The organism is Paenibacillus caseinilyticus (assembly GCF_027533645.1).
Taxonomy (GTDB): Bacteria; Bacillota; Bacilli; order Paenibacillales; family NBRC-103111; genus Paenibacillus_G; species Paenibacillus_G caseinilyticus.
Genome location: NZ_JAQAGY010000026.1, coordinates 1 through 57,671 on the forward strand (window position 1 = coordinate 1; position 57,671 = coordinate 57,671).

Consider the following 57,671-nt stretch of genomic DNA (forward strand, 5'->3'; position numbering starts at 1 on the left):
TGTTGGATCATCCGTCTCACCCACTTTTCGTGATGACTCAATTATACGTCAAAAAAAGCACAGCCACTTCAATTTTCTTGAAGTGCTGTGCTTTTTTATAGGACGGACTTTTTCAGTGGCCTCCATCTGCCGCCGGGCTTTTTTGCTGTTGCTGTGACTGGGGAGGATACCTGAGGGGGCAGGTATACTTTCGTTTATACTCAACCTCTCCCGCGACAACAAGGGCCAGGGGCTGTATCATTACCTTTATCTCATACGAAAGGAGGCCGGATGCTATGATTCGAAAAAGGCAAGGATGGAACAGCCGCACTGCGGCACACAGCCCCTTCGGCCTCGGCAGGCCGAAACCGTAAGACCGGGACGGCACCGGCGGAGCCTGGGGGCATTCCCCCGCCGCCGATGCCGCAGCACCGGCACGGCACGAATGTTGGCACAAGGGACTGCGGGCCGGACGTGGGCCGCAGTCTTTATTTATTGATAAGAATTTATCTCTCGAAGAACAAGGAGGAAGTTCATCTTCTATATGATTCATGACATCAACCATTCCGGAGATCCGGAAGCTTATTACCGCAGGATGCAGCTGCCCGCTGGAGATCTGCATATCTATGCGAACCGGGAGCTGTTCGAAGCGATGGAGACCCAAGTGTTCACCATGGCGAACAATAATCTGCAAATGCCGGACCGGCACTACCTGAGCTATACGCCGGACGTCCACGTGGGCGTCGGTACCTGCATCGGTACTACGGCCGTATGGCGGGCGGACAGCGCCTATGTGTCGCCGTCGATTGTCGGCAGCGATATCGGGTGCGGCATGCGGGTGCACGTGACGAATCTGCAGCGCGAAGACCTGCAGGAAGTGAAGCTGCGGCGCAGACTCGTGCGGGCGGTGGAGAAGCTGCTGCCGTCAGACAGCCAGGCGAGGGGGCACTTCTCCGACTTCCGGCTGGAGGAAGTCGTCCGTAAGGGGCTGCACGGGCTGCCGAAGAAATATGTGCCGGATGCCTACACACCGAAGAAAGCCACCTCGCTGACGCATGTGGAGAACAGCCGGTTCCGCTTCGATGAAGCGTACCTGGACCGGATGCCGGCCGCCGCCTGGCACCGGGGCCACCGGCAGCTCGGGACGCTGGGCAGCGGGAATCACTTCGCCGAGATTCAGGCGCTGGAGATTCCGGAGGAAGGCCGGGCTGTCGCGGAGCAGTGGGGCCTGAAGGACGGCCAGATCATCGTCATGATCCACTCGGGCTCCCGCGCCTGGGGCGGGGCGGTGAGCGAGCTAGCCGGCAAGGAAGTCGCCGCATGGATGCGCCGCAGCGGGATGGGGACGGCGGATCCGAAGCTGGCCTTCGCGCCGCTCGGGAGCGCTGCCGGGCAGCTGTATCTGCATCTGATGTACTCGGCGCTGAATTACGCGGTGGCGAACCGGCACCTGATCGCTTACGCGGTGAGAGAGGCGGCGAAGGAAGTGCTCGGCTCCGGCTTCGAGATGCGGACGCTGTACGACCTCATGCATAACTATGCATGGGAGGAAGAGCACGAAGGGCAGGCGTACTTCGTGCACCGCAAAGGGGCGACGCGGGCGCTGCCCCCGGGGCATCCGGACAATCCGGAGCCTTACCGGCATACAGGTCATCCTGCGCTCATCCCGGGCTCGATGGGGACGGCCTCCTATCTGATGGCCGGACAGCCGCAGGGACGCGCCAATTACCACTCGATCTGCCACGGCGCCGGCCGCATCCGCTCCCGCAGCGCGACGAAGCGGCTGGTCGGCGTGAAGGAGTTCGAAGCATCGCTTAGGGTCGGCACCCCCGACGAAGTGGTGGTTAACCAGCGCAGCCTGGAGTCGATCGTGGACGAGTCGCCGCAGGCGTACAAGGATGTGGACGCGGTTATCGACAGCGTCGTCGGCGCCGGTCTCGCGTCGGTGGTGGCGAAGTGCCAGCCGCTGGCCGTGATCAAAGGCGTATAAGGCAACACAAGGGAGCCGGCTGCTTTTGGCTTCCGACCCATAACGGTAACAGGAAAGGATACGATAGCATTTTGTTCAGAGAGCTAACGGTTCATGGAGTAAACGAACGGATGCCCGGGCAGGAAGGGAAGCGGAGGCAGAGGGTTTCGGCGGGAGCTGGACAGATGCCGGAGCTGCTCATTCGGCAGGGGGCTGCAGACGGGATGCAGGGCAGCATGGGGGAATATCCCCAATATGCAATGGTGATGGAGAAGATTGGCGCTCTGCTCCAGGCGCGCATGGGCCATTCTTTCGAGCTGTACCTGCAGGACGACTACGGGCGAGAGGTGTGGCAGGTGCTCGAGGAGGATGTGAAGAAGGGCAGCGAAGAGGTCGAGCATCTCGCTTCGGTTTATGAAGGGATCGAGACCAAGGCGTTCGTCTACGGGGAAGAAGCCGGGGAGCGGGAGCCTGCCGTATTCCCCACGCTTCGCAACAACCTATTCCTCTATCCGGCGTACCGGGTGGCGCTTGCCAAGGTGCCGATCTTCCGCCGGCAGGGCATGGATGTGGAGGATTTCATCTGGGCCGGGGACGACGGCTGCCTGCGCAGGTTCGTGGACCATGTGCGCCGCAGGCAGAGGGAGACCGACCGCCGGCAGGTGACGGTGTTCACCGATACGCGGGACGGGCTCGACACCGAGAAGATGAGCATTACCCGCGGCGTAGGACGGGACGAGGTGGTCATGGACCCCGCGGTGAAGACAGAGATCTACCGGTCGATCGACGAATTCTTCGCCGGAGACCGGGGGTTCTTCCGGGAGTACGATATTCCGTACCGAAGGGGGCTGCTCCTCTACGGGCGTCCCGGGAACGGGAAGACGACCCTCGTGAAGTCCATCGCCGGCAGCGTGCAGGCGCCGGTGGCGTATTGGCAGATTACCGAGCATACGTCTTCCTACTCGGTACAGCAGGTCTTCTCGGCGGCAGTGAACATGTCGCCGATGGTGCTGGTCATCGAGGATATCGACTCGATGCCGGAGAACGTGCGCTCCTTCTTCCTCAATACGCTCGACGGGGCGACTTCGAAGGAAGGGGTCTTCCTCATCGGGACGACGAATTACCCGGAGCGGATCGACCCCGCTCTGATCAACCGCGCCGGCCGCTTCGACCGGGCATACGAGATCAAGCTGCCGGACGAGGCGCAGCGCCTTCATTATCTCGCCCGCAAGCGGCTCGGGGAGCTGGCCGGGGAAGAAGCGCTCGCGGCAGCGGCCCGCAGGACGGACGGCTTCTCGTTCGCGCAGCTGGGCGAGCTGTACGTCTCGGCCGCGCTGCGGATGCATTACGAGCAGCAGGTGGATATCGTGCAGCTCGTGCAGGAGATGCGCACGGAGCTCGGCAAAGGCGTAAGCCAGGTATGGCATTCCGCAGACAGCGCGCCGAAGCTGGGCTTCCGGTAGGGGAACGCGGTCTCAGGCGAGCGAAGGCTTCCGTCAAGCAGATCCGGCTGATCGGGCAAAATGCAGTAAAAAAAGGAGACAGGCCATGAGCCATGTCTCCTTTTTGATGGTTTGAGTACTGGTTTACCAAAGGTTGCTATCGGGTACGGCCGGGTTCAGCCTAAGATAATCCGTCTTCTTGCCCTCAGGATAATATTCGAGCTTGAGCTCGGAGGACTTCTTCAGGTAGCTGGTTTCGGTGTAAGCGTACATGACAGGCCCATAGGATACAATGACGAAGGCTTGGTTGACCCCGAGCACATCCCCCCAGTGCTGCTGGACAAAGTCATTAAGCAGCTCCTTCTTGGCGGAGTCTGACAGTGTCTTGAACGCTTCCAGTTCCGCTTCTCCGCCCAAACGGAGCACCATGGCGGCTTGCTGCGGGTTCAGGCCCCAATCGTTCTCCTCTATGCCATCGACTACATCATAAGCCAGGCTCTTTTCAATCAGGCGCTTCTTGTAAGCTTCGGTCTGCTCGGTGGCCGTGAGATCCGTAACATAGGTGCCGTCAAAAAAAGTACCCTCGGATACCACTTTACCGCTCGCATCGTACAAGGTGCCCTGGCCGTCCGGTTTGCCCCGGAACACTTCGCCGGTGTAATAGCTTCCGCCCTCGAAGGTAAGCCGGCCTTCGCCGCTCAACTCTCCCGTAACCTTGCCTTCGAATTGAACCTTGCCGGATGGGAAGTAGAACGTGCCGGACCCGCTCGGCTTGCCGTAAAAGAACTTTCCTTTGTAACGAAGTTTGCCCTCGCTGTACAGCTCGCCACTCCCGTAACGGTATCCGTCTTCGAAGTCCCCGCGATAGGTTACCAGGCCCTTGCTGTACTCGACGCCGGGGCCATTGCGGATGGAGCCCTTGTGCTCGCCTTCGTAGACCAGTTCGTCTTTATAATATTCTTTGACCTGCCCGAACAGCGCACCGTCACTGAAAGTCCCTACATACTTAGCGCCGTACTGGGAGTACAGTGTGCCTGCTCCGAACGGTTTATCGTTATCATAGCCGCCTTCGTACGCCAAGGTGCCGTCGGCGAAATACAGCTTGCCGGGGCCTTGGCGCTTCGCGCGGTCGAAACCACCGATGTAATAATTGCCTCCGTCGTATACCATCTTGCCCTGCCCGTGCATGAGGTTCTGCCGAAAGCCGCCTTCGTAGTAGGACTGTTCATTCTGCGGATCAATCAGCCTTCCGCTGCCTTCCATCGCGCCCTGCTCGAAAGTGCCCTCATACCAGAGCTTGCCGTTGTGGAGATACTTTCCTTTGCCGTGTGGCACTCCGTTCGAGGTCTCGCCCTCATATACAGTTTGGCTGGAGTAAAGCGTCTCATAGAGCCAGGATGCAGGGGTAGAGCGGATGAACACGGCTCTTAGATGATCCTTCCACTCGACATCCCGTCCGGTGGCTTCCCCTACGAACCTCAGCGGTACATAGGTGCTCCCGCCGAGGAGCTTGGGTGCAGTGGCGAGCTCCACCGGTTTTCCGTTAACGCTTGCCTGCGGGTTGTCGATCTGAAGCGTGAGCTTGAAGCGGTCCCGGGTACCGGTGACCGTATGTGTGGCTCCGTCCCATTCGACGGTGAGCCCCAGGGTTTCAAACAAACTGCGGAACGGTACGAGCGTACTGCCATCCAGGATGACTGAAGCCTGGTTAAAGCTCATTTCTTCGTTATCCAGATAGATCTTGATGTCGGACACGGCTGCGCCGCTTGCTGAAGCGCCCTCCGGTGCATCGGGGATGGCTTGTCTAACTGATCGCGGACTACGGCCTCCAGGTTGTCGTCTTCGATAACAGAATTCTCCGCCCATGCGGGGGGAAGGGCAGCGGTGAGCCCTACGGCCGAAGCCAGAATGAGGCTGAACAGTCGGTGTCGAAAAGCCAAAAGTGATCGCTCCTTTAAAAGCTAGGTGTGTGCCGTTTGGATCATACTGCGCCTCTTACTCTATCATAGAGTAGGTAGATAGTACTAGAGGAAAACGCTAGAATCGACCACCCAGCCCGGCAGGGCAGTCCGCTGCGGAGGGAGCGATCATGAACCGGGCCAGCGGGAGGCCGCCGTGCCCGGGGAGGAGGTGCGAGAGGGGAGGACGGCGGATAGCAATGACCGTTTGGTCCTGGACAATAGGAGGGATTCTGTGGACAACAAAGAGGGATGCCGCACATGGCGCATCCCTCTCGTTTGGTTACCTTGTCTTACTTATACCCGCCGAGCAAATAGTTATAGAACGGTTCGTCGACCCAGAACGTATACGATTCGACGGCGGCGTCCGGCTGGATCTTCTTGATCCCGGCGGCGAATGCTTCCGCCTGGTCTGCGAGCGTGAAGGTCTGGGCATAGTAGCCCGCGCCGTGAATCACATTGTTCGCGATGACCTTATACTCCGGCAGCTCGGTCAACGAGTAATAGAGCGGCTGCCACCATGAACCGGCGATGAGCCCGGGCTGGTCTTCGCTGTTCTTCTTGGCGTAGGCGGAGACGATGCCGTTGAACTTCGCTTTCTCCTCCGCGGTGTCGAACTCGAAGGAGAGATCGTACTCGCGGGCATAGGCGATGCCGTTGCCGTTCTCCAGCGGAACGACCTTGTAATCCGGCGAGGTCTCGGGCTCGCCCCATTCCTTCAGATAGAGGAAGGCCGAAGTCTTGGGCTCGAGCTGGATCTTCGCATGCAGCCCTTCGCTGCGCAGGAGGCCGATCAGCTGCACGGCATGGGCGATGTCGCTGTGGCCGTAGGTGAGGGCGCGCGCCTTGTCAAAATGCGGGGCATACCGCTCGTCCTTCAGGTTGTAGCCGGTGATGAGCCCTTCCTTGAGCGCCTGGTCGACTGCCGGCTGCAGCGCGGGGACTTCGATCAGCGCCTGGGTGCGGTAAGCCTGCAGCAGCTTCGCGTACACATCCGTATCCTCCGTGGAAGCGAGGACCTGCTTGTACTCGCCCCGGACAGAGAGGATCTGCCCGAGCAGCACGGCTGCGAAGTCACGGTCGGCGGGGGCGCCCGGGTCGAAGTCCGCGGCATAGGCGGCAGGCAGCAGTCCCGTATCGGCGGCGGCCGCAAGTTCCTGCGCGGCCTGCAGCGTCAGGCGCCCGTCGCCCGGATAGCCGAGGCCGAGCCTAGAGAGCGAGGCGTCCACCTTGGACTGCGGGTACGTGTAGGCGAGCTCCTTGAGCCCTGCGGCTTTGACCGCCAGGTAGACTGCGGTTCCCCGGGTGAGCGGGTTGGCCGCTCCCACCGTATCCGACGTCAGAATACCCTGTTCATACAGGGCAAGGGCCGGACGGTATACGGCATCATGGACGGTGGTGTCGCGGAAGGGACTAGCGATGGTTCCTTCCGGAATCCCCAGGACTCCGGCGGTCTCGGCGATGAAGTCGCCCTTGGTCAGCGTGGACGGAAGCGTCAAGCCGTACCGCTCTTGGAGGTACGCTTCGATCTCGCCGGCGGCCGGAGGGGAGGCGGGATGAGCGAGGATGTGACCGGAGGGAAGGGCCAGTCCCGAGAAAAGCAGCGAAGCGGATAAGGCCAGAATCGTACGTGTTCGGCGTGCGGAGCGGTGCAGCATGAGCAGTCCTCCAATGTAATGTAGTAATGAAAATGCAGCAATGAAATTTAGTAATTCCCATATGTATAGTTGGTTATGGAGAATCTTACTTGGCGCAACGGCACCTGTCAATAGGAAGTGGAAGCACGGGTTGACATTTCTTTTTATAATGTCATAATGATAATATAAAAATGAGATTAAGGCGGTGGGGACATATGGCTGCGGAGAACGAGAAGAACTACTCGGCGAAGAACTACCGCACACCGGACGGGGCGCCGGCCGATATCGTGATCTTCACGATCACGGCGGAGCCGCAGATGACCTCGACCAAGTCGCTGCCGAAGCGGGAGCTGAAGGTGCTGCTCATCCAGCGCAAGGTATGGCCGTACGAAGGGCACTGGGCGCTGCCGGGCGGCTTCTCGCGGGAGACCGAATCCATGTACGAGACGGCCCGGCGGGAGCTGCGCGAGGAAGCGGGCGTGGAGCATGTGCACATGGAATACCTCAACGTGTACAGCCGTCCGGGGCGGGACCCGAGGGGCTGGATTCTCTCCCACGTCTTCTGTGCGCTGGTCCGGGAAGAAGAACTGGCACAGCGGCGTGCTTCCGACGATGCGGCGGATGTGGGATTGTTCACCGTCGATGAAGCGTTGACGCGGATGGACCTGGCGTTCGACCATAGAGAGATGATCGTCGAAGCGCTGGAGCATGTCCGGGAGCGGATGCTGCTGACGCCGCTAGCCAAGGAATTCCTGCCAGAGGAGTTCACGCTCGGAGAGCTGTACCAGGTGATCCGCACGGTCGTTCCGACATTCGAGGAAGCGAATTTCATCCGCAAGATGAAGTCAACCCAGAGCCGAAGCGGCGTGCTCGAAGAAGTGCTCGACGGCAAGGGGGAGCTCAAGAAATCGAATGCTTACTCCCAGCGGGCCGCACAGCTGTACCGGTTTACGGGGAGCGTGCCGAAGCTGTCGCTGTACAGTTGAATATTTTTTTTGTTCTTCAATATAGTCATATTGATAGTATAAAAAGGAGGATATAACTATGAAGCGGAAAATAGAATGGATCCTTCTCGTCTTGGGCGCGGGCGCATTCGCCGCGCTCACCTCAACCTCCCTGCTCGAGGGAGCGGCGACCGCTACAGGGCTGATGAGCGTCTGGCTGACCGCCCGGCAGAACCTGTGGTGCTGGCCCGTGTCGCTCGTCAACGTCGTCTGCTTCTTCTTCCTCTTCCGCGACGCGAAGCTGTATGCGGATATGTCGCTGCAGCTTCTGTACTTCGTGCTCAGCATTCAAGGCTGGATCGTATGGATGACGGGCAGAGGAGAGTCAGGCGTGCGGCCGACCCGGAGACTGACCGGCAGGCAGGCGGGAGGGGTGATCCTTCTTCTTGCAGCCCTGTCGGCGGGTTGGGGTCACGTGCTCGCCCGGTATACGGATGCCTCAATCCCGTATCTCGATGCGTTCATCGCCTCGCTGAGCTTGCTCGCCCAGTTCCTGCTCTCGAGCAAGGTGCTCGAGAACTGGCTGCTCTGGATCACCGTCGACGTCCTGTCGGTAGGGATGTACGCCTATAAGGAGCTGTATGGTGTGGCTCTGCTGTATGTAGTATTCCTCGGCATTGCCGCCGGCGGCTGGGTACAGTGGAACAGAGCGTACCGTAATCAGCAGATAGGCCGGCTTGCGGTTAGCGATGCGGAGGTGAATCTATGAATGCACAGGATACCGCTGCACAAGGAACCCTCGGCCTCACGCTGGGCAAATTCGCTCCGCTGCACAAGGGGCACCAGTATATGATCGAGACGGGGCTTCGGGAGACGCACCATCTCATCGTCGTGATCTACGATTGCCCGGAGACGACAGACATTCCGCTGACGGTGCGCGCCGGCTGGATTCGCCGACTCTACCCGCAGGCCGAGGTCATTGAAGCGTGGAACGGTCCGGCGGAGACAGGGTATACGCCCCGCATCGAGAAGCTGCAGGAGGATTATATCCTTGGGCTGCTGGGCGGCCGGCGCGTGACGCACTTCTATTCGAGCGAGCCGTATGGCGGTCATATGAGCCGCAGGCTCGGGGCGGTGAACCGCCAGGTCGATCCGGACCGGGCCGCTTACCCGGTCTCGGGGACGGCTGTGAGGCAGCAGCCCTACGAGCACCGTGCTCTGGTGGACGGACTCGTCTACCGCGACCTGATCACGCGGGTCGTGCTGCTCGGGGCGCCGTCCACGGGCAAGACGACGCTGACTGCCGCCCTCGCGGCGGCCCGCGGCACGGTCTGGATGCCGGAGTATGGGCGCGAATACTGGGCGGCGCACCAGCAGGACCGGCGCCTGACGCCGGGGCAGCTCGTCGAGCTGGCTGAGGGGCACCTTGAGCGGGAAGAGAAGCTGGCGTGCGAGGCGGACGGAGTGCTTTTTACGGATACGAATGCGGTCACGACCTACCTCTTCTCCCTGGATTACCATGGCATGGCGCTGCCCCGGCTGGAAGAACTGGCCAGGAAGGCGGCATCCGCGTATGATCTCGTGTTCTTGTGCGGGGACGACATTCCGTACGATGACACGTGGGACCGTTCGGGAGAGGTGCACCGGGAGATGTTCCAGAAGCGGTTCAAGGCGCTGCTGCAGGAGTGGCGCGTACCATATATTGAAGTGAGGGGAACGCTCGAAGAACGGATGGAGACCGTATATGAGGTTCTCCGGGCGTACCGCAAATATGAGAGCCTGGGGAACCTGTGGGCGTCCGGGCTTGCGGCGGAAGCCGGTGCGTTACCCGGCGGGAAGGGGGAGTCGGATTCATGATGAACACGGTGGAAAGAATCCGCGGGGGCTTATACGGCCTGGCGGCCGGGGATGCGCTCGGCGGCACGACGGAGTTCATGACCCGGGCGGAGATCCGGAAGCAATACGGCCGGCTGACGGAGATGATCGGGGGCGGCGTATGGGACCTCGAGCCCGGGGAAGTGACGGACGACACGATGATGACCCTGTGCGTGGCCGAAGGCATCCTGGAGTGCCCGGAGGATCCGATGGGGGCGATCGGCGAGCGGTTCCTGGCCTGGTACCGATCGGACCCGAAGGACATCGGGAACATCATCCGGCGGGCCCTGCAGCGGTATGAAGGGAACTGGTTCGAAGCGGCCTTCGTCACCGACCAGGACCTCGGGGGCTTCAGTGCGGGCAACGGTTCCCTGATGCGCTGCCTGCCGGCAGCGCTGATCTATTCCGATAGGGAGCGGATGGATGCGGTCACGCGGATGCAGTCCAAGATGACGCACTGGGATGATCGGTGCAGCGAGGCGTGCGTGCTCTATAACCGGATGGCGTACCGCCTGCTGCAGGGAGAGGAACTGAGGCCCGTACTGGCCTCGGAGACGGCCGGCACGATCTATGCGCAGGCGCTGGCCGGCGAACCGGACTGCGGGCCGACGGGGTATGTGGAGGATACGTTCCGGTGGGTGCTGCACATTCTGAACACGACGGCGAACTTCGCCGAGGCGGTGCAGGAAGCGGCCAACCTAGGCGGAGATGCGGATACGATCGGAGCCATTGCCGGCGGCTTGGCCGGGGTGCACTACGGCTACAGCGGCATTCCGGCAGCTTATGCCGGAACGCTTCTGGTGAAGGAGCGGCTGGATGAACTGGCGGAGCGGATCGCGGTCATTCGAGGAGAACCTGGCGGCAGATGAAGAGAGGCAGTAGGGTTTAGTGCAATAAAGGTTAGCGCAGTCGTGCGAGAAAGGATGGGATAACCATGAATCGAACAACAAGAGCGGCGGTTGCGGCGCAGACGCTGGAGAGGCTGGAAGCGGGAGGGTACGAGAATGCCAGGGGCCAGTGGGTCGATCTGCGCGAGGCGCAGGAGGCGGCTGTGCGGGACTCGGTCCTGTACCGTCCCGGCACAGATGAGGAACTCCAAGAGAGGGCGGCAGCGCGTCTGCAGGAGAGGGAATGCAGCGGCTTCCACACCCCTGCACGCATCGAGCTGACGCCCGAGACGACGCTGGCCGCGGCTTACCGCTGCTGCCGGGAGGACGGCGAGCCTGCAGCCTGCCTGAACTTCGCCTCCGCGAAGAATCCGGGCGGCGGCTTCCTCGGCGGCAGCCAGGCGCAGGAAGAGAGCCTGGCCCGCGCGAGCGGCCTGTATCCCTGCATCGTGCAGATGGGGGAGATGTATGAATATAACCGGGGGCGGCGGACGGCGCTGTACTCGGATTATATGATCTATTCGCCGGGCGTGCCGGTCTTCCGGGACGATGAGGACCGCCTGCTGCCCGAATGGTACCTGGCGGCTTTCATCACGGCGCCGGCCGTCAACGCGGGCGTGGTCCGGGAGCGTGAGCCCGAAGCCGAGGCGCAGATCGGCCCCGTCATGCGCAGCCGCATCCGGCGGATCCTGTATGCAGCCCTTCTTCACGGGCACCGTACGGTGGTGCTCGGCGCTTATGGCTGCGGGGTGTTCCGCAACCGGCCTGACGAGGTGGCGGTCTGGTTCCGGCAGGTGCTCGAAGAAGAAGCATTTGCCGATGCATTCTCCCGCATCGTCTTTGCTGTCTACGACCGCTCTGCAGGACAGGCGACGTGGAAGGCCTTCGAGAGGGAGTTTGGCGGCATGGTTTCTCCGCTGGACTAACGTCACCTTCCCTAGTGAGAACGTCGCCTTCCCTAATGAGCAAGCGGGAAGGATCGCCACGGCCATAACCCACAAGACGCCATGCGCTTTCCCGGTAGCGGCGTCTTTTTCATTCTGCGGGCCGGCCTGCCCGGTCTTCCTCCATGGGATCCGGCACCCCGTTGCGTTACGGGGGAGTGCATCAATGAGGGGTTCTGCATCGGTCGGTTCCTAGGAGGAGGCTCGCAGGTTCCGGCGCTGCGGTGTGGCGGGATTCCCCTCCCACGAACTCCCCACTTTCCATCCCCCTCCGATTCTGGTACAGTGATTACACTATAGGGATGTGGCGGCAGGACCGGACGGGGTCCCGGCGCCTCCAGTGACTTAAGATACCGGCCTGGCCTTGGTTTGCCGGGCTATTTGGTATTGGTGCTGATAGAAGGGACGAGCTATGTACAAATTACTGCTGGTGGAAGACGAGGCGGATGTAAGGGAAGGCATTCTCACGGAGATCGATTGGCCGGGCTGCGGGTTCGAGGTGGTGGATACGGCGGAGAACGGCCAGGAGGCGGTGGAGCTCATGGACCGCTTCGTGCCCGATGTCGTCGTGACGGATATCCAGATGCCGTTCATGGACGGGCTGCAGCTCTCCGAATGGATCCGCGAACGCTATCCGACGACGAAGATCATCATCCTGACGGGCTTCGACGAGTTCGAATATGCCCAGAAGGCCGTGAAGCTGCATATTGATGAATATTTATTGAAACCGTATTCGGCGGAGGACCTGGTGGCGATGCTGGCCAAAATCCGGGGGCAGATCGACGAGGAGATTGCGCGGAAGGAGAACGTGCAGACGCTGCAGGAGCATTACCGCAAGAGCCTGCCGGTGCTCCGTGAGGTATTCCTGGCGTCTCTGGTAACCCGCCGTCTGCCGCTGCGGGAGATCCAGGAGAAGTGTGAGAATTACAACCTGGAGCTGCAGGACTGCGGGTTCGCCGTCTCGCTGCTGTCGCTGGACAACCTGGGCGCGGACGAGGATCCTGTGGGCGAGTCCGATTCGGGCTCGCTCCGCCGCTCCAAGGATACCGAGCTGAAGCTCTTCGCGGTGCTGAACATTGCGGAAGAGATCGTGGAGAGGCACGGTCTCGGACTCGTCTTCGTCCACAACCGCCATGTCGTGCTGCTCAGTGCGGTGAAGGGAGCAGACCGGGAGCCGCTCATGGAGAAGACGCTGGCTGTGCTGGAAGAGATCCGGCAGAGCATCGAGAAGTACTTGAAGTTCACGGTGACGACCGGCGTCGGCACGTTCTGTCCGCAGCTTCAGGAGATCTCCTATTCGTATCAGGATGCGGTGCTCGCGCTCGATTACCGGCCGATCCTGGGGGACAACCGCATCATCTGCATCAGCGACGTCGAGACGCGGTTCGTCGAGAAGCTGCGCTTCGACGAGCTGAAGGAGCACGCGCTGATCCGAGGCCTCAAGGTCGGCACGCTTCAGGAGATCGGCGAGATCGTCGAGAACCTGTTCGAGGGCATTGCGGAGATGGGCGTCTCCTCCAAGGACTACCAGATTTACCTCATTGAGATCCTGACCGCCATACTCAAGGCGGCCAAGGATTCGAACGCCGACCTGGACGCGATCTTCGGTCCGGATTTCGTGCCGCTGGCCGAGCTGCACAAGTTCACGAATCCGCAGGAGGCGAAGAACTGGGTGCTCGGGATCTGCACGAATATCATGAGCCGCATCGCCAGCGAGCGGCAGTACGCCTACAAGTCGCTAGTCGACCAGGCGAAGGAGTACGTTCAGGCGCATTACCATGAGACCGATATTTCGATCAACAAGGTATGCGGGATGCTGCATATTTCGGCGGGATACTTTTCTTCCATCTTCAAGAAAGAAGCCAAAACGACCTTCGGCAGCTACCTCAGCCAGATCCGCATGGAAGCCGCCAAGGAGCTGCTGCGGACAACCGACCTGAAGGCTTTTGAGATTGCGGAGAAAGTTGGCTTCGCGGAGCCGAACTACTTCAGCTTCTCGTTCCGCAAGTATGCCGGAGTCTCGCCGAAGGAGTACCGCAGCGCCGCTTCCGAGGGAGAGCGATGATCCGCCGGGTGCCGCAGCCGCCGGGCCGGGGCCCCTTGGCCTCTCTGATCGAGATCTGGAAGGTGAAGAGCATCCAGTTTATCATTACGGTGTATTTCATGGTGATGATGCTCCTTGTGATGGTGATCGTCTCCGTCCTGCTCTACAACAAATTCGCGCGGACCGCGGAGCAGAATGCGTTCCGGAGCAACGAGCAGATCGTGGAGCAGGTGAAGTTCAACGTCGAGCGGTACGTGGCGGGGATGGATCAGGCGTTCAAGACGGTGGACGAGCGGATCCGCGCCTCGAAGACGCTGCCGGACGAGAAGCTCGAGGAGCAGCTGGGCACGATTATCGCGACCCGCAGCGATGTCGTCTCGATGGCCTTGTTCACGGCGCAGGGAACGCCGGTGGCGCACCTGCCCGAACTGGGGATGCGGCGCAATACGCGTATCGCCGACCAAGGCTGGTTCCGCTCCGCTCTCGAGAATCCGGGCCATGCGACCGTCTCGCTGCCGCATGTGCAGAACCTCTACCAAGGCAAGTACCCTTGGGTCGTGTCGATGAGCAAAAGCATCATGGTGGAACGGGACGGCGTGCGGGAGCAGGCGGTGCTGCTCGTGGACTTCAACTTCAAGACGATCGACGACCTGCTCTCGCGGGTGAGCCTCGGCCAGCGCGGGTACGTCTACATCATCGACGAGTCGGCCGGCAACATGGTGTACCATCCCCAGCAGCAGCTGATCTATGCCGGACTCAAGTACGAGAATGTAGAGCAGGCGCTGAAATATACGTACGGCAATTATGTGGATGACACCAGCGGCGAGACCCGGCTGATCACGATCCAGACGGTGAACAACATCGGGTGGAAGCTGATCGGCGTTTCCTACATGAACGAGATCGTGACGGGGAAGCGGGATATCGGCTGGTTCCTCGCCTGGCTGATGCTCGGCGTGCTGGTATTCGTGCTGCTCTTGTCGGCGTTCATGTCCGCGAAGATCTCGCAGCCGATCCGCCGGCTGGAGCGGTCGATGAGCAAAGTGGAGCAGGGCGTCTTCGACATTCATATCCAGGAGGGCGGAGAGGACGAGGTCGGCCGGCTCTCCCGGCGCTTCAACTTCATGGTCGCCCGCATCCGCGAGCTTATGGAGATCAGCATCCGGGAGCAGGAGGCTAAGCGCAAGAGCGAGCTGGAGGTGCTGCAGTCCCAGATCAACCCGCACTTCCTCTACAACACGCTGAACTCGGTTGTGCGTCTGGCCGGCAGCGGGAAGAGCGAGGAGGTTATCCGGATGATTACGGCCCTATCCAAATTTTTCCGAATCTCGCTCAGCAAGGGCAAGTCGGTCATTACGGTCGCGGAGGAGCTGGAGCATGTACGGAATTACCTCATTATCCAGACGATGAGATACAAGAATAAATTCCGCTTCGAGATTCAGTGCGAGGAGGAAGTGAAGGAGAGCCGCACGCTGAAGCTGATCCTGCAGCCGATCGTGGAGAATGCGATCTATCACGGCATCGAGATGATGGTCGACGAAGGTTTCATCCTTATCCGTGCGGAGCGGGATGGGGGCCGCGTCCGTCTCACCGTCCAGGACGACGGCCTCGGCATGCCGCCGGAGAAGCTTCAAGGCCTCCTGGCCGGCAAGCCTGAGGGCGATGAAGAAACCGGCAGCGGCTCCGGCGTGGGGACCCGCAATGTGCATGAGCGCATCCGGCTGATGTACGGGGAAGGCTATGGGCTCGAGATCGAGAGCCAGCTGGAGATGGGGACGACCGTGACGCTCTGGATCCCCTTCCTCCCGCCGGGCACAAGAGAGGAGACGCCATCATCGTGAGGAGGCAAGAGAGAGGAGAGCAGATTCCGGCCGTCCGGCGCTCCGGCGGCTGGAGACGGGCCGCCGTGTTGTTGACTCTGCTGCTGGCAGCGGGGAGCCTTGCATCGTGCGGCCGTCTTCCGGATACGGCTGCGGCAGACGCCAAGTCGAAGAAGGTCATCGCCCTCGTGGTGAAGTCCAAGAACAGCGACTATTGGAAGACGGTGATCAGCGGCGCGGAGGCCGCGAGGAAGGAATACAACGTGGAGCTCAAAGTGGAGGAGCCGGAGTCGGAGCAGGATGTGAAGGGGCAGATCGCCTTGGTCTCAGAGGTGATCAACTACAAGCGTGACGCTCTCGTCCTCGCCCCGAGCGACGATGAGGCCTTGGCGGAGATCGCGGCAAGATCCGCGGCGAACAATATCCCCGTGATTACGATCGATTCCCGCCTGAATTCACCGAAGCCGCTCAGCTACATCGGCATCAACCATTATGAAGCGGGCGAGAAGGCCGGCCGGAAGCTGGCCGAGCTGCTCGGCGACCAGGGCCGGGCGGCCGTGGTAGGCTTCAAGCCGGGCGGCTGGGCGGCTGCCGAGCGGGAACAGGGCTTCCTCGACGAGATGGCCCGGCATCCGAAGATCCAGGTTATAGAGAAGACCTACTGTTACGCCGATCCCGGACAGTGCGGGGAGCAGGTACGCAAGTTAGCCCGCACGCTGGACGTATCGACCGGGATCGCGGTGCTGCAGGGGGCCTCCACGCGCAGCGTGGTGGCAGAGGTAATGAAGGAAGGGCTCGAAGGACGGGTGAAGATCGTTACGATCGACAGTACGCCCGAGGATATCGAGCATCTGCAGGAAGGCGTGATCCAGGCCGTGATCATCCAGAATCCCTTCAGCATGGGCTACCTTGGCGTCGAGTATGCGGTGAAGGCCCTTGCCGGCGAACGGCTCGAAGAGACCTTCTATACGGGCACCACGGTCATTGACCAGAACAACATGTTCTGGTCGGACAACCAGAAGCTCTTGTTTCCCTTCGTGAAATAAGCGCGGCCTGGGCAAGCTTGAACAAGGCGAAGCAGTCTAGAACGAAAGACCCCGCAGCGAATGCTGCGGGGTCTTTGCGTCAGGAGATTCGCGCGGATATACCGGTATTATAGGGACAAAAGTCGGAGAACTTCGACATATTATGAGGTTTTTTTAGAACACATGAGAATTTTGATAGAACACATGAGGATATTGCATGGGATTTTTGCACAAAATTAACGATAATGAAAGAGTAAAGCAATGTCCTATACAAAAAAAGAAATAAACGGAGGTCTTTTACGGATGAACAAAAAAGTGGTTTCCATGATGCTTGCTGCTGCTCTGGCAACAACGGTCGTTGGTTGCGGTAATAAAACGGATACGAATGCCGGCGGGACGAATAACAACGCGGGCGGTACGAAGACCGAAACCGGTACGACGGCAGGCAAGCAGCCGACCATCGGCGTAGCCATCTACAAGTTCGACGATACGTTCATGACGGGTGTTCGTAACGCAATCAGCGCTGCTGCGGAAGGCAAAGCCAAAGTCGATATCGTCGACAGCCAGAACTCCCAGCCGACGCAGAACGATAAAGTCGACCTGTTCATCACGAAAAAAGTGAACGGCCTTCTCGTGAACCCGGTTGACCGTACAGCCGCAGGCGTTATCATTGACAAAGCCAAAACGGCTAACGTTCCAGTCGTGTTCCTGAACCGCGAACCGCTGGCTGACGATATGAAAAAATGGGATAAAGTATACTATGTAGGCGCGAAAGCCGAGCAGTCCGGTACGATGGCGGGCCAGCTGGTAGCCGACTACTTCAAGGCACATCCGGAAGCAGACAAGAACAAGGACGGCAAGCTTCAGTACGCCATGCTGAAGGGCGAGCCTGGACACCAAGATGCCGAGCTCCGCACGAAGTTCGCAGTCAAAGCGGTTGAAGACGCAGGGATCGGCGTAGAGAAGCTCGCAGAAGATACAGCGATGTGGGACCGCGTTAAGGGCCAAGAGAAAATGGCAGCATTCCTGGCTTCCCAAGGCGACAAAATCGAAGCCGTATTCGCGAACAACGATGACATGGCTCTCGGCGCAATCGAAGCACTCAAAGCCAAAGGCTACTTCCAAGGCGGCAAGTACATGCCGGTTGTCGGCGTAGATGCTACGGCTCCTGCTGTGAAAGCTCTGGAAGAAGGCACGATGCTCGGAACGGTACTGAACGATGCGAAGAACCAGGGCGCAGCTTCCTTCGCACTGGCGAACGTCCTCGCTTCCGGCCAGACGCCTAGCAAAGAAAACACGGGCTTTGAAATCACCGACGGTAAATACATCTGGGTTCCTTACAAAAAGATCACGAAAGAAAACATGAACGACGCGAAGTAATTCACCCTAGCATGACGGCAAGGGGGCCAGGCTCGCAGGAGCTTGCGCCCTTGTCTTTTCTAATGCTCTCGCAATCTTAACCTTACACATACAAACATATACAACAGAATTCGGGTGCCTCTGATAGGAGATTCCAGTCCCCTGACGGAACTGGGAAGAGGCGTATCCATTACGCAGGGGGGCGTTACCATGGCTGACACACAATACTTGCTTGAAATGAAGGGCATCGTCAAAGAGTTTCCCGGCGTGAAAGCGCTGGATGGAGTAACCCTCAAAGTGCGTCCCGGTACGGTGCACGCGCTCATGGGAGAGAACGGCGCCGGCAAATCGACGCTGATGAAATCGCTATTCGGCATCTACAAGCCTGACGCGGGCGAGATTATTCTCGAAGGACAGAAAGTCGAGATCAACAGCTCGAAGGATGCGCTGAACTACGGCGTATCGATGATCCACCAAGAGCTGCATCCGGTACCGCACCGGAATGTCATGGAAAATATCTGGCTCGGGCGTTTCCCGCTGAAGGGATTCGGGCCGTTCAAAATAGTGGACCACAAAACGATGCTTCAGGATACGAAGCGGCTGTTCGCTGACCTAGAAATGGATATTGATCCCAGAACGCTCGTAGGTACGCTGTCCGTATCGAAGATCCAATCCCTGGAGATCGCGAAGGCGGTTTCCTTCAACTCCAAGATTATCGTGATGGACGAACCGACCTCCTCGCTCACGGGCAACGAAGTCGAAGCCTTGTTCAAGATTATCAACGAGCTCCGCTCGCGGGGCGTCAGCATGATCTATATCTCGCATAAAATGGAGGAAATCCTCCGGATCTCCGACGATGTGACGATCATGCGGGACGGCAAGCTGATCGGCACTTGGGCAGCATCCGAGCTGACAACGGACCTGATCATCCAGCGGATGGTCGGCCGGGACCTCAGCCAGCGCTTCCCTGACCGTACGAACGTACCGGGCGATGTGCTGATGAAGGTCGAAGGACTGACCTCCCCGCTGCCGAAGTCGTTCAAGGATGTGAGCTTCGAGCTGCGCAAGGGCGAAGTGCTCGGCCTGGGCGGTCTCGTCGGCGCCCAGCGGACGGAGCTCATCGAAGCGCTGTTCGGTCTGCGGGCGGTGGAATCGGGCGAAATCTCGATCCACGGTAAGAAGGTCAAGATCAAGTCGCCGATCGATGCCAAGAAGCACAAGATGGCGCTGCTGACCGAAGAACGCCGGGTAACGGGGATCTTCCCGGTCCTCTCGATCCACGAGAATGCGATGATCGCGAACATCGACCGGTACGAGACGCCGTTCAAGCTGCTCAACGAGCGGAAGGCCAAAGTGGAAGTGGCACGAAGCGTAGAGAAGCTGAGGGTGAAGACGCCGTCGGTCAAGGAGAAGATCAAGAACTTGTCGGGGGGCAACCAGCAGAAGGTGCTTCTGGCCCGGTGGCTGCTCACCGAACCGGATATTCTGCTGCTTGATGAACCGACAAGGGGGATCGACGTCGGGGCGAAGTTCGAGATTTATTCCATCATCAACGACTTGGCGAGCCAAGGCAAAAGCATCATCATGATTTCCTCCGAAATGCCGGAGCTGCTCGGGATGTCCGACCGGATTATGGTCATGTCGGAAGGCCGGATGACAGGCATTGTCGAGGGTCAAGGTGCTACGGAAGAAGATATCATGCGGCTGGCCGCCAATCACTGAGAGGTTCACCGGAGGAGGAGCTACTACTATGAATACCAAAAAACTCGGCGGGTTTCTGACGCAAAACGCCATCTATATCGTGCTGATTCTGCTTGTTATCGGGATCGCCATCAAAGATCCGACCTTCTTGTCGGTTAACATCCTGCGGGATATTCTGCTGCAGAACTCGACCCGGGCTATTATCGCCCTCGGAGCCGCCTTCATTCTGATTACAGGCGGTACGGACTTGTCATCCGGACGGATCGTCGGCTTAAGCGCCGTGTTGTCCGCTTCGATGCTGCAGGTCAGCGACTACCCGCGCCTGTTCTATCCGGAGCTTGGCGAGATTGCGCTGATCATTCCGATCCTGATCGGGATTCTGGCGGGTCTTGTGGTCGGTCTCATCAACGGCTGGGTCGTCGCCAAGCTGAGCGTGCCGCCGTTCATCGCTACGCTCGGCACGATGGTTATCGTGTACGGGGTGAACTCGCTCTACTTCGACATGAAGCCGAACGAGTCGCAGCCGATCGCCGGACTCCGTAAGGACTTCACGAACATCGGCACAGGCTTCGTCGGTCCGAACGGTCCTTACTCCATTCCTTACATCGTTATCATTGCTATTGTCATCGCCCTGATCGTCTGGGTTGTCTTTAACAAAACCCGCCTCGGAAAGAACATGTACGCCATCGGCGGCAACATCCAGGCAGCCACGGTATCGGGAATCAACGTAGCCCGCAACCTCATCTACATCTATGGTGCGGCAGGAGCCCTGTACGGTCTGGGCGGCGTGCTCGAATCGGCAAGAACGGGCGGAGCGACGAACAACTACGGGAACATGTACGAGCTTGATGCCATCGCGGCGTGCGTGGTCGGCGGCGTGTCGACGGCCGGCGGGATCGGTACCGTGCCGGGCGTTCTGGCCGGCGTACTGATCTTCGGTGTCATCAACTACGGCCTGACGTTCATCGGGATCAGCCCTTACTGGCAGCTGATCATCAAGGGTCTGATCATCGTCGCTGCGGTAGCATTTGACATCCGCAAGTACTTGGCGAAGAAGTAAGAAGTATTATATAATAATGTCGAAAGCTGTCGGGCTCTCCGGCAGCTTTCTCTAATACAGCGAATGTAGGCGTTTTCATAAATGTGGAGGAGAGGGTCCCTCTTGAAGATTAGTTTGAGACGGAAGATTGTAGGGTCATTCGTTGCCGTAGCGCTGTTGACGGGCGTAGCGAGCGGAATATCATATTCGTTCCTGAATAAGATCGACAATTCTTATTCATCCCTGCTCGATGATAATTCGGCCATGCTGGAGAAGGTCGGGCACGTGCTCGCGCTTACCCACCAGCAGAACAGCATCCTGTTCGGGTATCTGGTCGAACCCGCTCCAGAGAAGGTGACATCGCTCAAGTCGCTTAACGAGCAGCTGGCCGGCGAGATTAAGGGTTTGGAAGGACAGGTATCCACCGAGGAAGCGCTCAGTGAACTGCAGAAGATGGGGGAATCGAACCAGACGTTCGCGCGATTGACCCAGAAGGTGACGGAGTATGCGGACCGCGGCGAGCTTGGACTGGCCAAGAGCGAAGCCCTGATGTGGGCGGTGCCGACGACACAGACGCTCGAGCAGGCAGCCGGCCGCATTCAGGCACAGCAGCAGGAGATGATGGCCCAGCGCAAAGCGGATAACTCGGCCGTCGTCGCAGCTACCGAAACCTCGCTGCTGATCGTCAGTTTGTTCGTCCTGTTGTTCGCTATAACGATCGGCATGCTCCTCTCCCGGAGCATCGTTCGTCCCATGCGGCAGATGGTACAGGCTGCCGGCCGGATCGCCGACTGCGATCTGACCGAAGGCGATCTGCGGATCGCGAGCCGGGACGAGATTGGCGAGCTCGCCGGGGCGTTCAACCGGATGAAGGGATCCCTGCACGAGATGGTCTCCCGTGTCGGTCAGTCCGCACAGGAGGTGGCCGCAGCGGCCGAAGAGCTCAACGGGAGCTCCGGCCAGGTAGGCGAGGCGCTGCAGCAGATCACCGAGATTGTCCAAGACATCTCGGCCGGCGCCCAGCAGCAGGTCGGCAGCGTACAAGCCGGCGTGGGCATCATCGAGGGCGTCTCCCAGCAGCTTGGCGGCATCGCGGGGATCACGGAGGCGGCGGATGCGACTTCCTCTGAAGCCCGTCAGACCGCCGCAGCCGGTGACCATGCGATCCGTTCGGCCATGGGCCAGATGCAGTCCATTCTTTCTAAGATGCAGGAGCTGACGACAGCGGTGGAGCGGCTTGGAGGCCGGTCCTCGCAGATTATGGCGGCGAACGATCTTATTGCCGGTATCGCTCAGCAGACGAACATGCTGGCGCTCAATGCCTCCATCGAGGCGGCGCGCGCTGGGGCGGCCGGCCGCGGCTTCGCCGTGGTGGCCGACGAGGTGCGCAAGCTCTCCATGCAGACAACGGAAGCGGCGGGGGAGATTGCGCAGCTGATCGAGGGCATCCGCTCCGAAACGGCCGCCGTCGTCGAAGGAGCGGATGCCGGGACGCAGGAAGTGTCCCGCGGCATCCGTGTCGTCGAAGAAGCGGGTACGGCCTTCCGCCGGATTCACGAGGCTGTAGACGATATGGCCCGCCAGATGCTGCGGGTGTCCGATGAGACGAAGGCGATCGCGGCGGAATCCCGCAGTGCGGTCACAACGATCCATACGGTACAGGAAGTGGCGGCAGCGGCAGCCGAGAGCACCCATTCCGTATCCAGTCACGTGGAAGGGCAGTTCGCTTCCATGGAGGAGATCGTATCCTCCTCGACGATGCTCAGCCGGATGGCGGAGGATCTCTCCGACCTCATCCGCAAATTCCGCGTGTAGCGGTATAAGCATAGGTACAAGCTGCTCTACCAGGCAAGGATATCTCCTGAAGACAGACGCCTCCCCTCTTGGCCTCCGGCCGGGAAGAGGCGTCTTTTGAACTATAAGAATTTATATCTCACCAGGGCTCGATCCTGTCATCTTATCGTTTTTATAAACGCGCATCGTCCTTAAAGGACGATGCGCGTTTATCTGATGTTCCCTTCGCGGCGGCGCCTCTAGTGTCCCGGGTGCGCACGAAGAGGCGTCACGGGTACGGCACGCTCCCTCACATCCCAGGGTCCGGAGGTCCTATGCGGGCCTGTCAGCGGCGCGAATGGCTGTTCCGTATCCCCAGCATCATGACGTTCGCACGTTGTTCGTGTACAATGGAAATATAAACCACCGGCAGCGGCTCTGTCCGTTCCTATTCCTACCCGCACCCGAGAACTCCGCCGGTACAATTCAAAGGGGAACCGAATGTTGATCAGGACATTGCTAATAGCGCACGGGCAGCCATTCTTTCGTACGTGGCTGCGAACATTGGTCGAGAGCAGTGGAACAGGCTGGAAGGTTGCAGCAGAGGCGGGGGACGGTGCAGAGGCTTGGGAACAGATTAGGATTACGCGCCCCCACTTGATCTTGTCGGATCTTAGCACACCGGGACTCGAAGGGGCCGACCTGGCCCGGCGGCTGCAAGAACTGCAGCCCTCCCCGCTGTTGATCATCTTGGCGGAGGAGGGGGACCTGGCCCAGGCGGAGAGCGCCTGGGCGCATGGTCTCTATGACATGATTGTGAAGCCCTGCAGCCAGGAGCGGCTCTCCAGCCTCCTCCGCAGGGCCTACGTCCATAGTCTGATCAGAGAGCGGAGGCTGGCTGTGCAAGACTCCACCGAACCCGAAGGCGCAGATCCGTCGGGGCTGTCCGAACGCAAGACGCGGTGGAAGGAGTATCTGCAGAGCGGCAAGTTCGGCTTATGGAAGCGGGAGACGCTTCTGTTGTCCGAACAACTCGCCTTCCTGCTTCCGGCTGAGGCCAAGCTGGAGGCCCTCCGGCTGGTTGGAGCGGCCCATGCGGCGCTGCGTCGACAGCTCGGGCACGGCGGCGCGCCGGAGTTCGATTACGAAGCGGGGCTCGAGCAGCTGATGGCGCTTGGCACCTCGCAGGAGGCGGCGGCCTGGGCCGGGTCCGCCTTGGCCCGGTTAGCGAAGGGACTCGGCACCCGGCCCTCCCACGCGGACCGGGGCATTATCCGGCAGTCGCTGTCTTATCTGCAGGAGCATTACATGGAGCCGTGCAGCGCAAGCTTTATGGCGGAGCGGTTTCACATGAGCCAAGCCTACTTCAGCAAGCTGTTCAAACGGGAGACCGGGGAGACGTTCTCCGGTTGTCTGACCCGCCTTCGCATGGAGCAGGCGGAACGCCTGCTGACCGGGACCGATCTGCTCATCGCGGAAGTGGCGGCGGGCGTAGGGTATGACGATCCGAATTATTTTGCAAGCGTCTTCCGCGACAGGCACGGCGTGCCGCCCAGCGAATTCCGCAAGAACCACAGAGGAGCGCTTCCGGAAGGCAGCACCTCTCCGAAGGAGTATCACCCCATCCCCTAGCCGAATGGCAGGGGATTTTTACCGTGCCGTTTCGAGCGAGGCCGACATATAATTCCTGATATTCGACAAAAAAATCAAGGTCGGATGTCCTAAACAAATGTAAAATTAATTTTAGGATTGGAGAATTCCCCATAAAAATAGAGAAAAAACCCAAAAACCAAAGGAGAGAGATACTGTGAAGTGCTTAGAAAGGCGAATGCCCCCGAGGAATGAAAGCCGGATGTGGCTTACATGAAGAATCGAATGGCGAAGATGGGACTGATGCTGGGTTCCGTCCTGCTGGGATGTCCAGCGCTGCTCCCTGCTCCGGCAGCGGCTGCCAAGCCGGCGGCACTGATCGACGATCTGCACAACTGGAGCATGACGGCGGAGCGGTCCTCCACGTTAACTTTGTTATCCAACATGACCAATGCCGACGATCCGACCCGTGTGCAGCGAAGCGGAGCCTACAACGAATATATCGTGTACAAGGCGCCGGGCGGCTTCTCGACTTTTACCGTATACGCTTATGCAAGCGAATTGTACAAACCCTACGATCATCTGCAGTTCTTCACCTCGGCCGACGGGGTGTCCTATCAGGCGGTTATACCGCAGATTTATGAGGACGGGGGCAACCTCAGTCTGCTTGTCTATGAGGCGGGCGGCTTGCCCGAGGGTTCGCGTTTTCTCAAGATTCGTTATAAAGGAGGCATTATCCTCAAGTCGCCTTCCATCGGCAAAGTCGTCTTAGGCAGCCCCGCCTCCGTCCAGTCCTCCCTGCCTTCGGGGATTGTTCCGCTGGGCAGCCAAGTGACGCTGTCGACGGCTACGGAGGACGCCCGAATCTACTACACGACAGACGGCAGCGATCCGAAGACATCGGCGGCCCGCAAGCTCTATACCGCTCCGATCGATCTGCCGGCCTCGGAGGTGCTGGATTTGGCCGCATTCGCTGAAATTACGGATGGTGCTAACCGTCAGGTGGGCGGCCGGATCTCGAGATTCAACTATGCCGCGATGGGGCCGGAGGACCTGCATGTACCCGCATCTGCGGATACATTCGTGGATGAGGCGCAGCCGGACAAGTCCTTCGGTTCGGCACAGACGCTGTATATGCGCCGAAGCCGCGGCAAGGAAGCGTATTTCCGCTTCGATCTCCGTAAGTTCAATGAAGAGGCCGATACGGTGAAGCTGCTGTTCTACGGGAATGCCTCGGACAGCACACGGGAGCCTGCCAAACTTCAGCTGTATCCTGCGGCGGACAGCTGGTCGGAGGCGGAGGCGACCTACCGGAAGAAGCCTGCTCTTCTTGCCGATGTTCCGCTCGCCGAGAAGGTGCTCTCATACGGGCTGCCGGGCTGGATGCAGTTCGACATCACGGCGTACGCGCGGGAACAGAAGCGGCTGGGGCGTACGAGCATTTCGCTCGCCCTGCGCAACGATACCCAGGGGACGACGCAGCTCTCGTCGAGAGAAGCGGGCGAGAAGGGGCCGTTCCTGAAGATCATGAGCGGCGGGGGACTGTCTCCCTCGGGCATGGTGGACCCGCTGGATTCGTTCAAGCTGCTGTACAAGCGGTCCAATATCCTCATATCGAGTAATGACACCGCTTATTTCGGCGGGGACGTAAGCCGGTTCACCCGGCTGAGCACGAGTCCTGGATTCATCGTATACGAGCTGGGCCCCGGCGTCCGTTCGTTCATGGCCTCGAGTTACTTTTATACCGGCATACCGATGGTTCATCACCGCATGTATATTTCCACAGATGGCCGGGACTACCGGGAATTGCCTGTTACCATATATCCTTCGGGCGCTCCGTCAGGAAACTGGCAGCAGTATATTTATGAATCCTCCTCTGTGCCTGAGGGCAGCCGATATCTGAAGATTGAGATACTTGGGGAGAGCAAGTCCTGGACGCCCCAGCTGTCCAAGGTAAGCCTCAATCAGCACACCTCCTCCGTACAGATGGTTACGGCAAGCGTGGACGGGGCGGTGAAGGTGGAGATGACAACCCCCTCGGCTCCGGCCCGGATTTACTTCCGGGAGGGAGGGGCGGGATCGTTCAAGACGTATCCGGGTCCCTTGGTGCTCTCGGGGTACCATACGCTGGAAGCGTATGCTGTGAAGAACGGCCTGGAGGCGAGCCCCGTCCGGAATTTCAAAGTGAACGCCACGGGCCAATCCCAAGTAGACCGCTTCGGGCAGATGATGACGGTCCCCTTCGCGGGGAAAGTATCGTCAGACGAGGAGCTTGCCGCGGATGCCGCAGAGGACGAGGCTTATTACGGCGCCCTGCAGGCTCCGGCCAACCGCGACAAGTACGGCGGGCTCAAAGGCAGCTCCTGGGTGTATGGCATCCCCAAGACCGGGTTCTTCGATATCCGCAGGGCGGGGGGCCGCAAAATCATGACGACGCCGGAAGGCAACGTCTATTTTTCCCTCGGGATGAACGGAATTACGCCGAACGAAACGTATACGAAGGTGACCGGGCGGGAGCAGAGCTATGAATGGATCCCGAATTACACGGGCGAATACCGGGCCGCTTTTCTTGGATCGCAGGATCACTTCTCCTACTATCTGGCCAATAAGTACCGCAAGACGGGCCGGATTCCTTCGTCGGTCAGCTTCTATACGGAAGCGGTGGACCGGTTGAAGAAGTGGGGCTTCAACGGCGCCGGAGCCTGGACGCCGCTTCAGGTAGTCCGCGGCCAAGCTTTTCCATACACCGCCATGCTGCCGATGTCCGGACTACCCGCCGGGAAGCTGGAGGGGCTCGCGCTCTTCGATATTTTTGCCGCCGGCGCGGAAGAACAGATGGAGAAGGCGTTCGCTGCTTCCCTGCCCGCTCTGAAGGACGACCCCATGCTCATCGGGTATTTCATCGACAACGAGTACGATTACCACAAATTCTATACATCCGTTCCGAAACTCAAGGGCGGTACGGCCATGAAGCGGAAGCTGGTGGATATGCTGCGGGACCAATATGGGACGGTCGACGCCTTCAACCAAGTCTGGCAGACGAACTACGGTGCGTTCGAGGACTTGTACGATGCGGAGCTCAACGTCAGGCCGGGGCAGCCTTACAAAGACATGGATGCCTTCTTCCGTCTATACCTTGACACGTTCTACGGCACGGTATCCCGCCTATTCCGCCAATATGACGGAAACCATCTGCTGCTGGGCGACCGGTGGATTACGATGACGGCAGCCAATACGAGGGTCCGGGGCCTGCTCGCGGAAGCCTCGGGCAAGTATTTGGACGCCATCTCGATTAATCATTACAGCGCCAAGCTCGACAAAGACATGCTGAGCGATGTGCATACGAAGTCGGGAGGCAAAGCCATCCTGCTCAGCGAATTCAGCTTCGGCACGGCAGAGCAGGGTCTGAAGCCCATCGTTCCGGGATCGGCTTCCAGCCAGCATGAACGCCAGCTCCGGTACCGAAGCTACGTCGAAGAAGCGGCTTCTCTGGGTTACGTCGTCGGAGCCCACTGGTTCGATTATGTAGACCAGGCACCGACGGGAAGGTACTGGGAAGGCTATGGCGGGGAGCGTTACAACTCGGGGCTTGTCAATGTGGCCGACCGGCCGTACAAGGAGCTGCTGGAAGGAATCATGGCCACGCACCGGAACATTTACAACGTGCTGATGGGCCAGAGCAAACCGTTCCAGCCCTGACACGAATCGGTCTTACGTGCGAACGATCCCAAGCCGATGCAGGAGTGCTGCAGGAGAATCAAGGAAAATAACGAAAAGAGGTGCGGAAGCACCTCTTTTTTTGGTTTTTTATGGGTCGGACTATGAAATGAAAGTCGAATTTTGCCGATGGAATAGAAGAGAATGCCTAGTTATAATGAAAATGGACTTTTGATATCGACTTTATTCGACATCTGTCTTCCGCAGCCTATACCTGCCTATCCGAACAAAGTCCACGATGATCTCCGGAGATAAAGAGGTTCATGTATCAAATCGTTCGTTATAACGATCATGAGGCGTACAGCATTCCAAATCCAACAAGAATGGATGGATCGATTGATGACCCAGCGTTCAAACCCTCTTCTGCCTTCCCTGTTGACTGTATCCCTGCTCGCGTCCCTTATGCCCTCTTCGGTTTTCGGAAGCGGCAGCACCTCTGCCGAAATCATCGTGGACGATCTGAAGGACTGGAGCCGTTCTTATAAGCATGCGGGCACGCTTGGCCTTCAGGTGGCCGCGGATGCGGACGATTCGACGCGGATCAAGAAGTCCGCGGCGTTCAGCGAATATATCGTTTACCGTACCGAGAACAGCCCCCTGCAGTCTTTTACCGTCTATGCCTACTATAATCCGAGCTACAAGCCGTATGATCATCCGATCTTCTTCGCCTCCAGCGACGGCGTCAAATATACCAAAATCGTTCCCGAAAGCTACGACAATGGGGGCAATCTGAATCTCATGGTATACGAGTCGACCGGCCTTCCTGCGGACACCCGGTACCTGAAGATCCAGTACTCCTCCGCCGTGCTGGCCAAAGCCCCTTCGATCGGCAAGGTCGTATTGAACGGCCCGGCCGCGGTCCGCTCCTCGCTGCCCGCAGGTCTGGTGCCCGAAGGAAGCTATGCCGCTCTGAGCACCGCAACGCCAGGCGCTACCATCTACTATACGACGGACGGCAGCGACCCGTCTGCTTCTCCTACGCGCCGCAAGTATGAGTCGCCGCTTCCGGTGGCAGACTATCTGTCTATCAAAGCGGCAGCGGAAGTGACCGGTCCGGACGGCCTGCCTGTACCCGGCAGTGTCTCGACTTACCGGTATGCGGGGCAGAGTGCCGAGAAGCCTGTCATCCCCGCCAAGGAAGACGCCTTCGTGGACAGCGGCGCAGCGGCGGCGAATTACGGTACGTCGGTATCGCTGCAGGCCAAGTCGAGCCGGGACCGCCATACGTACCTGAAGTTCGATCTGACGAACTTCTCCGAAGACGCGCAGTCCGTCACGCTGAATGTGTACGCATCAACCAACGACACCGTGCGCACGCCGGCCCTCATTCAGGTCTACCCTGTAGCCGGCAGCTGGACGGAGAGCACGCTGAAGTATTCCAATAAACCGCTGAACCGGAGCACGGTCCAGCCGCTGGCCGAGCAGACGCTCGAGATGGGTCCGGCGGGCTGGCTGCAGTTCGATGTCACCGCCTATGCGAGGGAGCAGAAGGCGCTGGGCCGCACGGAGATGAGCTTGGCGCTGGTCAATGCGTCGGACCGGATGACGACTTTCTCCTCCCGGGAGACGGGTGCCCTGGCTCCGTTCCTGAAGGTGACTCCGGCGCAGCGTCCGGCAGGGATCGTGGACGAGCTGGCAGACTTCACCCGGCTGGCGAACCGGGCCAACATCCGGATCGAAGGGGCGGATTCCGGTTATTTTGGCGGGGATACCAAGCGGATGACGCGCAATACGACCTCCCCGGGGTATGTGCTCTACAAGCTGGATGAGGGTATTCGTTCGTTCACGGTGTACAGCTACTTCTATACGGGCATCCCGATCGAGCCCCACCGTATGTACGCGTCGGCTGACGGCAAATCGTTCACGGAAGTGGGCGTTACGGCTTACCCCGTGGGGAAGGCGGTATCCAACTGGCAGCAGTATGCTTATGAGGCTTGGGGCCTGCCTGCCGGCACGCGCTATTTGAAGGTGGAACTGCTCGGAACAACCAAGGCCTGGTCGCCGCAGATGTCCAAGGTCACGATGAACCAGCACACGGCTTCGGTAGCCCTCGAGACTTCATCCGGGACAGGCGCCATGAACGTCACGCTGACTTCGCCCGCTACGCCGGCCAAGATTTTCTACCGCAGCGACGCTTCCGCCGAATTCCAGCCATACACCGGGCCGATCGTGCTTTCGGGCTACAAGGAAGTAGAGGCGTATGCAGTGAAGAACGGATATGAGAAAAGCCCCGTCCGTTCATTCACAGTGAATGCCAGCACGAACATTCAAGTCGACAAGTATGGCCAGATGGTCTCCGCGGGCTTCTCCTCCAAGGTGAGCAGCGACGCGGAGCTCAAGGCCGATGCTTCGGCGGATGAACTCTACTACGGTTCGCTGCAGGAGCCGCAGAACCGCGACAGCTACGGCGGGCTGGCCGGCAGCGCGGCGCAGTACGGCCTGGAGGCTTCCGGATTCTTCAAGATTCAGGAGGCGGACGGCAGGAAAGTGATGACCACGCCGGAGGGCAATGTGTATTTCTCTCTGGGGATGAACGGCATTACGCCGAACGAGACCTATACGATGGTTGCCGGCCGCGAAGACCAGTACGAGTGGCTGCCGAGCTATACCGGAGAATACAAGCCGGCCTTTATTTTGTCGAAGGACAACTTCTCCTTCTATCTTGCCAATAAGTACCGCAAAACCGGCAAATTCCCATCGGGCAGCTCCTTCTATTCGGAAGCGGTGAGCCGCATCAAGAAGTGGGGCTTCAACGGGGCGGGCGCTTGGGCTCCGACGAACTACGCCCAAGAGAACAACTTCCCGTATACGGCGATGCTGCCGCTGTCAGGCATGGCTTGGGCCAAGGTGCCTGGGATCTCGATCTTCGATATCTATGCGCCGAATGCCGAAGCGCTCATGGACAAAGCGTTCGCCAGCATGCTTCCCGCCCAGAAGAACGATCCGCTGCTCATCGGGTATTTCATCGATAACGAATATGATTACCATATGTTCAACGCGGCCGTCCCGAAGCTGAAGGCGAGCACGGCCGCCATCAAGGGGCGTCTGGTTCAGTTCCTTCAGGAGAAGTACGGTACGGTCTCGGCTTTCAATGCGTCTTGGGGGACGAAGTTCATGTCGTTCGAGGAGCTGAAGGAAGCGGAACTGACTGCTAAGACGGGAGTGCCGACGGCGGACATGGACAACTTCTTCAAGCTGTACCTCGATACGTTCTATGGGACGGTGAACAAGCTGTTCCGCAAGTACGACAGCAATCACCTGCTGCTCGGTGACCGCTGGCTTACGACGCCTTCCCAGAATGTGAAGGTGCGCGGCTTCCTGGCAGCCGCTTCCGGCAAGTATGTCGATGTCATCTCGATCAATCATTACAGCTATGCGCTCGACAAAACGATGATGAACGACGTCTACGCGAAGTCCGGCGGCCGTCCGATCCTGCTCAGCGAGTTCAGCTTCGGCACGGCGGAGCAGGGGCTCAAGGCCATTGTGACCGGTTCGGCTCTGGATGAGAACGACCGCCAGCTTCGCTACCGGAGTTATGTGGAAAGCGCGGCATCGCTCGGGTATGTCGTCGGGGCGCACTGGTTCAACTATGTGGACCAGGCGGGAACCGGCCGCTACTGGTCGGGCCTCTATGGGGAGCGTTACAACTCCGGGCTCCTGAATGTGGCCGACCGGCCGTACAAGCAGCTGCTTGCCGGAATCACGCAGACGAACCATGAGATCTATGATGTGCTCCTTGGCGCGCGCGCGCCGTTCTTCTTCGACTTCAACCAGCCGAGATAAGCCTGCCGTCGTATGGCGGCGCTGCACAGATGCACAAGGCAAAGCCAGATGTATAAGGCAAAGCCAGTGCACAAGGCAAGGCCGGTTATGCCCGCCCACCCAAAGAAAGCCTCACCTTCCGCTTCGGAGGGTGAGGCTTCTTTGAGGTTTGGATATGGGGGCGGTCCCGGCTTGGGACGCCGGTCCGGCTCCTTCCCGCTATGGTTTGGAGACCGGGGCGGCTCCCTTCACATATTCCTCGAGCGTAATCCCGCTCTTGGTGATCGCCGAAGCGGCTTCTTCTCCGACATAGCGCAGATGCCAGGGCTCATATTGGTAGCCCGTGACCGACTCCTTGCCCTTCGGGTAACGGATAATGAAGCCGAATTCGTGCGCGTGGGAGGCGAGCCAGGCGGCTTCCTTCGTGTCACCGAAGCAGTCGCTTGCGGCACATTTGCCGCTGCGGCTCGTCACGTCGATCGCAAGGCCCGTCTCGTGCTCGCTGTGCCCGGGCTTTGCGCTGTATTTGGCGGCTTCCGCCTCGCCGTCCTTGAGCACGTAGTTGTGGTAGAGCGTCTTCTGCGTTTCGTGCGAACGGTAGGCGGAGACGCCGGACAAGGGAAGGCCGGCCTTCTCGGCTGCGGCGAACAGCTTCTCGAGCGGCTCGGCCGCTTCCTTGCGGAGCTTGCGCTTCTCGAGCTTCTCTTCGAAGATGTAGGGCACCTTCGGGTCAACGAGATCCGCTGGACGGTAGCCCTCCGGCAGCCTCGTCGTCTTGTTCACAAGCACCGCGACGGATGCAGGCTCAGCGGCTACCTGTACAGCAGTACCGGTGCCGGACGGGGCGGGTGCGGTCTGCCCGCCGCCTGAATCCGGTTTCGCAGGAGTGCCGCCGCTTGGCTTCTGTCCCGCGGGCTGCTCCGGAGTCTTCGTGGGCCCGGAGGGCGGCGTGAGCGAGGTTCCGGAGGAACCGGGATCCGCCGAAGGGGGCGTCACGGTATGGTTCACGCAGCCGGAGGCGGCGAAGACGGTGCAGAGGAGCACCAGGGCCGCACAGCCGGTACGTGTTTTTTGCTGCAGGGTAGTCATAAGGGTTCAGGATCCTTTCCTTTAAGCTGCGCTAAGATGGGGCATGGAGCTCGCAGCGTACTCTATATCATGTGACGACGCGGATACGGATAAGGTTGCATGCCGCGGGCACACTTCATTGTACCCCTGCCAGCAATTTTTTGCCAACCGGGCTTGTCCGGCCGTAACGAGCCGGGTACAGTGGGAAGATCGAACAGAGAGGAGGGGCAAGCATGGCGGAGCTCTTAGTTCAAGACCCGCAAGGGTACGCAGCAGCGCTGCAGCAACATCTGAAGGCCTGGCGGAACGCGGAACAGGCGGGCCCGATGGAAGCCTATATGCGCGGCCAGTTCCCGTTCCTCGGCATCCGGTCTCCTCAGCTTAAAGCGCTGCTGCGCGATTGGACGACAAGCAATGGAGTCCCGCAGGGCGAGGCCTTGCGGGAAACGGTGCGCGTCCTGTGGCGCCAGCCCGAGCGCGAGATGCAGTATGCGGCGATGGGGCTGCTGGAGAAGCGGCGCAAGGAGGCCGGCATCGGGGATCTCCCGCTGCTGGAAGAGCTGGTCGTGACGAAGCCGTGGTGGGACACGGTCGATCTGCTGGCAAGCCATATCGCCGGCAGCATCCTGGCGAAGCATCCGGAGTCGGTCCCGGAGTCGGCGGACATGTGGATCAGCTCCGGGCATCTCTGGCTGCAGCGGACAGCGCTTCTGTATCAGCTCGGTTACAAGGAACGGACGGATGCGGAGCGGCTGTTCCGTTACACCCGGCAGTGCAGCGGGTCCACCGAGTTCTTCATCCGCAAGGCGATCGGCTGGGCGCTCCGCGAATATTCCAAGACGGACGAAGCGGCCGTACGGGCTTTTGTGGCCTCAACACCTCTCTCGCCGCTGAGCGTGAGAGAGGCGTTGAAGGCCGCGGACCGGAACCGGAAGGACGGGGAAGGACTCGAGAGCGCGCCGGAAGGCCGCATGATCCGGGAAGAACGGTAGGCGTCAAGCGCTTGACGGAGGGAGGACGGAGAGCGGGAGCGCCCTCCGAGAACTTGTTGACCCGTGCCTTGCCAGGTGAGGGTCAACAAGTTTAGCGGACCTGAGAGGACGGGGCTTGCGGTAAGGAGGCGGGACTGCCGCGGTCAGCCGGTAAGCAGGCAGCAGGGAGAGGGCGAATAGCCCCTGGGCGGCAGAGGCTGCGCCCAGGGGCTATTCGGGGATAGAACTCATGTATAGGGCTTGCTGTCTGCGTCAACTCAGCTGGAAGCCCTTGGCCTCCAGGAACGGACGGATGTGCGCGCGGACGGGCTGCTTGTACTTGTCGGCGATGCCCTTGGACCACGTGGTCAGGGTGCGGCCGCCTGTCCGTTCTTTGTAATACGCATGCGTAATGTCGTCATAAGCGCGTATGCCCTCCCGGATCGCATCCTGGTCATACGCACCTTGGTGCAGCACCGCTCCGAGCGGCAGGCGCGGACGCAGCGACGGGTCTTGGTCCGGCACACCCACGCATAAGCCGAAGACCGGGTACACGAGCTCGGGCAGCTCCAGCAGACGGCTGACTTCGTCCGGCTGGTTGCGGATGCCGCCGATGTAGCAGATGCCAAGACCGAGCGATTCGGCTGCCACGGAAGCATTCTGGGCGGCAAGCGCCGCATCTACCGTAGAGACGATGAAGCTCTCCGTGTTCTGGTGGAACGTCTCACCGCTTTGCTCGGTGGCCAGCTTCAGCCGGTATTGGTCCGCACAGAAGACGAGGAAGAGGCCGCACTGCTCGACATAAGCTTGTCCGCCGGCCAGACGTGCGAGCTCCGCTTTGGCGGCAGGGTTGGTCACCGCGATGATCGTATAGGCCTGCACATTCGATGAAGTGGAAGCCATCTGCGCCGACGCGACGATCGCTTCGATCTGCTCCGGTGTCAGAGGGTCTGGCTTGAATTGGCGGATGGAACGGTGTTGCTGCAGCAGTTCGATAACGGAATTCATGGAATGGATTCCTCCTATGGAATGGCAGGTCTCCCGGCAGCGGAAGCTCCGGCAGACTCGGGCCTGGTCATGATGAAGCTGTCCACATTGTAGCGAATGGCCCTTGGAAGCGTCAAATGTGCCAAGATGCCCCACCGGAGGCCGCTGCCAATAGGGGTCGGCTACAGGAAAGCCGGATGGTGGCCCATTCCGATTTGGGTGTTGACACCCTGAAAAATCCCTGCTATGATGCTATTCATAGTTAACATATCGGAATTAAAGTGAATCTACCGGCAAACCGGAGACCATTCGCCTTAGGGTGACTGCGTCTCCTTTTTTTGTTCCTGCTTCAGCTGCCTTCCGGGCCTCCGGAGGCGAAGCTTCGATTACACTTTGGGCCGCAACTTGTGGAAGGGGATTAGAAAAAGATGAATCGTAAATTGTACCGCAGCCGCACCAACGCCGCCATTGCCGTACTGCTCACCGCCTGCTTGGTACTGGCGGGCTGCGGCAAAGGGCAGGCTGACACGGCCAGTGCCGGGGCCGCTCCTGCCGGCGGCCAGCCCGAAGTGCTCGAGCTTCGCTACCAAGGCTCGCCGGGAACGGTCTCTCTGCCGGAACTGGCGGAGGACCTTGGGTATCTCGCTCCGCTGAAGCTGAAGTGGATCGGCAATACGACGAGCGGTCCGCAGAGCATCCAGGCGGCGACCACGGGCGATACCGACTTCGGGGGCGCCTTCAACGGAGCCATCGTCAAACTGCTCGCAGCCAAGGCGCCGATCACGGCCTTATTCGGATACTACGGTGAAGATGCCAAAACTTACAACGGATACTATGTGCTCGAGGATAGTCCGATCAAGGGGCCCAAGGATCTGGTGGGCAAGCAGATCGCGATGAATACGCTCGGGGCCCACCACGAATTCATGGTGAAGGAATATCTGCACCGGGCGGGTCTGACCAATGAGGAGATCAAGCAGGTCACCCTGCTCGCCATCCCGCCGGCCAACGGGGAACAGGTGCTGCGCCAGAAGCAGGTCGAGGTGAGCACGCTTGGAGGCATCTATCAGGACAAGGCGCTCGAGCGGGGCGGCCTCCGGCCGGTGTTCACGGATCTCGAGCTGTTCGGCGAGTTCACGGCGGGCAGCATCGTCATGACGAACAAATTCATCAAGAACAACCCGAATACGACGAAGCAATTCGTCGAGGGGGTGGCCAAAGCGATCGAATGGTCGAGAACGACGCCGAGGGAAGAGGTCATTGCCCGGATGGAGAAGATCGCCAAGGACCGCGGACGCAGCGAGGATACCTCCAATATCAAGTACTGGAAGAGCTGGGGCATAGCCGGCAAGGGCGGGCTCATCGCCGAGAAGGAATTCCAGGTATGGATCGACTGGCTCGTGAAGGACGGCCAGATCAAGGAAGGGCAAGTTAAAGCATCCGATATGTATACGAACCGGTTCAATCCGTTCCAGGAGGAAGGGAAAACCGCCAAATAGCCCCGGCCGTTAAGGCCATGCCGCCGAAGATTCATATCCCAAGTTACCGATAACGGAGGTGCCGGACCATGAGTGTGAAGATCAGCATCAGCCAGGTCAACAAGGTGTTTCAGGTAAGCCGGACGGAAGAATTCACGGCTCTGCAGGACATTAATCTGGACGTAGGGACAGGTGAATTCATGGTTCTCGTGGGTCCGAGCGGCTGCGGCAAATCCACGCTGCTCGACCTGCTCGGCGGCTTGACCAAGCCTACGTCGGGCCGCATCCTGCTCGACGGCCGTCCGATTACCGGGCCGGGTCTCGACCGGGGGATCGTATTCCAGCAGTACGCCCTCTTCCCATGGAAGACGGCCAAGGGCAATATCGAATTCGGCCTGGAAGCCAAAGGGGTGCCGAAGAAGGAACGGGAAGAGATCGCCCGAACTTATTTGTCCCTGGTCGGACTGACGGGCTTCGAGGACCGGTATCCCCACGAGCTCTCCGGAGGGATGAAGCAGCGCGTAGCGATCGCGCGCAGTCTTGCTTATGACCCTGAAGTGCTGCTGATGGATGAGCCCTTCGCCGCCCTCGATGCGCAGACCCGCGAGACGCTGCAGAGCGAGCTGCTCCGGATCTGGGAGAAGACGAAGAAGACGATCGTGTTCATCACCCACGGCATCGATGAAGCGGTGTATCTCGGCCAGCGGGTAGCTGTCATGACCTCCCGCCCGGGGCGGATCAAGCAGATCGTGGACATCCCGCTGGAATCGCGTTCGAGCGAAGAAGACCTGCGGAGCGACCCGGATTTCATCCGGACCCGCCACGAGGTGTGGAGCCTTCTGAAGGAAGAAGTATTGAGAGCGCAGGAATACGAGAAGAACAAGGCCCGCATCAAGCAGTCGAAGAAAGGGGTGGCTCTCCATGGCTAGTATCGGCGAATCCGTAGCGATCGGCAGAAGCGCCAAGCCGGTTACGTTCAAACTCTCGTCCGTCTTCCGCTCTCTGGAGAAGTGGGTTGCGGTTGTCGTCTTCCTGGCCCTCTGGGAAGTGTTCCCGCGGCTGGGGCTTGTGGATACGACGTTCCTTCCGCCATTCTCCGAAATCGTCAGCGCCTGGTGGGCCTTGGCCGCCTCCGGCGAGCTCTACAGCCACGTGGAGGCGAGTCTGATCCGGTCGCTGACCGGCTACTCGCTGGCCCTGCTCTATGCCATTCCGCTCGGCATCGCGATCGGATGGTATAAGCGGTTCGCGGATATCATCAATCCGCTGCTCGAGACGATGCGCAACACCGCCGCCCTGGCGCTGCTGCCGGTGTTCATCCTGCTGCTCGGCATCGGCGAAGCCTCGAAGATTGCGCTGGTGATCTACGCATGCTCTTGGCCGATCCTGCTCAACACGATCTCGGGCGTCAAGCACGTGGATCCGCTGCTGATCCGCTCCGCCCAGTCCATGGGACTGTCGAATGTCCAGCTGTTCCGCAAGGTCATTCTGCCTGCGGCGATTCCGACGATCTTCGTCGGGGTGCGGCTTGCCGGAGCCTCGTCGATCCTCGTGCTGGTGGCAGCCGAGATGATCGGGGCGAAGGCCGGACTCGGCTATCTCATCACCTACACCCAGTACAGCTTCATGATTCCGCAGATGTATGCGGGCATCCTTACGATCTCCGCCATCGGCTTCCTGTTCAACTTCGGGCTGGTGAAGCTGGAGAGACGGTTCACTTCATGGAAGACGACGCAGGGCCGGGAGTAGAGGCGGATTTTTCGAAACTAATGAGCAGACAAAGGGGATAACGGATATGGCTATAACACAGCGGCAGATGAAACTCGGTGCGTTCTTCATGATTCCGGGCCACCACGTGGCGGCTTGGAGACATCCGGAGGCGGAGGCGCAGGGCGTCCTGGACTTCAAGTTCTACAAGAAGCTCGCCCAGACGGCGGAGCGCGGCAAGTTCGATATGGTGTTCCTCGCGGACGGTCTGGCGGTCTGGGACCGGTTCGGCACAGGAATCTCGCATACGGTCAATGCGCGTCCGGAGCCGCTGACGCTGTTGTCGGCCCTCTCGGCGGTGACCGAGCGGATCGGGCTGGCGGCCACGGTCTCGACCACGTATAACGAACCATTCCATGTGGCGCGCAAATTCGCATCGCTCGATCATCTCAGCGGCGGCCGGGCCGCTTGGAACGTCGTGACCTCGAGCGGGGAGAATGAAGCTTACAACTTCAGCCGGGAGACGCACCTGCTTCATGAGAAGCGGTATGAACGGGCGCGGGAATTCGTAGACGTCGTCCGGGCCCTATGGGACAGCTGGGAGGACGGGGCGCTGCTGATCGACAAGGAATCGGGTCTCTTCGCGGATAAGCACAAGGTCCACTATGTGAACCACCAAGGCGCGGAATTCTCCGTCAAAGGGCCCCTGAATATCGCGCGTCCGCCGCAAGGCCATCCGGTCGTCATCCAGGCGGGATCTTCCGAGGCGGGCAAGGAGCTTGCGGCAGAGACGGCGGAGGTCATCTTCACCGCCTGGCAGACGCTGGAGGAGGCGCAGAAGTTCTATTCGAACGTGAAGGGACGGATGCTCCAGTACGGCCGCACGCCGGACGAACTGAAGATCATGCCGGGCGTCTTCCCGATTATCGGCCGCACACGCGCCGAAGCGGAAGCGAAGGCGGAGCAGCTCAAAGAACTGATCCACCCGACTGCGGGCGTAGGCCTGCTCTCGGCGCTGATCTCCTACGACCTGTCGCCGTACCCGGTAGACGGTCCGCTGCCGGAACTCCCGGATATCCGGGATATCAACGGAGGCAAAAGCCGCTTCCAGCTCCTGAAGGATCTCGCGGACCGCGAGGGGCTTACGATCCGCGGGCTGTACCAGCGGATCGCGGGCGCCAGAGGGCACCGGGAGATCCTCGGCACCCCGGTGGAGATCGCGGACCAGCTCGAGGAGTGGTTCGTGAACGGGGCGGCGGATGGGTTCAACATCATGCCGCCGACGCTGCCGGGCGGACTCGACGATTTCGTCGAGCTCGTCATCCCCGAGCTGCAGCGCCGGGGCCTCTTCCGCACCGAGTACGAGGGGGAGACCCTCCGGGAGAACCTCGGCCTCGCCCGTCCTGCCAGCCGCTTCGGCGCGTCCCCCGCTGTACCGCAGTCGCAGACCTCGTAAGGTTCCCCGCACGACCGCGCCACACCCCCCGCAAGTTTCAAAAGAGACTGCAGCCTCCCCCGGGCTGCGGTTTTTTATTTTAAGACGTATGCACCTTCCGGCAAGCTGCTTAGTCGGCTCTGCAACATTTTTCCAGAATCTTGCGTCCAGAGCAGCAGTTGATTTACGAAAGGAGAGGGTGGTCTCATGATCAAAAGGTGGATTCCCCTGCTGGCCGTCTGCTGTGTCCTGACGGCGCCTGCGGCGCTCGCGGACAGCTCGGTGGCCGTGCACATAGGAACCGAGAGTCTGCCCGTAGACGCCATGCCCCGGATGGAGGACGGAGCGGTGAGGGTGAATCTGCGGGGGCTGGCCGAGGCGCTGGATGCCCGGGTTCAGTGGGATGCGGAGCACCGGGCTGTGGAGGTCAACCGTCCGGACGATGCGCTTCAGCGGCAGCGCATCGCGCTGCTGGAGGAAGCGCTGGCTGCGGGCACGGCTCAGGAAGCGGCCCAGCGGTATCTGGACGGCCTCAGGGAGCGCAACGGCGCCAAGCAGTACGCGGTGCTGTCCGCAGAGCTGAAGCGCGAACGCCGGGCCGGTCTGGAGGCGGCCGGCTGGCGTACGGGAAGCTCGAGTCCGTGGTGGGAGTCCTATACAGCGGAGGACGGGCGGCAGCGGCCGGATGGAACATGGGAGTTCGCGACCCGCGGTGTGCTGACCGACTCTACCGGATCGAGGGACGAGCGGGAAGGAACGCTGCTGGTGAAGGAAGAAGAGGGGCGCTTTGTGATCGTGGATGACGGGGTTAAGGGACAGGAGCCGGGTCAAGAATAGCAAGAGCAGGGCTTGTGTTAGGAGCTAGCGGGGAGGAATAAGGGAATGAACAACCAAGCGAACGAATCCGGTCCGGCGGATCCATCGGACTTGCAGCATCTAACGGGTCCTTCGGCGCGCGCATTCAACCGGCGTTCCGGCATTCGTCTGCTCCTGGCGGGATTGTGCTCCACTTGTCTCGGAGGCCTGTATTTGCCGGAGTCGATCCTGTTCCTTGAGGGATGGTTTGATCTGTTCGGCGTGGAGGATGTTGCCGGATTGTACCGGCGGATTCTGACCCCAAGCGGAGGGGCCGCCGCAGCCTTGGGTCTGCTGCTGATGCTCCCGGTACCGGCAGTGCGATGGCTCCGGCTTCCCCTGCTGCTCACGGGCCTGGCAGGGATGCTGGTCCTGCTCGCGGCTATGGTTCCAGCCGTCATCCTTGCGTTGCTGCAGGCCATGCTCCTTCACCTGCAGGCCCTGCCGTACCTGCTGCCCCATCTGCTTCTCGGTGTCCTGTCGGGCAGAGCGCTGTTTGCACTGCTCGATGAGGTCCGAGGCTTGTTCGCCGGCCGTCCCCCGCAGGAAGGGATTGGATGAAGCTTCCGCAGGGGCGGCCGTTTACGGCTCCCCGGGCTTTCCGGTATAATGATAGGGAAGCAAGAAGGAAGGGAGCCTATCTCATGGCCGGAAGAAAAGAAGACGAGCTCGACCTGACGCTGCTTGGCAGCGAACGCACGAAGTACCCGATGAACTACGCGCCGGAGATGCTGGAATCGTTCGATAACAAGCATCCGTACCGCGACTATTTTGTCAAATTCAACTGTCCGGAATTCACGAGCCTGTGCCCGATTACGGGCCAGCCGGATTTCGCGACGATCTATATTTCGTATATCCCGGGCGAGAAAATGGTCGAGAGCAAGTCGCTGAAGTTGTACCTGTTCTCATTCCGCAACCACGGGGATTTCCATGAGGACTGCATGAACATTATCATGAACGACCTCATCAAGCTCATGGATCCGAAGTATATCGAGGTGTGGGGCAAGTTCACGCCGCGCGGCGGGATCTCCATCGATCCGTATTGCAACCACGGACGCCCGGGCACGAAGTATGAGGCTATGGCCGAACACCGGCTGCTGAACCACGATCTCTATCCGGAGAAAGTGGACAACCGCTAGAATCCATCCGTATCACGAACAGCCGCAGTTTCCGGTCCTACCGGAGCTGCGGCTGTTCGCCGTGCCGTGAGATAGGCGGCTCGAATTAGCCTGCTGCATGGAGCGACGGCACACGCCGCGCTTTGTGCTGAAGCTGCGGCTCCGTTAGTCGCCTGGCCCTTGGGCCGCAGCACCGGCTTCACAGCTCCCTTGTGCGGACTCCGTCCGTTAGGACAATCCGGAGCGTGGGGGAACCGCCGAAGCTGCCCGTGTACGGAGGGCCCGCCGGAGGAACGGCCGTCTCAAAACGCACCGTAAGCTCCCTTTGGGTACGCGGCGGGATGGACAACGGCCAGTCGCTCTGCAGCGGCAGCCCCTCCAGGAAGGTGTACGGCTCTCCTGCAAAGACCGGCTTCCCGAAGGAAAGCCGGAAGGACGCGGGCGTCCGCCCGTGATTCTCGAAGACAAGCCGGCAGGTGCCCTGCAGACGGTCTGATACGGTCGTGTATTCGCAGCTGCTCTGCTCCTCGTGATATTCGAGTCCCATGATGCCCTGCGCGAATACGTATTGGTAGACGGTGAGGAGCCGCGGCGGTCCGGCTTGGCCGAGCATCAGGATGATGACGAGGACCAGGCAGCCTTGACGGGGGAAGGCACGCATCAGCAGCACAACGCCGCTCCAAAAAAAGAGGATGCCGAAGAGCGCCGCGACATGGAACTGCGACCCTTCACCGCTCCCGGCGGGGACTCCCATGCTCTCAAGCCATACTTGTCCCAGCGGGGTACTGTTCGGATAGTCGATATTGGAGGCGAGGGAGAGCAGGATCAGGAGGCAGCCGAAGATGAAGTATAGGGGATGGGTGATGGGAGGTCCCTCCTTTTGGGGTGATTTGCAGCTTCCTTGAGGGGGCATTCGGTTCGTTAGGTGTTCCACTTTTGCTTGATTATATTGACGGGATCCCTCTGGATAAAGTTACAAATAAACTGAAATATGGAATCGAACAGATAGAGGGAACGGGACCGCTGGCCTTGGGAAAGCGCGGAAGGCGGTACAGCGATGCTTGGGCGGAGAATAGTCGGACGAGGAAAAGGGCCTGTTTGCCGGCCCCTTACCCCTTGGCACAGAGCAGGCAAGCGGGCACAGGCCCAAAAAGTGTGTCAGTATAGCCACGCCCAACAGGCGATGCTTCCCATTCGGCAGCCGAAGCTGGTGGAATGGGGGCATCGCCTTGTTGTCGAAATACGGTGCGGAAGGCTGGCCCGGGAAGCGGACGGGCCTTGCGGTTCGCGCAGGATGTGCCTTCCTGGAGTAGAGGAGGCCGGAAATGGCAGGAGCCTGCGGGGCAGCCCATGCGATCATGGCAGCGGCCGCTTCCAGCCGGTTGTGCCGTCCCTCTTCGAGCCTACCCCTGCTTCGTCAGACCGACGAAGTACCAGCTGCCCTCGCGGATGATCGGCGAGACGGTGGCGACGTTGTATCCTTCTTCTTCGGCGTAGTCCGCGAGCTCCTGCTCCGTTGGGAACGGATGCAGGTTGTTGTGCGCTGCCATGAAGGAGTTGAAGGCTGCTGAGAACTGCTGGCCGCCCGGAGCCATATACAGCGGAGTCACGAGAGCGATGGAGCCGTTGTCGCTGAGCAGCCGGCGTGCTTTGCGCAGCAGCTGCAGCCGGCGGCCGGGCTCGAAGTAGTGAAGAATATTGTTCATCAGAATGAGATCCACGGGTGAGGACGGGCCCGACCACTGCTCGATATCGGCATGCATGAGCTCGAGATTCGGCAGCGCTTCGGCCTTCGCCTTGCGGATGGCCTCCCGGGCCACCGCTTCGTTCGTCTCGATGCCGAGCAGCCGCAGGTCGCGGAAACGCCGGCCGAGCCGGATGAGGTAGCCGGCGTGCCCGCAGCCGATATCGAGCACGGAGCGGGCCGAATGGTCCTGGAGCCAGCCGGAGATCTTCGGATACGCCAGCTTCTCGAGCAGCGAGGACGTCTCGGCTACGGTCGACCCGTGCGTCTCCGTATGGAAGTCGAGCCGCTGCTTGGCTTCGAGCAGCCGGGGATACTGCAGGAGCGTCGGCATGTGCAGCTCCATCATCTCGCGGATGAGTGCCCCGACCGAGCTGTGTCGTCCCCCCTCCAGATACTCCAGCATCTCTCTCTTCGCGCAGACCCGCCCATCGGCCGAGCGCTTCAAGTGGCCGACGGCGACGCCGGCATCGACCCACTTGGCGAGAAGGTCGGGATCGAGCCCGTACTTTCCGGCGACCACCGCCGGTAGCGCCCCGCGGCCGAACCGCTCGAACAGCCGCTCCGTGATGCCGACGTAGATATGCCAAGCCGGCAGGAAGCGGGCGTTGCTTTTCATCCACTTGCGGGCGAGCCATAAGGTTTTCCATTCCTGAAGCTTCTCCACTACGGTCATGGGGCTTCCTCCTCTCCAAGATCCATCCATGGGTAATCGTCTTCTTCGCTGAACACGCTCCTGCGGCGTTCCTCCTCCGAGAGCGGGGAGCGGTCCGGCCACATGCCGGCCTGGCGCATCAGATCGGCCGGGGAATCCGGCCAGAGGCCCAGACCGGAGATATTCAGCATATATTTGTAATGCAGATAAGGAGATCTCTCGATCGTCTGCAGCACGCGTGCGCGCATCCACTCCCAAGGTCCGGCCTCATAGGCATAAGCGAGGGCCGACAAATGGCTGAGCCGCGAGATATAGCGGGCTCTGGGCCGGCGCACCTTCTCGTACCAGGACAACCCGGCAGGGGAGCCGCCGGTGCGCCGCTTGAGCCAGACGAGCAGCGAACCGAGGACGTCGGCGTCCTGGATCGCCATATTCATCCCTTCGCCGGCCATCGGATGCACGTTGTGGGCCGCATCGCCGAGGATCGCCATATTCCCCGACACATAACGGTCCGCATGGGAGCGGAAGGGGATCATGAGCTGGATTTTGCGCCACTCCGTAATCTGCTGGACATAGCCGCCGAGCTCCGGGAGCAGGGAGAGGTATTCCCGGTAGAACGCCTGGAGCCCCTGGCTGCGCATCGTTTGGTATTCCTCGGGCTTGATGAGCAGGACGGTGCGGACCAGTCCATCCGGCAGAGGGAACAGGCCGAGGAACCGGCCGCCCCGGGAGAGGATCAGCGAGTCGTCGAGCGAGGGCGGCGAAGGGAACGAGACGGTGAGAAAATGATGGTTATACCCGCTGCGGCTCATCTTGGCGCCCATCTGCTCCCGTGTAGGCGAAGTGCGGCCTTCCGCGCCGACGAAGTAATCCGCCTGGATGCGCTCGGGCCCGTCCGGCGTGTCGACGAGCGCCTCCTCCGCTAGGCCCGAGGCCCCTTGGACGAGCCCCGTGCACTTGCCCGGACGCAGCAGCTTGACCCGTCCGGTACGCAGCGCCCGCTCCTGCAGGCAGCTCTTCAGCTTCTCGTGGGGCACCATGAGCGCATAGTTGTAAGGGGCGCCGAGCACCGCGTAATGGAACCGGATCTCAGAATGGAGCACCGGACTTTCCTCTTGGGGTGCCGTCTCCTCCAGCTCCCTCATGTGGATGGTATGTACCTTTCTTCCGGTCTGCAGCAGGTCGTCAAGAGCCCCGAGCTTGTCCAGGATGGCCAGGCTTTTGGGCTGCAGAAGTTCCCCCTTGTAGAGGGAGAGCGGACCGCGGCTCTGCTCCGCCAGGACGACAGAGAGGCCGTCCTGCGCCAGAAGGAGAGCGAGCGTCAGACCGGCCACACCGCCGCCGGAGATGAATACGTCACTGCGCAAAGCGCGCACCTCCTTCGGGCTGCAGTCCATGCTGCAGTGTACAAGATCTTACTCAAAAATACCCGTTGGCCGCGTCTGCGAAACGACAACCCTATACAAACCTTATACAATGTTAGAGGCCCAAGGGCTGCGGAAGGGCAGGGGTGTACTATTTGTTCATTATCGGCGCATAGAGTAGAAACGATACTGGGGATGCATTCGAAGGAGCTCGCAGCAGGAAGTTCAGGCAGGAGTAGAAGGGACAGGCGCCTGCCGGAGGATGGCGGACCCGAAACGGTGTGAGGACAAAGGAGGCAATGCAGGGATGAACGGAGGAGCGGAACTGACCGCATGGGAAGAGCATCTGTTCTGGCTGGAAATTCTACAGGATCATGCGTATTTTGTAAGAGACGGGTTATCGGCTGAGGCACGGGACGAGGTAGAAGCGGCCAGGTGGTATATCGCGGCCTTCGAGCAGCGGATCGGCGAACTGTTGGGACTGAGCCCGGAGCTCGGGCCCTCCTCCCCGCAGATGATGGCATTCGCGTCAGCCGTACTGCCGCTCGCAGAAGGCTATTACCGCTTCGAAGGACGGCTGCAGAGCCTGCGGATCGACAACGAGCTCATCGTGAACTTGACGCCTACGTATTTTAACGGGACGCTGAACGAGAATCAGGAGTACTTGCGCCAGCTGGCAGCCCTCAGGGAAGGGCGGCTGGCCGAACCGCTGCCGCTGTGGTCGCTGCTCGATCTGTGGCTGGAAGACCAACTCGGACATGCCGTGCTTCTGCGAAATATCGTCGATCCGATCGAACTGGGCGTCTTGGCGCAGACGGATGCTTATATCGACAAGTTCCAGGCGTTCATCCTCCAGAACCACCATATTCGCGGCTACCTGAGATTCTCGCCTCCGGGAATGCCCCGCCAACGGCTGCTTGCCTCCGATGTCGGGCAGGCGGCGATCGCCATGAATGGCTTCATCCTGGGCGTCATTGCGCGCTATAAGGCGAAGCAGGTCATGAACCGCACGACGCTCCGGTTCCTGGAGCACCATCTGCCGGAGACATGCTACTTTGTGCGCAAGCTCAGCCGGTATGCACCGGAGATCGCCGAAGAGGCCCGCACCTGCTCCATCCGGAGAGTTATGGGCCCTTGAAGTGACGGACGCTTGTGTGGAGGCCGGGCCGCCCTCGCGTCACGGAGCCGGCCGGATAACACGCTGCTGGATCGTGAGGTCGAGCTTCCGGGGATCCATCTCCGGATTGCCGGCATTGATGCGTGGAATGGCCAGCGGATCATCGGACCGGGCAGCCATCTCGCTCACGATGGTGAACGCATACCGGAAGCCGGTATCGGAGAGAATCTTCTGCGTCAGAGGCGTATAGATGCCGTAAGGATAGGCGAAGGTATCTCCCGCGCCTTCCCGGCCGTACAGGGCTGCGAGCCGCTGGGCACAAGCGGCGGTGTCTTGGCGTACCCGGTTCTCGGCTTCTTCGGCCGTTTCCATTCCTCCGCCCGGGAGGGGCAGCCTGCCGGTCAGCGCAGCGGTTTTGCCTTCTTTGTAGTGAAGGGCATTCGTATGGCACTGGATATCGATCCGGCCCGGCATCTCCTGAAGCATCTCCCGGATTTCTTCCCGGGAGAGGGCGGGGATGGAAGGGGCGAGAGGTGCGTCGAGATCCTTCGAGATGATGAAGTTGACCGCAGGCACGTCCAGCTCCCGCAGCACGGGATAAGCGTAATCATGGAAGCTTTTGTATCCGTCGTCGAAGGTGACGAGCACGGCCTTGGGCGGTACCGGACCGCCTGCGCGGAACTTCTTGAACTCTGAGAGCGAGATGAAGTGATAGCCGCGCGACTGCAAGTAGCTGAGCTGCTCCCGGAACAAGGCGGTGCTGACCGTACTGGAGCTCAGATCCGTGTCGTGGACATGATGATACATAAGTACGGCTACCTGATCTTGGTAGGTTGGGGCGCTCCTCGGGAACAGCGTATCGTAACCGGAGTAGAGCATGACGGCGAGCAGCAGGCAGGCCATCAGGATTCGGGTAGGCATGAAAGACAATCTCCAATCGTATAGCCGGTTCGCGCCGGCATAGGGGTGATGGGCAGAGGAAGGGCGGCAGAGTACGGCTAAGGAATAACAAGAGCGTGCCCCCCATTGTGCCAAATGAAAGAATGGGAATAAGGAAGAACTTGAACCTTGGGCAGCAGCTCCGACCTTAGCGCGGCAAAAGAGCCTATAGTCAGTTATAGCGATTCCGGCGGCGGAATTCAAGCGGAGCGGCAAAGTCCGGTCGATTCAGGCTTTTCTCTACGGGAGAAGGGATAGCAAGGGGGCCGATACGAACGAGGATCATCCGTATCTTCTACGGGATCAAAGGTTCATAGGGCGAATGGTTGCTGCGGCGAAATAGGAACGGGGAATCACGCGAAGAGGCCGGTTCTATGGAGAACCGGCCTCTGGCGTTGCGGCGCCGCATCTAAATATAATTCAATCCGTTCACATTCGGAAGCGGCAGCGCCGGCAGCAGCAGGGCGCTGCGGGCCTCCGGTTCCAAGGAGCCCGGATCGAACAGCTCACGGACAAGCTCGCCCTGCGTCAGCACCGTTTCGGCACCGCCGTCGCCCGTCAGACGGTACTGTCCATCCTCCATGAGGCTGACGGATGGCAGCGGCGTCTCTCCCCAATAAGGGGCCGCTTGCTGCAGCAGGCGCTGCGCATTCACCAAATACAAGGTGCCGCCGTTCGTCCCGCTTACGGGCCGGAGGCCGGTATCGCCGAGCAGACGGAGCAGCGCCTCTTCGTGCCACGCAGCGGTGACATCCAAGGCTTGAAGCCCGAAGCGCCCGACGGCTGCCGCGAGCAGCAGAGCGACGCCCTCGGGGCTGCCGCCCCATTCGACCGCGAATGGGTTCTTCCGGCCGGCTGCCGTACCGGGCACCGCGAATATGGCATAGGCAGCCAGCGAGCCGTCCTGCCGCCGTGCGGTCAGCGTGCGATGCGTTAGCTTGAAGCAGCCGGCGTAGGCCTCCGCAGCGAGCAGGCGCGGCAGGTCGGTGACGCTCTGCTCATAGGCGACACAGCGGGCTGCCGCCAGTTCGTGCATGGCCGGCAGGTCGGCCGGCTGCAGTTCACCCGGGAGCAGCGGCTCTGCGGCGGAGCGTGCCTGGAGCCGCTCGGCCGCCGCCGCATCCAGCGTGAAGCGCTCCGTATGCCCGAACGGATAGCAGTGGGCCCGCGTGTACAGGGAACGATCCCCCGAGATGAAGAGCAGGGAGGCGCCAGCGGCCTCCGCGTGCGCTTTGCATAGAGCGAGCAGCCGGCTTCCGATCCCTTGGCCCCGCGCCGCCTCATGCGTGCACACGGCACCCATCGAGAAGACCCGCAGACGTGCCGGGCCAATGCGTACGACCCCTGGCGCCATGCCCATGAAGGCCACAAGCTGTCCCTCCTGCGTGAACGCCCCATAAGAGTGGCCTATCCCTGGGGTGAAGAGATCGGGGAAAGCGTCGCCCATGGACGATTGCTCCCCGTCCCGGAATATGCTGTCGGCCAGCCGTGCGGCTTCAGCCAATTCGTGTGATTGAACCAATCGCAGGTCCATTGCGGTGTCCTCCTAGAGTGGGGATGGGATCAACTGGTTAGTCGCGGATTTCCGCGATGACTTCGATTTCGACCGGCGTGTGGAACGGCAGCTCGCTGGTTCCGATCGCCGAACGCGCGTGCTTGCCCCTCTCGCCGAATACATCCACGAGCAGATTCGAGGCGCCGTTCATGACGTAAGGCTGGTCCGCGAAGCCTGGAGCGGAGTTCACGAAGCCGAGGAGCTTCACGATCCGCTCGACCCGGTCCAGATCGCCGAGGTAGCCCTTCATGACGGCGAGGCAGTTGATGATCGTCTGGCGGGCGGCTTCCTGGCCCTGCTCGATGGTCACGTCCAGGCCGAGCTTGCCGCTGTACATCAGTTCGCCGTCGATCCGGCAGTCTTGGCCGGAGAGGTAGATCAGGTTCCCGGTACGGCTGCAGGGAATATAGGTGAAGCGCGGTTCAGGGGACGGGGGAAGGACAATGCCGAGCTCTTGCAGACGCTGTTCGATTTTGGACATGGTGGAGCACCTCCATAGGTTGATTGGTGTAGGATACAAGGCTAACAGAAAGACAGGTAAGTAACGGTGCGATGACAGGACCGGCGTGAGGCCGGGTAGATCGCTGCGGTAGACACACCGGTTCATGGGGGACAGCGGATCGCTTAAGCTAAGAATATAAGGCATGCAGGCTGCTGCTGGCCCTGGCCCGGCATACGGCAGATGACATACGACATACGGCAGATGCAGGCGAGTGTGCGCCTCAGGCAGCGTCCAGGTAACGCCTATGCCGGGTACTGCGGTACGGCCAGCGGGCTGCCCTCTTAGGCAAGCGGCCTCAGCATGCGGATCCTTACGGAAAGGCGCTTTCTGTGCATGCTTGCTCCTAGTGCGAGCAGCAGGAAGACGCGCGGATGAGGCTCCCGGCCCGGGCCTGGGTGTGCGTTCCGTTCTGCAGCGTCGGGCTGCCGGCTACAATCACGTGGGAGATCCCGTCCGGATATTGGCGCGGGTCCTGGTATGTCGCCCGGTCCTGGATCGTATCCGGATCGAAGACGGTGACATCCGCCGCATAGCCGGGAACGAGCAGCCCGCGTTTGCCCAGCTTGAAGCGCTGTACCGGGAAGGAGGTTACCTTGCGGACCGCCTGCTCCAAGGACAGGCACCGCTCCTCCCGCACATATTTGGCGAACAGCCGGGGGAAGGTGCCGTACAGCCGCGGATGGGGCTTGCCCGTCTCGCAGGTGAGGCTGTCGGAGGCGATCAGCGACTTATCGTACCGCACCACTTCCCGCACATCGTCATCCGACATGTGGAAGTACACGATGGAGATGCGCCCTTCTTCCTCGAGGAGCAGATCCATCATCGCCTCCGCCGGAGCAAGCCCTCTCGACTGCGCAATGTCGGCGATGGAGCGGCCTTCGAGCGCGCGGCCCGCTTCCGTGTGCATGGCGGAGAGCACGACGCTCTCCCAGCCGGTGGAGCAGACGAGGTTGTCCCAGGACTCCTGCTCCTCCGCCAGCTCCCCATGGATGCGCTTACGCAGCGTCGGGTCGCGGAATGCCTCCAGCGCGCCCTCGATCCCGCGCTCCAGCACCCATGGCGGCAGCACCGTCGTCAGCGTAGTGGAGCCGGCGGCATAAGGATACACGTCGCAGGTGACGTCGAGGCCGCGTGAGCGTGCCCGCTCGATCTCTTCCATCGCTTCGAGCACCTGCCCCCAGCTGCGGCGCCCTGCCGCTTTCAAGTGCGAGATATGCAGCGGCACGCCGGCCCGCTCGGCGATCCAGATCACCTCGCGCACCGAAGGGAGCAGGGAGCTGCCTTCGCCGCGGATATGGGTCGAGAACAGGCCGCCGTAGCGGGGCAGTACGGAGCACAGCTCCGCGAGCTCCTCCTTCGACGTGTAGCTGCCAGGCGCGTACAGCAGGCCGATCGACAGGCCTATCGCCCCTGCCTGCATGCCTTCGGCGAGCAGCTGCTTCATGCGTTCGAGCTCCGGCGGCGTCGCCGGGCGGTTGTCGAAGTCCATGACGGCGATGCGCAGCGCACCGTGGGCCGCATAGGTGGCCACGTGGCTCGACGGGCCCGAGCGGGCCAAGGTATCCATATAGCCGGGGAGCGTCTCCCACGGCCAGGCCCAGTCCGTGCGCCCGAGGACCGGCTGCACGTAGCTCTGGAGCAGCTCGGCGCGCTCCGGGACCAGCGGGGCGGGGGCGAGCCCGCAGTTGCCGACGACCTCGGCGGTAACGCCCTGCGAGAGCTTGATCTCGCTGCCGGGATGATCCAGCAGCATGAGATCGGAGTGGCAGTGCCCGTCGATGAAGCCGGGCGCGATCACCTGCCGGTGCACGTCGATCACGCTGCGTGCCTCCTGGTCGACCCGGCCGACGGCCGCGATCCGGCCGTCCTTGATGCCTACGTCGCCAAGGAACCAGGGATTCCCGCTGCCGTCGGCGACGCGTCCATTGCGAAGAATGAGATCGAGCATGAGTGGTGAGCCTCCTTAGGCTGATGGTCTTCGTATGCAAAGTGCACAGTGTATGCGCTTACTCCAGCATGCCGCGCGCCAGTACGGGCTGGGCGGTGTACCGGCCGTCCTGCCCGCGGAACCAGACGCGGTTGTGCAGGTTCACCGTGGAGCAGATATGGTTCGGCACGAAGTGCAGCACGTCGCCGACCGAGAGCCCGGCGGCCTGGGCCTCGGGCCCGAGACGCACCATGCCGTGCTCCTCGGTGAGGCGCTCGAGCAGCGCATCCGGCAGCTCGGCCGAGTAGCCGAAGCCCTGCAGCTGCAGGGGCTGCGTGTTCGGCTGTACATCGGTGGCGAACGTCTTGCTGCCGCCGTCGACGACCGCGAGATCCGGCGCAGGGCGGCTGACCACCGTGACGCGCACGCGCCCGGCGCAGTCTTCGAGGCCGCATACGCCGAGGCGGGCCTGCATCCGGTCCTGGTACACGTAGGTGCCGGGCCGGATCTCGGTCACCCCGGGCACGGCGGCAGCGAACGCGGCGGTCGGCGTGGAGCCGACGCTGACGTCCGCCACCGGCACGCCCGCTTCGCGCAGCCGCTGCGCAAGGTCCGCCATCAGGCGGCCTTCCTGCTCGCCGGCGGCAGCGAGGTCGAGCGTCGGCGCTCCGTCCAGCAGCGCGCCGCGGAACGTGTAGATGCCGGTGAGCGTGAGCCCCGGCAGCGCGGCGATCCGGGCGGCAAGAGCCGGCGCTTCGTCATAGGCGACCCCTGTGCGGCGCAGTCCGGTGTCGATCTCCAGGCGCACGGACAGCGGTGCGCCGCCGTGCTGTACTGCCGATTCGGACAGCCGGGCAGCCCCTTCGAAGGAGTCGACGCCAAGGATCATCTCCGTGGTGTCATGCAGCGCAAGCGCCCGGCCGATCTTGCCCGGCGTGACCAGCGGGTAGGCGATGAAGATGCTCGGAATGCCGTGCGCCGCCATGATCTCCGCCTCGGATACCTTGGCTACGGTAATGCCGACGGCGCCCGTCTCGAGCTGCCGGCGGGCGACCGAAGGCAGCTTGTGGGTCTTGGCGTGCGGCCGCAGGTCCACGCCGAGCTGCCGTGCCGTTGCCGCCATCGCGGCAATGTTGCGCTCCATGACGGCGGTGTCGATGAGCAGGGAGGGGGTGTCGAGTTCATGCTCTTCCAGAGCGCCCCCCGCCGTATCATAAGCCGCTTCGTCTGCCGAATGCTCTGCCGGGGCGGCGGGAACGTCGTCCCGCAGGTCGCCGGACTGGTTTTCCTGTGCAGTGCTCATCGCGGTTCCTCCTTCGCTTCCTCCTGGATTTGGGCTGCGGAATGGGCTTCCGCCCTCGTGTCCGGATTCATTTCCGTCTTCGCTTCCGTCTTCGCTTCCGTCTTATTCTCCGACTTGGTTTCCTCGAGATAGTTGTAGAGCGTGTACTTCGAGATGTTGAGGTAAGCGCAGATCTTCTCGCCGCCCTTCTTGATCAGGAAGGCGCCCTTGCGGTCGAGCAGGCCGATCATCCGCATCTTGTCCTCCTTGGTCATGAGGGCGACGGGCCTGCCGACATCCTCTTGCGCTTCCTGGATCAGGGCATCGAGCAGGTCCGTCACATTGCTGACGAACGACTCCTTGACCTCCGGCTGCAGATTCGCTGCCGTCAGCGAGTGGAGGGTGCGCTCGGCGACCATGAGATCCGTGATGTCGAAGTTGATGCAGAGCGCCCCCACGGTCCGCCCTTCGGCATTCTTCATGTACATCGATGTCGAACGCAGCATCCGTCCGTCCTTGGTCTGCGTCACGTAATTGAACCGGTTCCCGTCGACCTGGCTGCCCCGCAGCAGCTCGAGGCCCAGGTTGGTCCCCGGGTCGCCGACCTTGCGGCCCGTGATATGGCCGTTCTCGATCGCTACGATCGTGCTCTCATAAGAACCCGTCAAGTCGTGCAGCACGACTTCGCAGTTCTCGCCGAACTGGGCGGCGATGCCTTTCACCAGCACCGACAAAAAATCAAATTCATCCCGTATGGACTCCATTCGTCCGCAAAACTCCTTTGGTCCCGTCATTGCGGGGGGGCTTCATGAGAATGATGGTAGCATATTCCAACGCTTTGTCAAACAAAAAGTTTGTTGTGCTAAAAAAAAGTCTGTTTGGCGGTAATGCAGGTATGCTAGTATAAAAAACAACAAGCCGGACGGAATGGGAAGCCCTTACAACTCAGGGGAGGACCGCTCTAGACGGGAGCTTAGCCACGGGTGGAACCTGTGATTCCGTCTCCCTTGGCCAGTTTGATCATGGTAGACGCAGCTAAGCCGCCGGCGTACAGCCAAGCAACGCGCGCCGGGAGAGGCACATGCTGCGCCCGCGTCTGCCTTCCAGCCTCCGCTTGGCTTCACGGGCACGGAAGACAGCGCTCTTGATGGAGCGCTCCTTGCGCCCGGTCCCCCTCGCTGAGGGCTTCCTCCAGTCCAAGCATCTGCGGAAGCTAACGCGATACGGTGGATAGGGCGCATGGGCACCGCACTCCCCATGCCGCGCCGTTCTCTCTCTTGCCGTACCGCTCCCGGTTCCCCTTGCGCCTTCCGAAAGACCGGATGAAGTGCGCCCGGCACCCTGTCCGGTCCGCTCTTGCTTCTCATACTGCTCTTACCTCCGTATTTCCCCGCCTGATCCCGGTCCGCCGGCCTGCCCGTTTGCCTTATTCCAATTTTCCCAAAGCTCTGCCTCCCGGCGGCTTCCTTAACGACCATATCATTCAACGGGGTGAACTACTCGCATGAAACGCTGGCTCGCCAAATCCCTTAAGCGCAAACTAACGATTCTTCTGCTCCTTGCTATTCTGGTTCCGCTGCTGTCCACGGGCGCCGTCTCCTACCGGATCGCGGCGAACGTCGCCGAGGAGAAGGCGAAGGAGGCCGGGATGAACACCCTGCGGCAGATCGCCGGCAAGCTGGAGTTCGTGGTGCAGGATGCCGAGAACATGTCGCTGTTCCTCATCGGACAGAAGGATATCCAGCAGTACCTGGGCGACGAAGAGGAGGACATCTCGCGCTATTCGCTCCATATCGGGTTCCTGACGAACTTGGCGTTCTCCAAAAAATACATCGCCGACATTACGATCGAGCCCGAAGCGGGGACGCCTCCCCTGACCACAACGACCAAGCTGAAGTCCGGCCTGCCCGAGGTGCTGCAGGAGCACCGGGAGGCGTACCGCCGCAGCGTGCGCTGGTGGTCGCCGATCTACGAGAACCGCACGACCGAAGGAACGAAGCGGGTCTTCTCGCTGGTGCGGCCGGTCCGCAGCTTCAATGATTTCCGTACGCTCGGCACGCTGTCCATCGCCGTGGACGAGGCCGAGATCGGCAAGTATCTCACCGACTCCGGCTGGGAGGCGAAGGGGCTCGTCCTGCTCCTGGATGAGCAGGGGCAGGTGCTCTCCTCCCGCGATCCAGGCTGGCTGAACCGCCCGGTCGCCGGTCTGTATCCGGGGATCGGTCCCCTGGCCGGAGAGAGCGGGATCTCCCACTATGGCGAAGGGGAAGGGCGGCAGACCGTGCTCTACCACACGCTGCCGGGGATCGGCTGGAAGCTGGTCGGCTTCCTGCCGACGAACATTTATACGGCGCAGAGCGGTTATATTCTGGCGGTCACGGCGGGCGCGACCCTGCTCGGTCTGCTGCTGGCGGCCGGACTCGTGCTGATCTTCACGGGGCGGGTCACGAGGCCCTTGACCCGGTTGACGCAGACGCTGAAGGATCTGAACCCGGACGAGCCGATCCCGCCTTTTGCGGTGAAGAGCAGCGATGAGGTGGGTCTCCTGCTCCACAGCTACAACAAGCTCAGCGACCGCATCCAGCGGCTGAAGGAACAGGTGCAGCGGGATGAAGCCAAGAAGAAAGAGGCGGACCTGCTCGCGCTGCAGGCGCAGATTCACCCCCATTTTCTGTATAACACGCTCTCGTCGATTCACTGGATCGCCCTCATGAACAAGGACCGGCAGACCTCGGAGATGGTAGGGGCGCTCAGCGATTTCCTGCGGTTCTCCCTCAATGGGGGAGAAGAGTACTGTCCGCTGCAGCAAGAGGTGGAGCACGCGCGCAATTATGCCTATATCCAGGCGATCCGCTTCCCGGGCCAATTCGAGATCGAATTCTATATCGATCCTTCGCTGACGGGACTGCCGGTGCTGAAGCTGCTCCTGCAGCCGCTTATCGAGAATGCGCTCGTGCACGGGATTCAGAAGCTGGGCCGGCCGGGGGCGATCTACATTCACGCCCAGCGGCAGGGGGAGGCTGTCGCTTTTGCGGTGGAGGATACCGGGGCGGGGATGACGGAGGAACGTCTGCGGGAGCTGCGCAGCGAGCTATCCGGAAGGGATGCACGGGGCGGCTCTTATGCGCCGGCCCCCGCCCCCCATGCCAAGAAGACGAGCGGCTACGGCCTGCGCAACGTGCAGCAGCGGCTGCTCCTGCACTACGGCAGTAACGCGGGGCTCGGCATCGACAGCGGAGCGCAGCGGGGGACGCGCATCACTTTCACCATACCGATAGGGGAGGCATTCGCATGAAGCTCATGATCGTGGACGACGAAGATATTATCCGCCGGGGGCTCAGCACCGTCATCGACTGGACGGAGATCGGCCTGACGCTCCTGCCGCCGGCCTCTTCCGCCGAGGAGGCGATGGCGCGCATCCCGGAGGAGAAGCCGCACGTGATTCTCACCGATATCCGGATGAGCGGCATGGACGGGATCGAGCTGGCAGGCCGGGTGCGGGCGCTGCTGCCCGATACGCAGACGATCATCCTCACGGGCTACGACGACTTCGGCTATGCCCGGGAGGCGCTGCGCGAAGGCGTATCGGACTATCTGCTGAAGACGAGCCGCCCCGAGGAGATCCTGCGGGCGGCGGCCAAGGCCAAGCAGCGCGTGCTCGAGAAGTGGGAGGCCCGGCGGCGCGAGTCGCTGCAGTCGGCCGCTATGCGCCGCCAGCTCATGGAGCGCCTGCTGGCACAGGGCCCGGACCCGGGCGCGGGGAAGGGCGAGCTGCCCGAGGACCTGCGGACTTGGTTCCTGCAGAGCGGCCTCTGCGGCCCGGACGGGCAGACAGCCGCCCTGCAGGTCATGCTGGTGCAGGCCGCGGGCTGGGGCGACGGACCGTTCGCCGGGCTGCTGCTGGGTGCGGCGGAGAACATTCTCTATGAGCTGCTGCCCTGCGTGACGCTGCTGCAGGCAGACCGCGTCGCCGTGATCCTGCCCGCGGACCCTGGCGCCTGCGGCACTAGCCCGGCCCGGGCCTTGGAGCGGCTCGCCGCGACGCTGAAGTGCACCGTCTTCGCCGCGCTCGGGAGCCCGGCGGCAAGCCCCGCGGGCCTGCCCGCCTCGTGCCGGGAAGCAGAGCGCGTGCTGGCCTTCCGCGAGCTGCTCGGCGGGCAGGGGCTCTTCACGCCGGCGCACCTGCTCGGCCGCACAGGCTCGCGCACGGTCTGCTCGCAGGCGGAAGAGGCGGAGCTGGCGGCGCTCCTGGCCCGGGGCGGGACGACCGGGCTGCGCCGCTTCGTCAGCCGGGTCGTGCGGGCCGAGCTCGACCACCCGGCGGCCACCCCGCAGTCGCTGCAGGCGTTCCTGCACTCGCTGGTGCTCTCCGGGCACCGCTGGCTGGAGCGGGAGCTGGGCGGCACTGCCGCGCCCGAGTACGCCCCGCTGCCGGAAGCCGGCGGCCAGGCGGAGGAAGAGGTGTTCCGGCGGCTGGCTGCGGTCATGGCGCGGTTCCACGAGTCGCTCTCGGAGAGCCGGGGCGGGTATATTCCGAAGGCGGCCGCCTATATCCGGGACCACCTTCACGATCCGGGCCTCTGTCTTCAGCAGGTGGCTGCCGTCGTGCATCTGAGCCCGAGCCACTTCGGGGAAGTGTTCAAGCGGGAGACGGGACAGAACTATCTCGAGTTCGTGACGGGGGAGCGGATGCGCAGGGCGGCCGCCCTGCTGCGGGAATCGCAGGCGAAGATCAGCGAAGTGGCCCAGCGTGTGGGCTACGAGGATATCAAGCACTTCGGCCAGCTGTTCAAGAAGCATACAGGGGCTACCCCGTCGGAGTACCGGCAGTCGATCCGGGAAGGCCTATGATCCATTGCCCGGGTTTTCCCCCCTATGGTTCCGGGGTTTCTCCCGTACCCCGTCCGGCGGCCCTCCCCTATACTGAAGGAAGAACGAACGATAACATCTGGCGGTACTTACCAAGAGGAGGGGCTGAACATGTTGGAAGCGGTTCAGAAGAAAGGCTGGTCCAAAGCGATTCCGGCGGCGCTGCTTGTGTCGCTGCTGGCAGGCTGCGGGGGAAGCGGCGAGAGCGCCGGTTCGGCAGGCACCGATGGGGCCAAGGCGGGCGATAAGGTGAAGCTGTCCCTGTGGCATAACTTCACCGGCGACGATCTGCGGGCGAAGACGATGCGGGGCATCATGGACAAGTTCAAGGCGGACCATCCGGAGATCGAGCTCGACATCCAGAGCATTCCGCCCGACGGGTACCGGGCACGCCTGAAGACGGTGGCGGCAGCCAACGAGATGCCGGATGTGTTCATGATGTGGCCCGGCGTGATGACCAAGGAGTTCGCCGGAGGAGATCTGCTGCAGCCGATCGACGGGCTGCTGGAGAGCAAGGCGGATTGGAAGAAGGGCTTCCTGCCGGGCTCCTTCGACGACTTCACGATCGACGGCAGAATCTACAGTGCCCCGATGGGCCTGTCGCCGACCTCGATTCTGTACTACAACCGCGCCATCTTC

The 57,671-nt window shown here is 61.1% G+C and carries 42 protein-coding genes (1 of these 42 running past the window's edge); 29 read left to right on the top strand and 13 right to left on the bottom strand.

Annotated elements, in window-relative coordinates; genetic code table 11:
* Positions 1-523: 523 nt before the first annotated feature.
* Both O9H32_RS27260 and O9H32_RS27265 read left to right on the top strand, forming a co-directional pair.
* Positions 524-1,969 carry an RtcB family protein gene (locus O9H32_RS27260; protein ID WP_269869270.1) on the top strand — a complete coding sequence of 482 codons (1,446 nt, stop codon included), beginning with the start codon at positions 524-526 and terminating at the stop codon, positions 1,967-1,969.
* A 164-nt stretch (positions 1,970-2,133) separates the two neighbouring features.
* Positions 2,134-3,411 (top strand): AAA family ATPase, encoded by a 1,278-nt coding sequence (locus tag O9H32_RS27265; protein WP_269869271.1) that lies wholly within the window; start codon positions 2,134-2,136, stop codon positions 3,409-3,411.
* Between the two features lie 123 nt (positions 3,412-3,534).
* On the opposite strand, the gene O9H32_RS27270 is transcribed toward O9H32_RS27265, so the two are convergent.
* Both O9H32_RS27270 and O9H32_RS27275 read right to left on the bottom strand, forming a co-directional pair.
* The gene (locus O9H32_RS27270; protein WP_269869272.1) at positions 3,535-5,145 is read right to left on the bottom strand and encodes a stalk domain-containing protein; all 1,611 of its coding nucleotides are present in this window, start codon (positions 5,143-5,145) and stop codon (positions 3,535-3,537) included.
* A 496-nt stretch (positions 5,146-5,641) separates the two neighbouring features.
* Positions 5,642-7,006 (bottom strand): hypothetical protein, encoded by a 1,365-nt coding sequence (locus tag O9H32_RS27275; RefSeq protein WP_269869273.1) that lies wholly within the window; start codon positions 7,004-7,006, stop codon positions 5,642-5,644.
* Positions 7,007-7,200: 194 nt separating this feature from the next.
* Between O9H32_RS27275 and O9H32_RS27280 the strand changes: the two genes are divergently transcribed.
* The 15 genes from O9H32_RS27280 (at position 7,201) to O9H32_RS27350 (ending at position 31,483) form a co-directional block, all read left to right on the top strand.
* A complete protein-coding gene (locus tag O9H32_RS27280) occupies positions 7,201-7,971 on the top strand; it encodes an NUDIX domain-containing protein (protein WP_269869274.1) in 771 nt (256 codons plus the stop codon).
* A gap of 58 nt (positions 7,972-8,029) precedes the next feature.
* Positions 8,030-8,698, top strand: a complete 669-nt coding sequence (gene pnuC / locus O9H32_RS27285; RefSeq protein ID WP_269869275.1) for a nicotinamide riboside transporter PnuC — start codon at positions 8,030-8,032, stop codon at positions 8,696-8,698.
* Positions 8,695-9,786 carry an AAA family ATPase gene (locus O9H32_RS27290; RefSeq protein WP_269869276.1) on the top strand — a complete coding sequence of 364 codons (1,092 nt, stop codon included), beginning with the start codon at positions 8,695-8,697 and terminating at the stop codon, positions 9,784-9,786. Before pnuC ends, O9H32_RS27290 begins: the two co-directional genes overlap by 4 nt.
* Positions 9,786-10,673: an ADP-ribosylglycohydrolase family protein gene (locus tag O9H32_RS27295; RefSeq protein WP_269869344.1), complete on the top strand. Its 888-nt coding sequence runs from the start codon at positions 9,786-9,788 to the stop codon at positions 10,671-10,673. Before O9H32_RS27290 ends, O9H32_RS27295 begins: the two co-directional genes overlap by 1 nt.
* Positions 10,674-10,738: 65 nt before the next feature.
* Complete coding sequence (locus tag O9H32_RS27300; protein WP_269869277.1) at positions 10,739-11,617, top strand: TIGR02452 family protein; 879 nt, start codon at positions 10,739-10,741, stop codon at positions 11,615-11,617.
* 430 nt (positions 11,618-12,047) lie between these two features.
* Positions 12,048-13,700: a response regulator gene (locus O9H32_RS27305; RefSeq protein ID WP_269869278.1), complete on the top strand. Its 1,653-nt coding sequence runs from the start codon at positions 12,048-12,050 to the stop codon at positions 13,698-13,700.
* Entirely contained in the window at positions 13,697-15,517 is a 1,821-nt protein-coding gene (locus tag O9H32_RS27310) for a cache domain-containing sensor histidine kinase (protein ID WP_269869279.1), read from the top strand. Before O9H32_RS27305 ends, O9H32_RS27310 begins: the two co-directional genes overlap by 4 nt.
* Positions 15,514-16,542: a substrate-binding domain-containing protein gene (locus O9H32_RS27315; protein WP_269869280.1), complete on the top strand. Its 1,029-nt coding sequence runs from the start codon at positions 15,514-15,516 to the stop codon at positions 16,540-16,542. The genes O9H32_RS27310 and O9H32_RS27315 overlap by 4 nt, the downstream gene beginning before the upstream one ends.
* Before the next feature lie 282 nt (positions 16,543-16,824).
* Positions 16,825-17,901 carry a galactose ABC transporter substrate-binding protein gene (locus O9H32_RS27320; protein ID WP_269869281.1) on the top strand — a complete coding sequence of 359 codons (1,077 nt, stop codon included), beginning with the start codon at positions 16,825-16,827 and terminating at the stop codon, positions 17,899-17,901.
* 189 nt (positions 17,902-18,090) lie between these two features.
* Positions 18,091-19,602 (top strand): sugar ABC transporter ATP-binding protein, encoded by a 1,512-nt coding sequence (locus O9H32_RS27325; RefSeq protein WP_269869282.1) that lies wholly within the window; start codon positions 18,091-18,093, stop codon positions 19,600-19,602.
* A 28-nt stretch (positions 19,603-19,630) separates the two neighbouring features.
* Positions 19,631-20,641 carry a galactose/methyl galactoside ABC transporter permease MglC gene (gene mglC / locus O9H32_RS27330; RefSeq protein WP_269869283.1) on the top strand — a complete coding sequence of 337 codons (1,011 nt, stop codon included), beginning with the start codon at positions 19,631-19,633 and terminating at the stop codon, positions 20,639-20,641.
* 102 nt (positions 20,642-20,743) lie between these two features.
* Positions 20,744-22,435, top strand: coding sequence for a methyl-accepting chemotaxis protein (locus O9H32_RS27335; RefSeq protein WP_269869284.1), 1,692 nt, complete (start codon positions 20,744-20,746; stop codon positions 22,433-22,435).
* Between the two features lie 459 nt (positions 22,436-22,894).
* Complete coding sequence (locus O9H32_RS27340) at positions 22,895-24,025, top strand: helix-turn-helix domain-containing protein (protein WP_269869285.1); 1,131 nt, start codon at positions 22,895-22,897, stop codon at positions 24,023-24,025.
* Between the two features lie 231 nt (positions 24,026-24,256).
* On the top strand, positions 24,257-27,682 hold the full coding sequence (locus O9H32_RS27345) for a CBM96 family carbohydrate-binding protein (RefSeq protein ID WP_269869286.1): 3,426 nt from the start codon (positions 24,257-24,259) through the stop codon (positions 27,680-27,682).
* Between the two features lie 357 nt (positions 27,683-28,039).
* Positions 28,040-31,483 carry a CBM96 family carbohydrate-binding protein gene (locus O9H32_RS27350; protein ID WP_269869287.1) on the top strand — a complete coding sequence of 1,148 codons (3,444 nt, stop codon included), beginning with the start codon at positions 28,040-28,042 and terminating at the stop codon, positions 31,481-31,483.
* A gap of 198 nt (positions 31,484-31,681) precedes the next feature.
* Here O9H32_RS27350 and O9H32_RS27355 read toward each other — a convergent pair whose 3' ends face one another.
* A complete protein-coding gene (locus O9H32_RS27355; protein ID WP_269869288.1) occupies positions 31,682-32,551 on the bottom strand; it encodes a M15 family metallopeptidase in 870 nt (289 codons plus the stop codon).
* A 212-nt stretch (positions 32,552-32,763) separates the two neighbouring features.
* Here O9H32_RS27355 and O9H32_RS27360 point away from each other — a divergent pair, with 212 nt between their 5' ends.
* Positions 32,764-33,522 (top strand): DNA alkylation repair protein, encoded by a 759-nt coding sequence (locus O9H32_RS27360; protein WP_269869289.1) that lies wholly within the window; start codon positions 32,764-32,766, stop codon positions 33,520-33,522.
* A gap of 252 nt (positions 33,523-33,774) precedes the next feature.
* Here the strand turns inward: O9H32_RS27360 and nfsA are convergent, their stop codons facing one another.
* Positions 33,775-34,509, bottom strand: a complete 735-nt coding sequence (nfsA, locus tag O9H32_RS27365) for an oxygen-insensitive NADPH nitroreductase (protein ID WP_269869290.1) — start codon at positions 34,507-34,509, stop codon at positions 33,775-33,777.
* Between the two features lie 407 nt (positions 34,510-34,916).
* On the opposite strand from nfsA, the gene O9H32_RS27370 reads away from it, so the two are divergent.
* The 7 genes from O9H32_RS27370 to queF all read left to right on the top strand — a co-directional run bounded on the left by O9H32_RS27370 (position 34,917) and on the right by queF (position 41,099).
* Positions 34,917-35,984 (top strand): ABC transporter substrate-binding protein, encoded by a 1,068-nt coding sequence (locus O9H32_RS27370; RefSeq protein ID WP_269869291.1) that lies wholly within the window; start codon positions 34,917-34,919, stop codon positions 35,982-35,984.
* Positions 35,985-36,052: 68 nt separating this feature from the next.
* The gene (locus O9H32_RS27375) at positions 36,053-36,892 is read left to right on the top strand and encodes an ABC transporter ATP-binding protein (RefSeq protein ID WP_269869292.1); all 840 of its coding nucleotides are present in this window, start codon (positions 36,053-36,055) and stop codon (positions 36,890-36,892) included.
* Positions 36,885-37,712 carry an ABC transporter permease gene (locus O9H32_RS27380; RefSeq protein ID WP_269869293.1) on the top strand — a complete coding sequence of 276 codons (828 nt, stop codon included), beginning with the start codon at positions 36,885-36,887 and terminating at the stop codon, positions 37,710-37,712. Before O9H32_RS27375 ends, O9H32_RS27380 begins: the two co-directional genes overlap by 8 nt.
* Before the next feature lie 46 nt (positions 37,713-37,758).
* Positions 37,759-39,126 (top strand): LLM class flavin-dependent oxidoreductase, encoded by a 1,368-nt coding sequence (locus O9H32_RS27385; RefSeq protein WP_269869294.1) that lies wholly within the window; start codon positions 37,759-37,761, stop codon positions 39,124-39,126.
* 186 nt (positions 39,127-39,312) lie between these two features.
* On the top strand, positions 39,313-39,942 hold the full coding sequence (locus tag O9H32_RS27390) for a stalk domain-containing protein (RefSeq protein ID WP_269869295.1): 630 nt from the start codon (positions 39,313-39,315) through the stop codon (positions 39,940-39,942).
* A 45-nt stretch (positions 39,943-39,987) separates the two neighbouring features.
* On the top strand, positions 39,988-40,521 hold the full coding sequence (locus O9H32_RS27395) for a hypothetical protein (RefSeq protein ID WP_269869296.1): 534 nt from the start codon (positions 39,988-39,990) through the stop codon (positions 40,519-40,521).
* Positions 40,522-40,604: 83 nt separating this feature from the next.
* Positions 40,605-41,099, top strand: coding sequence for a preQ(1) synthase (queF, locus tag O9H32_RS27400; RefSeq protein ID WP_269869297.1), 495 nt, complete (start codon positions 40,605-40,607; stop codon positions 41,097-41,099).
* Positions 41,100-41,277: 178 nt separating this feature from the next.
* Here the strand turns inward: queF and O9H32_RS27405 are convergent, their stop codons facing one another.
* From O9H32_RS27405 to O9H32_RS27415, 3 genes are all read right to left on the bottom strand, one after another.
* Entirely contained in the window at positions 41,278-41,991 is a 714-nt protein-coding gene (locus O9H32_RS27405; RefSeq protein ID WP_269869298.1) for a hypothetical protein, read from the bottom strand.
* A gap of 490 nt (positions 41,992-42,481) precedes the next feature.
* The gene (locus tag O9H32_RS27410) at positions 42,482-43,498 is read right to left on the bottom strand and encodes a class I SAM-dependent methyltransferase (protein ID WP_269869299.1); all 1,017 of its coding nucleotides are present in this window, start codon (positions 43,496-43,498) and stop codon (positions 42,482-42,484) included.
* Positions 43,495-44,853 (bottom strand): FAD-dependent oxidoreductase, encoded by a 1,359-nt coding sequence (locus tag O9H32_RS27415; protein ID WP_406627398.1) that lies wholly within the window; start codon positions 44,851-44,853, stop codon positions 43,495-43,497. Before O9H32_RS27415 ends, O9H32_RS27410 begins: the two co-directional genes overlap by 4 nt.
* Before the next feature lie 295 nt (positions 44,854-45,148).
* Between O9H32_RS27415 and O9H32_RS27420 the strand changes: the two genes are divergently transcribed.
* Positions 45,149-45,979, top strand: coding sequence for a DUF2935 domain-containing protein (locus tag O9H32_RS27420; RefSeq protein WP_269869301.1), 831 nt, complete (start codon positions 45,149-45,151; stop codon positions 45,977-45,979).
* Between the two features lie 39 nt (positions 45,980-46,018).
* Here the strand turns inward: O9H32_RS27420 and O9H32_RS27425 are convergent, their stop codons facing one another.
* The 6 genes from O9H32_RS27425 to O9H32_RS27450 form a co-directional block, all read right to left on the bottom strand.
* Positions 46,019-46,879: a polysaccharide deacetylase family protein gene (locus O9H32_RS27425; protein WP_269869302.1), complete on the bottom strand. Its 861-nt coding sequence runs from the start codon at positions 46,877-46,879 to the stop codon at positions 46,019-46,021.
* A 427-nt stretch (positions 46,880-47,306) separates the two neighbouring features.
* Complete coding sequence (locus O9H32_RS27430; RefSeq protein WP_269869303.1) at positions 47,307-48,431, bottom strand: GNAT family N-acetyltransferase; 1,125 nt, start codon at positions 48,429-48,431, stop codon at positions 47,307-47,309.
* Positions 48,432-48,468: 37 nt separating this feature from the next.
* Positions 48,469-48,933, bottom strand: a complete 465-nt coding sequence (locus tag O9H32_RS27435) for a RidA family protein (RefSeq protein ID WP_269869304.1) — start codon at positions 48,931-48,933, stop codon at positions 48,469-48,471.
* Positions 48,934-49,297: 364 nt separating this feature from the next.
* Entirely contained in the window at positions 49,298-50,902 is a 1,605-nt protein-coding gene (locus O9H32_RS27440; RefSeq protein ID WP_269869305.1) for an N-acyl-D-amino-acid deacylase family protein, read from the bottom strand.
* 58 nt (positions 50,903-50,960) lie between these two features.
* Complete coding sequence (locus tag O9H32_RS27445) at positions 50,961-52,184, bottom strand: alanine racemase (protein ID WP_269869306.1); 1,224 nt, start codon at positions 52,182-52,184, stop codon at positions 50,961-50,963.
* Complete coding sequence (locus O9H32_RS27450; RefSeq protein WP_269869307.1) at positions 52,181-52,927, bottom strand: helix-turn-helix transcriptional regulator; 747 nt, start codon at positions 52,925-52,927, stop codon at positions 52,181-52,183. The genes O9H32_RS27445 and O9H32_RS27450 overlap by 4 nt, the downstream gene beginning before the upstream one ends.
* A 740-nt stretch (positions 52,928-53,667) precedes the next feature.
* Between O9H32_RS27450 and O9H32_RS27455 the strand changes: the two genes are divergently transcribed.
* The 3 genes from O9H32_RS27455 to O9H32_RS27465 form a co-directional block, all read left to right on the top strand.
* Positions 53,668-55,458, top strand: a complete 1,791-nt coding sequence (locus O9H32_RS27455) for a cache domain-containing sensor histidine kinase (protein WP_269869308.1) — start codon at positions 53,668-53,670, stop codon at positions 55,456-55,458.
* Positions 55,455-57,014 (top strand): helix-turn-helix domain-containing protein, encoded by a 1,560-nt coding sequence (locus O9H32_RS27460; RefSeq protein ID WP_269869309.1) that lies wholly within the window; start codon positions 55,455-55,457, stop codon positions 57,012-57,014. Before O9H32_RS27455 ends, O9H32_RS27460 begins: the two co-directional genes overlap by 4 nt.
* A 129-nt stretch (positions 57,015-57,143) precedes the next feature.
* Positions 57,144-57,671, top strand: partial view of an extracellular solute-binding protein gene (locus O9H32_RS27465; RefSeq protein WP_406627392.1) — the 5' end (the start) only. Its footprint extends 816 nt past the window's final position; the window shows 528 of its 1,344 coding nt (coding positions 1-528); the start codon lies at positions 57,144-57,146; the stop codon falls past the right edge of the window.

Coding starts and splice junctions, on each gene's coding strand:
- O9H32_RS27260 (WP_269869270.1), top strand. CDS start 524: ATGATTCATGACATCAACCATTCCGGAGATCCGGAAGCTTATTACCGC.
- O9H32_RS27265 (WP_269869271.1), top strand. CDS start 2,134: ATGCCGGAGCTGCTCATTCGGCAGGGGGCTGCAGACGGGATGCAGGGC.
- O9H32_RS27275 (WP_269869273.1), bottom strand. CDS start 7,006: ATGCTGCACCGCTCCGCACGCCGAACACGTACGATTCTGGCCTTATCC.
- O9H32_RS27280 (WP_269869274.1), top strand. CDS start 7,201: ATGGCTGCGGAGAACGAGAAGAACTACTCGGCGAAGAACTACCGCACA.
- pnuC (WP_269869275.1), top strand. CDS start 8,030: ATGAAGCGGAAAATAGAATGGATCCTTCTCGTCTTGGGCGCGGGCGCA.
- O9H32_RS27290 (WP_269869276.1), top strand. CDS start 8,695: ATGAATGCACAGGATACCGCTGCACAAGGAACCCTCGGCCTCACGCTG.
- O9H32_RS27295 (WP_269869344.1), top strand. CDS start 9,786: ATGAACACGGTGGAAAGAATCCGCGGGGGCTTATACGGCCTGGCGGCC.
- O9H32_RS27300 (WP_269869277.1), top strand. CDS start 10,739: ATGAATCGAACAACAAGAGCGGCGGTTGCGGCGCAGACGCTGGAGAGG.
- O9H32_RS27305 (WP_269869278.1), top strand. CDS start 12,048: ATGTACAAATTACTGCTGGTGGAAGACGAGGCGGATGTAAGGGAAGGC.
- O9H32_RS27310 (WP_269869279.1), top strand. CDS start 13,697: ATGATCCGCCGGGTGCCGCAGCCGCCGGGCCGGGGCCCCTTGGCCTCT.
- O9H32_RS27320 (WP_269869281.1), top strand. CDS start 16,825: ATGAACAAAAAAGTGGTTTCCATGATGCTTGCTGCTGCTCTGGCAACA.
- O9H32_RS27325 (WP_269869282.1), top strand. CDS start 18,091: ATGGCTGACACACAATACTTGCTTGAAATGAAGGGCATCGTCAAAGAG.
- mglC (WP_269869283.1), top strand. CDS start 19,631: ATGAATACCAAAAAACTCGGCGGGTTTCTGACGCAAAACGCCATCTAT.
- O9H32_RS27340 (WP_269869285.1), top strand. CDS start 22,895: ATGTTGATCAGGACATTGCTAATAGCGCACGGGCAGCCATTCTTTCGT.
- O9H32_RS27345 (WP_269869286.1), top strand. CDS start 24,257: ATGAAGAATCGAATGGCGAAGATGGGACTGATGCTGGGTTCCGTCCTG.
- O9H32_RS27350 (WP_269869287.1), top strand. CDS start 28,040: ATGACCCAGCGTTCAAACCCTCTTCTGCCTTCCCTGTTGACTGTATCC.
- O9H32_RS27355 (WP_269869288.1), bottom strand. CDS start 32,551: ATGACTACCCTGCAGCAAAAAACACGTACCGGCTGTGCGGCCCTGGTG.
- O9H32_RS27360 (WP_269869289.1), top strand. CDS start 32,764: ATGGCGGAGCTCTTAGTTCAAGACCCGCAAGGGTACGCAGCAGCGCTG.
- nfsA (WP_269869290.1), bottom strand. CDS start 34,509: ATGAATTCCGTTATCGAACTGCTGCAGCAACACCGTTCCATCCGCCAA.
- O9H32_RS27370 (WP_269869291.1), top strand. CDS start 34,917: ATGAATCGTAAATTGTACCGCAGCCGCACCAACGCCGCCATTGCCGTA.
- O9H32_RS27375 (WP_269869292.1), top strand. CDS start 36,053: ATGAGTGTGAAGATCAGCATCAGCCAGGTCAACAAGGTGTTTCAGGTA.
- O9H32_RS27380 (WP_269869293.1), top strand. CDS start 36,885: ATGGCTAGTATCGGCGAATCCGTAGCGATCGGCAGAAGCGCCAAGCCG.
- O9H32_RS27385 (WP_269869294.1), top strand. CDS start 37,759: ATGGCTATAACACAGCGGCAGATGAAACTCGGTGCGTTCTTCATGATT.
- O9H32_RS27390 (WP_269869295.1), top strand. CDS start 39,313: ATGATCAAAAGGTGGATTCCCCTGCTGGCCGTCTGCTGTGTCCTGACG.
- O9H32_RS27395 (WP_269869296.1), top strand. CDS start 39,988: ATGAACAACCAAGCGAACGAATCCGGTCCGGCGGATCCATCGGACTTG.
- queF (WP_269869297.1), top strand. CDS start 40,605: ATGGCCGGAAGAAAAGAAGACGAGCTCGACCTGACGCTGCTTGGCAGC.
- O9H32_RS27405 (WP_269869298.1), bottom strand. CDS start 41,991: ATGCCCCCTCAAGGAAGCTGCAAATCACCCCAAAAGGAGGGACCTCCC.
- O9H32_RS27410 (WP_269869299.1), bottom strand. CDS start 43,498: ATGACCGTAGTGGAGAAGCTTCAGGAATGGAAAACCTTATGGCTCGCC.
- O9H32_RS27420 (WP_269869301.1), top strand. CDS start 45,149: ATGAACGGAGGAGCGGAACTGACCGCATGGGAAGAGCATCTGTTCTGG.
- O9H32_RS27425 (WP_269869302.1), bottom strand. CDS start 46,879: ATGCCTACCCGAATCCTGATGGCCTGCCTGCTGCTCGCCGTCATGCTC.
- O9H32_RS27430 (WP_269869303.1), bottom strand. CDS start 48,431: ATGGACCTGCGATTGGTTCAATCACACGAATTGGCTGAAGCCGCACGG.
- O9H32_RS27435 (WP_269869304.1), bottom strand. CDS start 48,933: ATGTCCAAAATCGAACAGCGTCTGCAAGAGCTCGGCATTGTCCTTCCC.
- O9H32_RS27440 (WP_269869305.1), bottom strand. CDS start 50,902: ATGCTCGATCTCATTCTTCGCAATGGACGCGTCGCCGACGGCAGCGGG.
- O9H32_RS27445 (WP_269869306.1), bottom strand. CDS start 52,184: ATGAGCACTGCACAGGAAAACCAGTCCGGCGACCTGCGGGACGACGTT.
- O9H32_RS27450 (WP_269869307.1), bottom strand. CDS start 52,927: ATGGAGTCCATACGGGATGAATTTGATTTTTTGTCGGTGCTGGTGAAA.
- O9H32_RS27455 (WP_269869308.1), top strand. CDS start 53,668: ATGAAACGCTGGCTCGCCAAATCCCTTAAGCGCAAACTAACGATTCTT.
- O9H32_RS27460 (WP_269869309.1), top strand. CDS start 55,455: ATGAAGCTCATGATCGTGGACGACGAAGATATTATCCGCCGGGGGCTC.